At 62.9% G+C, this 57671-nt stretch carries 51 protein-coding genes (2 of these 51 running past the window's edge); 35 read left to right on the top strand and 16 right to left on the bottom strand.

Annotated elements, in window-relative coordinates; genetic code table 11:
* Both CH290_RS16840 and CH290_RS16835 read left to right on the top strand, forming a co-directional pair.
* A protein-coding gene (locus CH290_RS16840; RefSeq protein ID WP_033188019.1) for an AAA family ATPase crosses the window boundary here: on the top strand, positions 1-2364 show its 3' portion. 84 nt of this gene lie to the left of the window's left edge; the window shows 2364 of its 2448 coding nt (coding positions 85-2448); its start codon lies off the left edge, out of view; it ends in the stop codon at positions 2362-2364.
* A complete protein-coding gene (locus CH290_RS16835) occupies positions 2361-2711 on the top strand; it encodes a hypothetical protein (RefSeq protein WP_019663318.1) in 351 nt (116 codons plus the stop codon). Before CH290_RS16840 ends, CH290_RS16835 begins: the two co-directional genes overlap by 4 nt.
* Positions 2712-2731: 20 nt before the next feature.
* Here the strand turns inward: CH290_RS16835 and CH290_RS16830 are convergent, their stop codons facing one another.
* The 3 genes from CH290_RS16830 to CH290_RS16820 form a co-directional block, all read right to left on the bottom strand.
* Positions 2732-3493: a maleylpyruvate isomerase family mycothiol-dependent enzyme gene (locus CH290_RS16830; protein WP_033187919.1), complete on the bottom strand. Its 762-nt coding sequence runs from the start codon at positions 3491-3493 to the stop codon at positions 2732-2734.
* Between the two features lie 43 nt (positions 3494-3536).
* A complete protein-coding gene (locus CH290_RS16825; protein ID WP_020112765.1) occupies positions 3537-4127 on the bottom strand; it encodes a TetR/AcrR family transcriptional regulator in 591 nt (196 codons plus the stop codon).
* Between the two features lie 229 nt (positions 4128-4356).
* On the bottom strand, positions 4357-5331 hold the full coding sequence (locus CH290_RS16820) for a helix-turn-helix domain-containing protein (protein ID WP_141215437.1): 975 nt from the start codon (positions 5329-5331) through the stop codon (positions 4357-4359).
* A gap of 66 nt (positions 5332-5397) precedes the next feature.
* On the opposite strand from CH290_RS16820, the gene CH290_RS16815 reads away from it, so the two are divergent.
* Complete coding sequence (locus CH290_RS16815; protein ID WP_020112767.1) at positions 5398-5931, top strand: OsmC family protein; 534 nt, start codon at positions 5398-5400, stop codon at positions 5929-5931.
* Between the two features lie 5 nt (positions 5932-5936).
* Here the strand turns inward: CH290_RS16815 and CH290_RS16810 are convergent, their stop codons facing one another.
* A complete protein-coding gene (locus CH290_RS16810; RefSeq protein ID WP_033187917.1) occupies positions 5937-7130 on the bottom strand; it encodes an acyl-CoA dehydrogenase family protein in 1194 nt (397 codons plus the stop codon).
* 166 nt (positions 7131-7296) lie between these two features.
* On the opposite strand from CH290_RS16810, the gene CH290_RS29980 reads away from it, so the two are divergent.
* Genes CH290_RS29980 through CH290_RS16780 form a run of 7 tightly spaced genes read left to right on the top strand, consistent with a single transcriptional unit; the run spans position 7297 to position 14755 of the window.
* Entirely contained in the window at positions 7297-7482 is a 186-nt protein-coding gene (locus CH290_RS29980) for a hypothetical protein (protein WP_141216218.1), read from the top strand.
* A gap of 39 nt (positions 7483-7521) precedes the next feature.
* On the top strand, positions 7522-8922 hold the full coding sequence (locus tag CH290_RS16805; RefSeq protein WP_020112769.1) for an NtaA/DmoA family FMN-dependent monooxygenase: 1401 nt from the start codon (positions 7522-7524) through the stop codon (positions 8920-8922).
* 29 nt (positions 8923-8951) lie between these two features.
* A complete protein-coding gene (locus CH290_RS16800) occupies positions 8952-10163 on the top strand; it encodes an acyl-CoA dehydrogenase family protein (RefSeq protein ID WP_033187916.1) in 1212 nt (403 codons plus the stop codon).
* Positions 10164-10166: 3 nt separating this feature from the next.
* Positions 10167-12086, top strand: a complete 1920-nt coding sequence (locus tag CH290_RS16795; protein WP_033187915.1) for an ABC transporter permease — start codon at positions 10167-10169, stop codon at positions 12084-12086.
* Complete coding sequence (locus CH290_RS16790) at positions 12064-12846, top strand: ABC transporter ATP-binding protein (RefSeq protein ID WP_033187914.1); 783 nt, start codon at positions 12064-12066, stop codon at positions 12844-12846. Before CH290_RS16795 ends, CH290_RS16790 begins: the two co-directional genes overlap by 23 nt.
* Entirely contained in the window at positions 12843-13544 is a 702-nt protein-coding gene (locus CH290_RS16785) for an ABC transporter ATP-binding protein (RefSeq protein ID WP_033187913.1), read from the top strand. Before CH290_RS16790 ends, CH290_RS16785 begins: the two co-directional genes overlap by 4 nt.
* Before the next feature lie 14 nt (positions 13545-13558).
* Positions 13559-14755 (top strand): ABC transporter substrate-binding protein, encoded by a 1197-nt coding sequence (locus tag CH290_RS16780; protein WP_033187912.1) that lies wholly within the window; start codon positions 13559-13561, stop codon positions 14753-14755.
* 60 nt (positions 14756-14815) lie between these two features.
* Here CH290_RS16780 and CH290_RS16775 read toward each other — a convergent pair whose 3' ends face one another.
* Both CH290_RS16775 and CH290_RS16770 read right to left on the bottom strand, forming a co-directional pair.
* The gene (locus CH290_RS16775) at positions 14816-15883 is read right to left on the bottom strand and encodes an LLM class flavin-dependent oxidoreductase (RefSeq protein WP_033187911.1); all 1068 of its coding nucleotides are present in this window, start codon (positions 15881-15883) and stop codon (positions 14816-14818) included.
* A gap of 1 nt (position 15884) precedes the next feature.
* Positions 15885-17183, bottom strand: a complete 1299-nt coding sequence (locus CH290_RS16770; protein ID WP_033188018.1) for an O-acetylhomoserine aminocarboxypropyltransferase/cysteine synthase family protein — start codon at positions 17181-17183, stop codon at positions 15885-15887.
* 196 nt (positions 17184-17379) lie between these two features.
* On the opposite strand from CH290_RS16770, the gene CH290_RS16765 reads away from it, so the two are divergent.
* The 10 genes from CH290_RS16765 (at position 17380) to CH290_RS16720 (ending at position 28713) form a co-directional block, all read left to right on the top strand.
* Complete coding sequence (locus tag CH290_RS16765; RefSeq protein ID WP_033187910.1) at positions 17380-18117, top strand: alpha/beta hydrolase; 738 nt, start codon at positions 17380-17382, stop codon at positions 18115-18117.
* A 2-nt stretch (positions 18118-18119) separates the two neighbouring features.
* On the top strand, positions 18120-19505 hold the full coding sequence (locus tag CH290_RS16760) for an aminotransferase class I/II-fold pyridoxal phosphate-dependent enzyme (RefSeq protein ID WP_033188017.1): 1386 nt from the start codon (positions 18120-18122) through the stop codon (positions 19503-19505).
* A 103-nt stretch (positions 19506-19608) separates the two neighbouring features.
* The gene (locus tag CH290_RS16755; protein ID WP_033187909.1) at positions 19609-20991 is read left to right on the top strand and encodes an LLM class flavin-dependent oxidoreductase; all 1383 of its coding nucleotides are present in this window, start codon (positions 19609-19611) and stop codon (positions 20989-20991) included.
* A 35-nt stretch (positions 20992-21026) separates the two neighbouring features.
* Positions 21027-22550: an ABC transporter substrate-binding protein gene (locus tag CH290_RS16750; protein ID WP_033187908.1), complete on the top strand. Its 1524-nt coding sequence runs from the start codon at positions 21027-21029 to the stop codon at positions 22548-22550.
* Positions 22547-23587 (top strand): ABC transporter permease, encoded by a 1041-nt coding sequence (locus tag CH290_RS16745; RefSeq protein ID WP_033187907.1) that lies wholly within the window; start codon positions 22547-22549, stop codon positions 23585-23587. The genes CH290_RS16750 and CH290_RS16745 overlap by 4 nt, the downstream gene beginning before the upstream one ends.
* 7 nt (positions 23588-23594) lie before the next feature.
* The gene (locus CH290_RS16740; protein WP_033187906.1) at positions 23595-24455 is read left to right on the top strand and encodes an ABC transporter permease; all 861 of its coding nucleotides are present in this window, start codon (positions 23595-23597) and stop codon (positions 24453-24455) included.
* Complete coding sequence (locus CH290_RS16735) at positions 24445-25311, top strand: ABC transporter ATP-binding protein (RefSeq protein ID WP_033187905.1); 867 nt, start codon at positions 24445-24447, stop codon at positions 25309-25311. Before CH290_RS16740 ends, CH290_RS16735 begins: the two co-directional genes overlap by 11 nt.
* Positions 25312-25447: 136 nt before the next feature.
* Positions 25448-26209, top strand: a complete 762-nt coding sequence (locus CH290_RS16730) for an ABC transporter ATP-binding protein (protein WP_230620837.1) — start codon at positions 25448-25450, stop codon at positions 26207-26209.
* Positions 26206-27522, top strand: coding sequence for an NtaA/DmoA family FMN-dependent monooxygenase (locus CH290_RS16725; protein WP_033187903.1), 1317 nt, complete (start codon positions 26206-26208; stop codon positions 27520-27522). Before CH290_RS16730 ends, CH290_RS16725 begins: the two co-directional genes overlap by 4 nt.
* A gap of 126 nt (positions 27523-27648) precedes the next feature.
* Complete coding sequence (locus tag CH290_RS16720; protein WP_052082953.1) at positions 27649-28713, top strand: GGDEF domain-containing protein; 1065 nt, start codon at positions 27649-27651, stop codon at positions 28711-28713.
* Positions 28714-28725: 12 nt separating this feature from the next.
* Here CH290_RS16720 and CH290_RS16715 read toward each other — a convergent pair whose 3' ends face one another.
* The 6 genes from CH290_RS16715 to CH290_RS16690 form a co-directional block, all read right to left on the bottom strand.
* On the bottom strand, positions 28726-29499 hold the full coding sequence (locus CH290_RS16715; protein ID WP_033187901.1) for an 8-oxoguanine DNA glycosylase OGG fold protein: 774 nt from the start codon (positions 29497-29499) through the stop codon (positions 28726-28728).
* Between the two features lie 62 nt (positions 29500-29561).
* Entirely contained in the window at positions 29562-30587 is a 1026-nt protein-coding gene (locus tag CH290_RS16710; RefSeq protein WP_033187900.1) for a zinc-binding dehydrogenase, read from the bottom strand.
* Positions 30563-32083, bottom strand: coding sequence for a phosphonate ABC transporter, permease protein PhnE (gene phnE / locus CH290_RS16705; protein WP_371828563.1), 1521 nt, complete (start codon positions 32081-32083; stop codon positions 30563-30565). Before phnE ends, CH290_RS16710 begins: the two co-directional genes overlap by 25 nt.
* Before the next feature lie 59 nt (positions 32084-32142).
* Positions 32143-32943 carry a phosphonate ABC transporter ATP-binding protein gene (gene phnC / locus CH290_RS16700; protein ID WP_033187898.1) on the bottom strand — a complete coding sequence of 267 codons (801 nt, stop codon included), beginning with the start codon at positions 32941-32943 and terminating at the stop codon, positions 32143-32145.
* A 2-nt stretch (positions 32944-32945) separates the two neighbouring features.
* Positions 32946-33914, bottom strand: coding sequence for a phosphate/phosphite/phosphonate ABC transporter substrate-binding protein (locus CH290_RS16695; protein ID WP_033187897.1), 969 nt, complete (start codon positions 33912-33914; stop codon positions 32946-32948).
* A gap of 35 nt (positions 33915-33949) precedes the next feature.
* Complete coding sequence (locus CH290_RS16690) at positions 33950-34669, bottom strand: phosphonatase-like hydrolase (protein ID WP_033187896.1); 720 nt, start codon at positions 34667-34669, stop codon at positions 33950-33952.
* Between the two features lie 109 nt (positions 34670-34778).
* Between CH290_RS16690 and CH290_RS16685 the strand changes: the two genes are divergently transcribed.
* From CH290_RS16685 to CH290_RS16650, 9 genes are all read left to right on the top strand, one after another.
* Positions 34779-35492 (top strand): GntR family transcriptional regulator, encoded by a 714-nt coding sequence (locus tag CH290_RS16685; protein ID WP_170947612.1) that lies wholly within the window; start codon positions 34779-34781, stop codon positions 35490-35492.
* A 256-nt stretch (positions 35493-35748) separates the two neighbouring features.
* Complete coding sequence (locus tag CH290_RS16680; protein ID WP_230620836.1) at positions 35749-36258, top strand: hypothetical protein; 510 nt, start codon at positions 35749-35751, stop codon at positions 36256-36258.
* Positions 36259-36298: 40 nt separating this feature from the next.
* Positions 36299-37066 carry an Ltp family lipoprotein gene (locus tag CH290_RS16675; protein ID WP_170947611.1) on the top strand — a complete coding sequence of 256 codons (768 nt, stop codon included), beginning with the start codon at positions 36299-36301 and terminating at the stop codon, positions 37064-37066.
* 113 nt (positions 37067-37179) lie between these two features.
* Entirely contained in the window at positions 37180-39234 is a 2055-nt protein-coding gene (locus CH290_RS16670; RefSeq protein ID WP_033187893.1) for a hypothetical protein, read from the top strand.
* Positions 39227-40744: an ATP-binding protein gene (locus tag CH290_RS16665; RefSeq protein WP_080748573.1), complete on the top strand. Its 1518-nt coding sequence runs from the start codon at positions 39227-39229 to the stop codon at positions 40742-40744. Before CH290_RS16670 ends, CH290_RS16665 begins: the two co-directional genes overlap by 8 nt.
* The gene (locus tag CH290_RS30750) at positions 40741-41430 is read left to right on the top strand and encodes a hypothetical protein (protein ID WP_230620835.1); all 690 of its coding nucleotides are present in this window, start codon (positions 40741-40743) and stop codon (positions 41428-41430) included. The genes CH290_RS16665 and CH290_RS30750 overlap by 4 nt, the downstream gene beginning before the upstream one ends.
* The gene (locus CH290_RS16660) at positions 41427-43658 is read left to right on the top strand and encodes a Z1 domain-containing protein (protein WP_230620834.1); all 2232 of its coding nucleotides are present in this window, start codon (positions 41427-41429) and stop codon (positions 43656-43658) included. The genes CH290_RS30750 and CH290_RS16660 overlap by 4 nt, the downstream gene beginning before the upstream one ends.
* Positions 43659-43688: 30 nt before the next feature.
* Entirely contained in the window at positions 43689-44543 is an 855-nt protein-coding gene (locus tag CH290_RS16655; RefSeq protein ID WP_020112789.1) for a ParA family protein, read from the top strand.
* Entirely contained in the window at positions 44540-45040 is a 501-nt protein-coding gene (locus CH290_RS16650; protein ID WP_033187892.1) for a hypothetical protein, read from the top strand. Before CH290_RS16655 ends, CH290_RS16650 begins: the two co-directional genes overlap by 4 nt.
* A gap of 202 nt (positions 45041-45242) precedes the next feature.
* Here CH290_RS16650 and CH290_RS16645 read toward each other — a convergent pair whose 3' ends face one another.
* Together CH290_RS16645 and CH290_RS30300 are read right to left on the bottom strand one after the other, a co-directional pair.
* On the bottom strand, positions 45243-45707 hold the full coding sequence (locus tag CH290_RS16645; RefSeq protein ID WP_033187891.1) for a DUF6194 family protein: 465 nt from the start codon (positions 45705-45707) through the stop codon (positions 45243-45245).
* A gap of 25 nt (positions 45708-45732) precedes the next feature.
* The gene (locus CH290_RS30300) at positions 45733-45891 is read right to left on the bottom strand and encodes a hypothetical protein (protein WP_155295504.1); all 159 of its coding nucleotides are present in this window, start codon (positions 45889-45891) and stop codon (positions 45733-45735) included.
* A 170-nt stretch (positions 45892-46061) separates the two neighbouring features.
* Between CH290_RS30300 and CH290_RS16635 the strand changes: the two genes are divergently transcribed.
* The gene (locus tag CH290_RS16635) at positions 46062-46844 is read left to right on the top strand and encodes a hypothetical protein (protein WP_141216217.1); all 783 of its coding nucleotides are present in this window, start codon (positions 46062-46064) and stop codon (positions 46842-46844) included.
* Positions 46845-47013: 169 nt separating this feature from the next.
* A complete protein-coding gene (locus CH290_RS16630) occupies positions 47014-47586 on the top strand; it encodes a hypothetical protein (protein ID WP_212555952.1) in 573 nt (190 codons plus the stop codon).
* Positions 47587-47640: 54 nt separating this feature from the next.
* Here the strand turns inward: CH290_RS16630 and CH290_RS30745 are convergent, their stop codons facing one another.
* Positions 47641-48255, bottom strand: coding sequence for a uracil-DNA glycosylase (locus CH290_RS30745; RefSeq protein WP_033187889.1), 615 nt, complete (start codon positions 48253-48255; stop codon positions 47641-47643).
* A gap of 348 nt (positions 48256-48603) precedes the next feature.
* Here CH290_RS30745 and CH290_RS16620 point away from each other — a divergent pair, with 348 nt between their 5' ends.
* From CH290_RS16620 to CH290_RS16605, 3 genes are all read left to right on the top strand, one after another.
* Positions 48604-49878, top strand: coding sequence for a hypothetical protein (locus CH290_RS16620; protein ID WP_230620833.1), 1275 nt, complete (start codon positions 48604-48606; stop codon positions 49876-49878).
* Positions 49879-50580: 702 nt separating this feature from the next.
* Positions 50581-50766 carry a hypothetical protein gene (locus CH290_RS16610; protein WP_094623458.1) on the top strand — a complete coding sequence of 62 codons (186 nt, stop codon included), beginning with the start codon at positions 50581-50583 and terminating at the stop codon, positions 50764-50766.
* A 278-nt stretch (positions 50767-51044) separates the two neighbouring features.
* Positions 51045-51977, top strand: coding sequence for a hypothetical protein (locus CH290_RS16605; protein WP_141216216.1), 933 nt, complete (start codon positions 51045-51047; stop codon positions 51975-51977).
* Between the two features lie 27 nt (positions 51978-52004).
* Here the strand turns inward: CH290_RS16605 and CH290_RS16600 are convergent, their stop codons facing one another.
* Positions 52005-53873 carry a DUF2075 domain-containing protein gene (locus CH290_RS16600; RefSeq protein WP_033187884.1) on the bottom strand — a complete coding sequence of 623 codons (1869 nt, stop codon included), beginning with the start codon at positions 53871-53873 and terminating at the stop codon, positions 52005-52007.
* Positions 53874-54230: 357 nt separating this feature from the next.
* On the opposite strand from CH290_RS16600, the gene CH290_RS16595 reads away from it, so the two are divergent.
* Positions 54231-57671, top strand: the 5' portion of a protein-coding gene (locus CH290_RS16595) for a PDDEXK-like endonuclease domain-containing protein (protein WP_033187883.1). Its footprint extends 1473 nt past the window's final position; the window shows 3441 of its 4914 coding nt (coding positions 1-3441); the start codon lies at positions 54231-54233; its stop codon lies beyond the right edge, outside the window.

Genomic DNA, 57671 nt, shown 5'->3' with positions numbered 1-57671 from the left:
GAAGCCAAATACCTCGTCCTTGCCGCGCTCGAAGGCATTGCCGAACTCGACGATCAGCTCGACGGTGTCACTCTCCTGCAGGCCCGCCGGGCTGCGCACGGCATGACCCAGGAGGATCCTGTCGGTGCATTCCTGACGTCCATCGAGGTGGCCGGCTTCCGCGGTATCGGGCCCAAGTCCGAGCTGACGCTTCATCCCGCACCCGGTATCACCATCGTCAGTGGCCGAAACGGCTCCGGCAAGTCCAGCTTTGCGGAGGCCCTCGAATTCGCAGTCACGGGCAAGAGCTACCGATGGGAGAACAAGGCCAAGCTGTGGGCCGACACATGGCGCAACCTGCACGACGCGTCGCAGTGCCAGGTGCGCGTCGGACTCACCATCGAGGGTTCGGAACGGACCGTCGTCGGCGTCGACTGGGATCCTGATGCCGCCTTGCGCGAGAATAAGACATGGACGCAGGTCGGGAATGCAAAACGCTCGCCCGGCACCGATTCTCTCGGGTGGAAGTCTGCCGTGGAACTGCACCGACCGATCCTGTCGTACGACGAGATCGGCGGTCTCGTCGAAGACAGTCCGTCGACCCTGTACGACGCGTTGGCGAAACTACTCGGACTCGACGAGATCACCGACGCCGAGAAGCGGCTGACTGCAGCGTTGAAGAACGCCAAAGTGCCGCGCCAGCAGGCGAAAGACGCGTTGATCCAGCTCAAACGCATCGTGGCCGAATCCGACGACGATCGCGCAGTGCAGGCCGTGGCGCTGCTGAAGAAGCGCCAGCCTGACGTCGGAGCCGTGCAATCTCTTGCAACCGGTTCGACGTCCGAGCAGTCACCTGCTTTGTCGGGCCTGCGCACCATCGGTGGGTTGGCGGTACCGCTGCCCGAACAGATCGAGACGGTCGTTGCCGCAGTCCGTTCCGCCGTTGCGAACAACATCGATCTCGCCAACGATGCCGCTGCGATTGCCGACAAGCGAAACACGCTGCTGGGGACTGCTCTGGAACTACACGATCTGGTCGGCGATGGTCGGTGCCCTGTGTGCGAAACCGGAACCCTCGACGACGCATGGGCCGCGCATGCCCGTGCGCGGATAAGTGCCGACGACGACAAGCTCGCACAGTTCAAGCAGTCCCGACGCGATCTGGACGAGGCGCGCCGCGCAGCTCGCATGCTGATCGACGACTCGAGCACGGCCGACACTGTTGCGGGTGTCGAGTTGTCCTCTCTGACTGCATACAACGAGGCCGTTGCGACGGCTCGGGCTGTGCCGGAATCTGTTTACGGCCTCGCAGAACACCTGAACTCGACGCTGTTTGCGGTCAGTGAATCAGGCCAGAACCTGCGTCAGGAAGCACTCGACTCCATCGCGGCGCGGGAGGACACGTGGGCGCCTATCGCTTCTCGTCTGGCGTCGTGGGTACAGCTGGAACGGGAGGCAGCCAAGACGGATGCGACCGTGGCCGATCTCGAGGCTGCGAAGAAGTGGATGACCGCCCACGCGATCGATCTGCGTAATCAGCGACTCGAGCCGATCGCAGAGCAGGCGAGGGACATCTGGGCCGAACTACGGCAGGAAAGCAACGTCGATATCGGCGCAATCAGCCTGGAGGGAAGCAGTACTCGTCGTAAAGCGGTGTTGAAGGGAACGGTCGACGGTGCACCGTCGGAGGCGTTGTCGGTGATGAGTCAGGGCGAATTGCATGCGCTCGCTCTGGCGTTGTTCATTCCGCGGGCGACGACGCCGAACAGCCCGTTCCGCTTCATCGTTCTCGATGATCCGATTCAGGCCATGGATCCTGCCAAGATCGACGGATTCATTCGCGTGCTGTCGAGCTTGGCCGAGACCCGGCAGGTGGTGGTCTTCTCGCACGACGACCGACTCGCCACCGCGATCCGGCAGATGGCCGTCGATGCGCGATTGGTGGAGGTGACGCGCGAGACGGGGTCGAGAATTCATGTCAGAGAGACGCTCAATCAAGCCAAGCGATACGTCGACGACGCGTACGCCCTGGTGCGCGACGAGAATGTACCTGGCGATGTGAAGCGGCGCGTCGCACCGGGTTTGTTCCGGTTGGCTCTGGAATCCGCTGCGCAGCAATTGTTCTATGCAACCCAGCACCGGGCGGGGGAGAGCCGCGAGGACACCGAGAAGCGCTGGGGTGATGTGAAGAAGACCCGCAATCGGCTCGCGTTGGCAGTACACGGTGATGCGGACAAGGATCTGGGCGGGTGGCTGTCCTACAGACCGGAACGGTGGCCGACACTCAAACTCTGCAACGCGGGCGTGCACGGTGACGCGGTGGCGGTCGATGTCGACGCGGTGAAGGATCTCGGCCGCGTGGTCGACGGGATTTTGAGCTCGTGACGGCAATCGCATTGCGAAACGCGGAGCGTCTGCTCGACGGAAACGTCGGTGCGGCAGGTAGTTCGGCGAGATTGGCGGCTTTCCTCGCGCGGCAGGCGTTGGAGGATCTGGTGGACCAGCATCTTCGTGCGTTGGGTGCCGAGGTTCCGAATGCGAGCATGCGGTCGAAGCTGGTCATTCTTCGGTCCCTGGGCACTACCGAACGCGCAGACGCTGCCGCGATGGCCTGGAACCGGCTCAGCAACGTGTGTCACCACCATGCCTACGAACTGGCGCCCACGGTGTCCGAGGTGCGGCACCTGTGCAGGGTGGTGGCAGTGTTGCTCGAGCCGGGTCCGGTCGCCTGAGACGTTCTCGCGCCCGAAGGTCAGAGGGGGAGTGGGTGGCTGAGCAACCCCGTTGCCTCACCGCGTCCGGACAAGAGCGAGCAGAATTCGACGGCGTCGATCTCGACTGCCTCTCCGCCCGACCCTGCGCGGTACGAACCGCCGGCCGGACCGGTCAGGGTGAGGTCGAACGGTTGGCCGTGTGTGCCGGCCCATTCTGCGACGATATCGGCGACGAGACGTCCGTCGTGCGCAGCGTCGATGTCGAGCTCCGTGCCGGCGGCGCGTGTGATGTCCACCCGGTGCATCCAGACGTCGCGGGTGAATCCGACGTCGAACAGGTACGCGATCGGCTGACGTCCTACTGGCTCAGGAAGATTCAGCAAGGGCAGTTTGGCGATCGGGCGGGGTAGCTTCGAACGTGACTTCAGCGCAGCCGGGGCGAGTGTGTCCCATTCCGCGATCAGTTCCTCGGGCGAGCTGGTGGCCCGCTCACGTACCTGCAGCTCGTTCATGCCGTCCCACCAGAACTCCCCGCCGATCTCGGCGACAAGGGGCTTGCCAGTGCGGACCTGTCGGACGAATTCGCGCGGAGATGCCTGGCCGGCAGCCGATCCGACGATGTGAGCCGCGACGGCGTGCACGTCCCACATCTGACATACGGTGGGCTTGCTCCAATCGTCTGTGCGCAGTGCGCGTAGAGCAGCGGCGAACTTGTCGCTTTCGACCGAAGTGATCTGCATGGCTTCGCGATGTTCGATCCGTGGGATCGCGGCGACGTCGATGAACGTGGGAAGAGTCATGGTAGGCCTCTCTGGGCATGTCATAGGCAGAGGAAAAGCTCGATCATGGAGCCGGATGAACTGCACCGGTGAGAAACATTGCGACCACGCGCGGCACGTGCTGCACCCATCGGTCACCACCTGGATCGTTGGCTATCTGCTGATCACACAGGCCGGCGATCAGCGAGCTGAAGATGTCGATGTCGGCCTGATCGTCAGCACCGACACAGGCGAGGACCTCGCTGGCTCGGCCGTAGAATTCGAGGGCAACCTCCCAGGATGCAGGTGAGGGTGCGAAGCCAGGGATAGTGCGTTGAAAGAGCATTTGGTGCACGATCGGGTTCTTGCTCGAGAACCGTACGTTTTCGACCACGAATTGCTCGAGCGCTGCTCGTGGCTCGGTCGGCATCGGCTGACTGTTCAGGTAGTCGATGAGCTGGCGGTACCCGTCGGCGAACATGGCGTCGTACAGGTCGAGCTTGGAAGCGAAATACACGTACAAAGACGGCTGCCGCAGGTCGACGCGGGCGGCCAACTCTCGCAACGAGATCACCGCCAACCCGTCGCGCTCGGCAAGTTGCCACGCCTCGGTGAGGATTGCAGAGATTTTGGCTTCTCGCCTGGCGCGGCGGGGGTCGTTCTTTCCGTCCGGCACCAGCACCTCCTATCGTCGATAGGAAAACTATCAGCGATAGGTGTTGGTTTGTCAAGCCGGCCACGTTATCTCATCTGGGGCCCGGCCGACCCCGTGTCCGGCAAACACGTCCTCGACATCGCGTGGACACGGTTGCCTCGTGCATGTGGTCGAACTCGACGGCAGCGGGCACTGTCCCCAGCCGAAGGCGCCGGTCAAGGTGGCGACAGCTATTCGGGCTTCGACCAGCTCATGAGTGCTCGTTGACCTGAAAGATCAACGCTGGGTGCGCAGAGAGATTACGACACGCACGTAGTTCCGAACCTGTTGTCCTGACCACGTCCCCGGGACCCAGAACGATTGAATCGTCGGCCAGCTCCAGCTTGACGACGCCGGAACCAATGCATATCGACACGGAACCGGTCGAGGACGAACTCAGGGACATGGTTGCAAAGGCGACGATGCGAAAATGTTGTGGACTGCTCGGTGCCAGGCGCGATTGACCACGCCCGAACGAGGCGGGCCTGCTGAGCTCGTACGATCGATCCGCCCCGTGTACGAGATGATCTATCGAAACACCAAGGCGTTCGGCCAATTCGACGGCGGTGTCGAGTGACAGTGACTGGGTGCCACGCTCGGTCTGCGAGATCGCGCTGCCCGATACCCCGATCATTGCGCCGACGTCGGCTTGACTCCATCCGCGTTGTTTGCGGATCGATCGAAGCCCCGCGCCGAGCCGCGACACCGTGGACGGCGGGCCGACCGTGGCGATGCCGTCGTCGACTGCGTACGGCATTTCCGTTCCGACAACTTGGCTTCGGCGTCCGTCTGCGCGCTCGACTCGAAGGTGGGTCGAGTTCTGGTCGACGATCACCTGTGCCAGTTCGCGGAGCGCAGGAGGCACCGAGGACCGTGGACATATCCACAGCGCCGTCTTTCCCTCGCGGACGACCGTGCACGCGGTGTCGGCGACCGCTCCGATGGAGGCGTGGTCCCGCAGGTCGAAGGCGCCACGGGAGAAGCCGCGATCCGAGACGTCGCGGCCGTCGGCGAGCGCGATCACACCCGCGAGCACCACGTCGACACTCGAAAGACCGTCGTCGACGACCCACAGGACGTTGTCTCCCCACCACATCCCGTCGAGCACGGTGTCGAGTTGGTCGATGCCGTATCGGGGGCTTCGGCCGTCGACGGGCCCGACGCCTATCCGAATTCTCCGGCTCACTGTGGCACCGGCCCCAGGGGCCTACAGGTGTTTTGCACCAGCACGGCCTAACCGTACAGTTTCGATATGGACATTGGTTCGACGCCACTCAACGGAATCGACCCCGAACACGCCTCTGCGCTGCGAGAACTGCTGTTCGACGCGCGCCGAGTCGAGGAGATGAGCGGTCCGTGGACGGTGGAATCGTCGTGGTCCGACGGGTTCCAGAGCACCAGTTCCGCACGCGGACACACCATCGAATTCGACGAGCCCGCCGATCTGGCGGGTAAGGACGGAGCCCCGACGCCCCACGAATATCTCCTGTCCTCGCTGAGCGGTTGCCTCATCGCGGGCGCTGTCATGCACGCGACCGTTCAGGGGATTCGGCTCGACCGTCTCGATGTCACGATCACCGGCACGTTCGACAACATTCTGCGGTGGGCAGGTCTGGACGAGAACGGCTCGGCCGGGTACCGATCCATGGAAGTCCACGCTGTCATCGCAGGTGACGCCGACGACGCGACCCTGCGCGCGTTGTGGGACCGAACGGTAGCCGGATCGCCGGTGGCCGGCACGATCAGTCGGCCGACGCCGGTGACGAGCGTCGTAGAGATCGTCTGACAGCATCACCTATCTGTGCCCAGCAGCCATGCACCTGCACGGTGGTACTTCCATCGCGCAGGGTCGTGGGTGCTGTGCGTCCGAACATCACGCCAGTAGCGATGGAAGTTCAGCGAATCGGAAGTGGAACGTGCACCGATGAATTCGAACAACTCGCTGGCCAGTCGCTCCGAGTTCTCGCTCGCGAACGCGCTCGCCTGCGCGACTGACACTGCCGCAAGTTCGTATTGGTCCGCGGTGCGGAGTTCGTCGGCGTGGTCCAATCGACGCGCGGCTTCGTAGAGCAACTGTTCGGCAGCCTGCACGCCGGTGGCGAGTTTACCGAGTCGGTACGCCGTGAGTGGGTCGTCGATAGCGCGGTCGACGTTGGCTGTCCGCCAGGGTCGCGCGATCGTGCGGATCAGTTCGATTCCGCGTTCCAGGACGCCGAATCCGATTCCGACGTCGACGGCAGCATGGATGATGGATGCATACGGTGGGAACGTATCCGGGCGGTGGAATCCGTCGAATGGTTTGAGCGAGTAGAGTTCAGGAACCTCGACGCCGCGCAGGTGAACGGTTCCACTGTGGGTGCTTCGTTGCCCCATGGCATCCCAGTCGTTGACGATGGTCAGGCCGTCGGCGTGCCGCGGGACGAAGGTCAGGGAGAACTGTCCGTCCAGGGTCGATGCGAGCACCGGAATCCAGTGCGCGGTGAGCGCTCCCGTCGAGTAGTACTTGTCGCCGTCGAGAACCACTGAGCCGCTGCCGGTCTCGGTGAGTGTCGTGTCCGGCGGGGACAGGACCGGCTTCGATCCGCGCTCGCTCAGGGCATTGCCGAAGCGTCGACCCGCCAGGATCTCCTCGGCGAAGAACTGCTTCTGGTCGACGGTGCCGTCGATGAAGATCGAGTCGATCAGGTGAAAGTGGTTCTGCGGCAACTGGCCCAGCGAACCGCTCGCTTTCGACAGGATGACGAACACGCGGACTACCGTCTCGTAGGAAACGCCGGCGCCGCCGAATTCGCGGGGAACCCGAATGCCGAGTAGTCCGCTCTCGGCCAGTGCTGTCAGTTCCTCGATCGGGAGTTCCCTCGACCGGTCGAGCCGGTCTGCCGATTCTCGGAAGAATGCGGCGAGTTCCTCGGCAGCGGAGATGGCCTCCTGGGAATTCTTCAGGCGAGTAACTCGGCCGATGGGCAATGCTGTGTCGATGGTCATGCGATGTCCTGACGGGGTCGATGAGTGCGCGGTGGTGTCGTGGAGACCGGAACAGCCGAAGGGTGTGGCGTCGAATGGCGCGTGGCGGACTTTGCCATCGTTGAAATATCGGTGTCAACCCAGGTCCAGAAAGTACCGGCGTCAGCGTAGTCGAACTGTCGGTGAAGTGCGTCACACCTGGAACGGCGTCGTGGGAGCCTGTGTGGGCGATGATCTGGCCCGGTTTAAAACCACGATGAATTTAAGTGCCGGTCGAATCGAGACGCTGTTTATCGACGACTTCGAAAGTTTGACTTTAATTTTCGGTGGTGCCAATGTTCCCCACATCGACGCGTGTCCTTCTCGAATTTAGGGCCGCACTACTGAACGGCCCACAAGAAAGATCTGTGTGATGACCAGACCGCTCGTCTACAACGCGTTCCTGCACCTGACCCCCAACCATCACAGTCACGGCTACTGGCGTACGCCCGAAGGTCGTGTTCAGTACGGCTACAAGGATCTGCAGCCCTACATCGATGTGGTGAAGACGCTCGAGCGTGGAAAGATCGACACGCTCTTCATCGCCGATGTCGTCGGCGTCTACGACCTCGACTTCGGAGACGGATCGACGACGATCAGAGCCGGGTCGCAGTTCCCCGAGAACGATCCCGTCACCATCGTCTCCGCCCTCGGACACGTCACCGAGCATCTCGGTATCGCAGTGACCAGCAACATCATTCAGTCGCACCCGTTCTCGTTCGCGCGTCAGTTGTCCTCGCTCGACCACTTCACCGACGGCCGTGTCGCGTGGAACATCGTGACGTCCTACCTCAGCAACGGCTTCCGCAATTACGGGTACGACGAGATCGTCGGCCACGACGATCGCTACGAGTGGGCGCAGGAGTACGTCGACGTCACCTACAAGCTGTGGGAGCACTCCTGGGAGGACGGCGCCGTTGTTCACAATCACGAGACAGGGGAGTTCTTCGACCCCGACAAGATTCACACCATCGACCACGTCGGCAAGCGATACAAGGTGCAGGGACCGCACATCGTCGAGCCGTCCCCGCAGCGCACCCCGGTGCTGTTCCAGGCCGGGAATTCGACTGCTGGGCGCGCTTTCGCCGCAACCAACGCCGAAGTGACCTTCCTGCCGTCGAACAATCCCGCGTCGGCTGTGCGGGACATCGCAGTCCTCGACGACGAGCTCCGATCCATCGGCCGGGCGCCGTCGTCGCTCAAGAAGATCGTTCTGCTTTCCACTGTCATCGGATCCACCGAGGAGGAAGCGCAGCGCAAGAAGGACTATTTCCGCTCGAACATCGATTTCGATGCGCTGCAGGCATTCTGGAGTGGAAACTCCGGCATCGACCTCTCTTCGATCGACCCCGATACCCCTCTGTCCGAGCTCGCCGGTCGTGCGCAGCTCGGTAATCATGTGCAGTCACTCTTTCGTGCAGCCGCCGATGCACAAGAAAATCCGGATGCCCGTGTCACGTGGCGCGAATACCTCGTCGACCAGTCCCTTCTGCCGGGCCGCTTCGCAGGCACGCCCGAGCAGATCGCCGACCACGTGCAGGAATGGGCGAACGCAGGCGTCGACGGCTTCAACGTCGTCCCCATCACGACTCTCGGCTGGTGGGACGAGTGGGTCGACCACGTCGTGCCCGTACTGCAGGACCGGGGTCTCGCGCAGCGCGAATACGCGCCGGGCACCCTGCGCGAGAAGCTGTTCGGGCGCGGCGACCATCTCGGCGACGACCACCGCGCACGGACACTGCGCATCGGCGCCGACCTGCCTGCCTCTTTGTAGAGCATCATCTTCGAATCGGAGCCACATCCATGACCGCTACTCTCGACGACACATCGCTTCGCGAGAAGATCTCCGCTGTTGTCGCGTCCATCGCCGCGACCGCTGTCGACCGTGACCGCAACCGGGAACTGCCCTACGACCTCGTTCGTGAGCTCGCTGTGTCTGGCTTCGGCGCCCTGCGCGTTCCCTCCGAGTTCGGTGGCTACGGCCTGTCCTTTCCCGAGCTCACCGAACTTGTTCTCGACCTGGCCGCCGCGGATTCCAACGTGGTCCAACTCCTGCGTACGCACTTCATCTTCACCGAAGGACTGATCCATGCGGCCGAGTCCGACGACCGGACGGCGTGGTTGCGACGCATCGCCGACGGCGGCATCTTCGGCGGGGCCTATACAGAGCAGAACGCGCAGAACCAGACTCACTTCTCGACGCGTATCTCGACCGACGCGTCCGGTCGGCGCACGGTCACGGGCAAGAAGTTCTACAGCACCGGATCCCTCTACGCCGATTGGATTCTCACGACAGGGGAGGGTAAGCACACCGTCGAGCAGGCCGTTGTTCCTGCCGGAGCCGAGGGCGTCACTCTCGTCGACGACTGGCACGGATTCGGCCAGAAGCTCACCGCCAGTGGCACAACGGTATTCGAGGAAGTCGATATCACCGATACTCCTCAACTCCCACACGACGTCGCGCTCGGTAGCTACGGAACGTCGGTCGCACAGTTCTGGCATCTGATCGCACTGGCAGGCATCAGCCGCGCCGCGCATGCGGACGCCGTCGACTATGTCCGTTCGCGCACCCGCTTCTTCAGTCAGGGCGCGGGAGTGCTGCCGCGCGAGGACTCGTTGATCCAGACGGTGATCGGCGAAGTCAGTGCAGCCAACCACCTCGCGGAGACGCTGGTTCGGCACTCGGCCCGGACGCTCGACGCGCACAGCCGTGCCATCCGCTCGGGCGCGAGCAGCAGTGCTCTGGAGGACGCGACGGAAATCGAGATCTACCGGGCGCAGGTCACCGTCATCGAGACGGTGTTGAAGGCAGTGACACGATTGTTCGACGTCGGCGGCGCGTCCGCGCTGAGTGTCGAGAAGGGCTGGGACCGGCACTGGCGCAATGCCCGCACGCTGTCGAACCACAACCCGACGCCGTACCGATTGGCCAGCATCGGCGACTTCGAACTCAACGGCACCTCGCCGTTCCGTGAGTGGCTCAGCGGTATCGACCTCCGAGACAGGAAGCGCTGAGCCGTGGACTTCCTCACCTACGCTTCGCTCGGTCTGTCGACCGGCGGCGCCTACGCGCTCGTCGCGCTGGGTCTCATTGCGGCCTACCGCGGAACCGGCGTCATCAATTTCGCGCAGGGCGCGCTCGGCACGTTCGGCGCATACTCGTTCTGGAAACTGTACGAGGCGGGAGTACCTCTACCCCTGGCCATCGTGCTCGGCGTCGTGGTCAGCGGCGCGATCGGCATCGTGTTCTTCGCGGTTGTCGGCAAGCGTCTCGCCCACGCACCCGTCGTCACGAAAATCTTGATCACGCTCGGTCTGCTGCTTGTTCTCGAAGCGATTGTGCGCATCGCATGGACCAATCACCAGATCACCATCAACCCATTCCTGGTCAGTGGCGGATTCGAGATCGGGGGAGTGCGCGTCCAGAACATCAGCCTGCTTCTCGGTGCCACAGCACTGATTGCGACGATCGCGCTGCATGCCTTGTTCACGCGCACTCGCTTCGGGTTGATCACCATGGCCATCCAGGACACCGACCTCGGTGCACAGTCGATCGGTATCGATCCTCGCAAGTGGGGTTCGGCGGCGTGGGGACTCGCCGGCGTGCTGTCGGCCGCCGGTAGCGTCCTCGTCCTCCCGATCACTCAGTTGTCGCCGACGTCGGCGGCCACGCTGCTGGTTCCCGCGCTCGGCGCTGCACTGGCCGCGAAGTTCCGACGCTTCTGGGTCGCGTTCGGTGTCGCCATCGGCGCCGGTGTACTGGAAGGACTCGTCACCGGGCTGATCGACGCCCAACTCGCACGCGCTGTCCCGCACATCATCGCCCTCGCCGTCCTCATCGCCTTCGCGCGTACCGACATGAGCCGGGGTACTCGCGAGGTCAAGGCGGTGTTCCATGTGGGATCCGGTCGCATCAGGCCGGTCCACGTCGCCGTCGGCGTCGCTGTGGTCGTGGCACTGATTTCGTTCGGCAGTGGCTCGACCGTCGACGCGTTGAGCCTGACGGCCATTTTCGGCCTCGTTGCGTTGGGCATCGTCGTCTCGACGGGATTCACCGGTCAGGTCAATGCACTTCCGCTTACGTTCGCGGGTATTTCGATGCTGGTGTTCGGGGCAGTCAGTTCGCAAGGTGCGTCGCTACCGGTGTCGGCGGCAGCGGCGTTGGCAGTGTCGCTGGCGTTCGCGGCGGCGTCGTCGATCGTGTTCGTGCGTGCGCGGATCTACGAGGTCACCATCGGATCCCTCGCGATCGCATCGATCGTGCAGACGATGGTGTTCTCCGTCGACTACTTCTTCAACGGGAACACCGGGTGGGCGATCGGTGACACTTCCCTGTTCGGTATCTCGGTCAGCAACATTCTCGAACCGCAGAACTTTGCGGTGCTGGCGTGGACCGTCCTGATCGTGGGGCTGATCGCGGTCGCCAATATCCGACGCTCGTCCGTCGGCCGCTACCTGCTTTCCGTTCGGCAGGACGAGCGGCTGCCTGCGGCGCTCGGAATCAACGCTGTGCGAGCGAAATTCACGTCGATCCTGTTGTCCGGCACGTTGTGGGGACTGGCGGGAATCCTTCTCGCGATACAGCGCGGGTTCATCTCGAAGGGCCAGATCACGCTGGAAGGCTTCACCTACAGTGACTCCTTGGCGTTGATCGCGTTCACCATCCTGGCTGGAACCGGTCACCTGGCGGGCGCTGTGCTCGCCGGATTGTTCGCACCAGGGGGACTGTTGGCGTCGATCCTGTCCTTCACCCCCGACATCAACGACTGGCTGTCGCTGTTCTTCGCGGCCAACATGATTCTGGTCCTGACCACGGAACCCGACGGTGTTGTCGGTCAGTTCCTGCGGCTTCGAGGCGCAGTGTTCCGGAGACTGCGTCCGTCTGCCTCGACACCCGTAGCGAAGGAGAAGGCACATGCCACAGCTGAGCGTTCGTGACCTCTCGGTCGAGATCGACGGCCATCGCATCCTCGACTCCGTGTCGATGACGGTCTCGCCGGGCCGCATCGTCGGACTCCTCGGTGCCAACGGAGCAGGCAAGAGCACCGCGATCGACGCCATAACCGGCTACCAGCGGATCACGTCGGGAACCATCGAGGTGGGGGATCGCGATCTGACGCACGCCAGCGCGCCGGCGCGGGCGCGTCACGGTATCAGCCGGACGTTTCAGGACTATCTGCTGTTCGAGGATCTGACCGTCGAGGAGAACTTGCTTTCCGCGGCCGAGGTACGTGGGCGCAAATCCGTCGCCGAGAGCCTGGTTCGGTTCGGGCGCCCGGCCCGTGCCGCTCTCGCACGAGTTGATGCACTACTGATTGCGCACGGCCTCGACGCCATCAGATACAAGAGGGTCGAGGAGTTGTCGCTGGGTTGGCATGCGCGGGTGAATCTCGCCCGCGCCGCAGTGCAGGACCCCTCGGTTCTGCTGCTCGACGAGCCCGCCGCGGCGTTGAGTCTCGATGCCCGACGGCGCGTCGTCGACACCATCAAGGACATCCGCGACACCACCGATACGTCGATTCTGCTGGTCGAACACAATCTAGATGTCGTCACCGAGGTCTGCGACGACATCTACGTTCTCGAAGCAGGTGCCGTCATCGCCCACGGTGTCACCGCCGAGATTCTCGAACATCCGACGGTGCGCTCCATCTACTTCGGTGAGGACGAGTCGGCGCTGCCGGAGGGGGTTTCAGCATGACCACAGCAATTTCCACTGCAGGCCTGCGCGTCGACGGGTTGACGGTCGACTACGGCAACGGATCCGGATTGTGGGACTTCGACCTGAGCGTCGAACCAGGTGAAGTGGTCTGCGTCATCGGGAAGAACGGTGCGGGCAAGTCGAGTGCATTGCTCGGGATTTCCGGCTTCGTCGCACCGCAGTCGGGCACGGTCGCGGTGGACGGGGACGCGCCGACGGGTACTCCTTACCGGCGATGCAAGGAACACATCAGCCTTGTCGTCAAGGGACGGTCGCTGTTCGGCAGCCTCACCCTCGCCGACAATCTCGCGCTCGCTCACATCGACGAGGGTGAGTTCTTCGACCTGTTCCCGCAGTTGGAGCCCCGTCGGAACGTGTTGGCAGGCAGCCTGAGTGGTGGTCAGCAGCAGCTGGCGGCCGTCGGTCGGGCGTTGTTGCGCGACGTGCGCGTCGTACTTCTGGACGAACTCACCTTCGGACTGAGTCCTGCCGTGCGCACTCTCATCGCCCGAGTGGTCGGCGAGCAGGCGAAGCGGCGCAACATCAGCGTGGTGGTCGTCGAACAACACGTCGAGACTGCCGTCGCGATCGCCGATCGAACCCTCGTATTGGCTGACGGCCGAACAGTTCTCGAACTCGACCGAGACGAACTCGTCAGCGCAACCGACCACGTCGAACAGACCTATCTCCATCCATAGCCAGAAGGACAACCATGTTCACAGTCAAGTTCCGCGCGGGCATCATCGCCGTATCCGCGCTCTCTCTCCTCGCCGCCGGATGCTCCGGCAACGATGAATCCAGCGACGACACCATCAACGTCGGGTTCATCGCACCGCTGTCGTCGTCGGCGACGGCGTTCCAGGATCCCGCACTTGTCGCCGAGATCGCCGAGAAGGCGATCAACGATCAGGGTGGTATCAACGGCAAGAACCTCAACGTCATCGTCTACGACACCAAGGGGCAGCCCGCGAACGTCATCGCGGGTGCGCGCAAGCTCGTCAACGAGGACAACGTCGTCGCGTTCATCGGTGGCAACAGCGGTGACGGCCTGGCCGAGATCGGGAAGCAGGCAGGCGTCGTCAACTGGTTCCCGATGGGCTGCGCGGCAGCCGACGTCGACAACGAGCTCTCGATGATCGCAGCACTCAACTGCGCCGGTGCCGCGCAGGGCACCTACCTCGGCGGCACCCGCTTCAAGCCGAAAAAGGCGGTGTACGTCGCCTACGCGGGTAACACGCCGTACATCGAGAACGCGAAGCTCGGTTACAAGAACGCAGGCGTCGACGACGTCGAGATCATCGAGATTGCGCCGGATACAACCGACTACGCGCCGGTGATCGCCAAGATCAAGGCGGCGAACCCGGATGTGTGGGGCGGCATGATCTACACGCCGGAGAAGCTGACTGCACTGTTGCAGGCGGCGGTGGAGCAGAACCTGCGGATTCCGTTGGTGCTGAGCAACAACGTGATGGAGGACGCGACCATCAAGGTGATCTCGGATTCCGGCATCGAGAACTCCGTTGCGCTCGAGAAGGGTGAGGACGCGGAGCTGTTCGCCACCTGGAAGGAGTACGAGGACCAGCTGGCAAAGTACGACCCCGAGGGCAAGGTCAAGACCCCGCACGACGGCAGCGTCAGCACCGACTGGCTCGCAGTATGGACGTTCGCGCAGGAGGCACGAAAGCTCGAAACCGTCGACCGCGACACCTTCCGTGAGCATGCCCTGAACCTGACGGACTTCCAGACCGACGTACTGCACCCGATCGACTTCACCATCCAGGACGGACCGGTACTCACCGCTCCGCGCCAGGCCAACCTCTGGGCTTTCGCCGGTCACATCGCCGATGGTGAATTGCACGTGGACAGTCCCACGCCGTTCAGCGCGTTCGAGAAGACGCCGGTCGAGTAGCTCCCGAAACCACGGGGCGCGTGCGCAGTGCGCTCGCGCCCCGTTGTCGGTTCGAGACCGTCATACAGTCAGTGTAAATGCCGAATTGCTCGGTACGAGAGGAAAGACCTGCTCGGCAATGCGGGCGAGTTCGTCGTGCGCGGGTGAGCACTGGATCAAAAGGAGAGTGAGTCCCGCGTCTTGGTACGCCGCGATCTTCTCGGCCACCTGCTCGGGTGTCCCCACAAGATCCGGTCGTAGCCCTCGGGTTCCAACCGAGTACTCGCGCTTCGACACCTCGACGTCGAGTTCGGAATTGGCAACGAATTCCTCGAACGAGGCGTACCCCGGTGAGTTCGGGTCGACAGTGGTGATGCGGTCCAGTTCGGCCCGCGCTTCCTTCTCGGTGTCTCGGACGATGATGTAGGTCGACATGCCGAACTCGGCCATGTCGCGGTCGTGAATTCGCCGCGAGCGAGCATTCATGTCCGCGATCTTGGTACGCACTTCATCGACGGTGCCACCGTGCAAGACATATGAATCGGCGAACGTGGCGATCGATTCGCGACCACTTTCGCTCTCGCCGCCCGCGAAGATCGGTGGAGTACGTTCAGGTTTCGGCGAGAGTATCGAATTCTGGACGGAGAAGTGGTCTCCGCTGTAGGAGAACGGTGTCCGTTCCCAAAGGCCCCGCAGCACGTCGACGAATTCTGTTGCTTGGCGGTATCGTTCGTCGTGGCGTGTGAATGCGCCGCCGTACTGGCGAGCCTCTTCTTCCCACCAGGCAGCAACTACGTTGAGCGAGAACCGCGCTGCGCCGTCCGGTGTGAGACCACCGATGTCGGATATGGTCGCGGATTCCTTCGCGGTGACCGCAGGCAAGTGAAATCCTGGCCGAACTGCAGTCATTACCCGAAGCTGCTGTGTGACAGCCAGAATAGCCGTCGACAGTGACCAGGCTTCCAGGCTCGGCGCTTCGATTCCCTTGCGGTCGTTCAGATACAGCTCGGGGACCAGTGTTGTGTGGTAGCCGAGACGGTCGGCCAACTGCGACAGTGTCTTCACGTAGTCCCAGGTCGCCGGCATGTCTTCGTTGCCGAGGTTGCGCAGGAAGCCGCCGTAGATGGGGGTCCAGTAACCGAAATCCATGTCAGTCCTCCGTGAGAGCGTCGAGTGAAAGTTCAAGATCCGCGATCAGGTCATCCGTGCTTTCGAGCCCGATCGACAACCTGACCGTCAGATGACCGAAGCCGGCAAGTTCGAGCTGTGCGTCGTCCAGATGACTGTGGGTGGTCGTGGCTGGATGTATCACGAGTGAGCGGGCGTCCCCGATGTTCGCGACGATGGAGAACACCCGGAGCGAATCGATGAACTTGCCCACCAGCGGAGGATCCACGGCGAGATCGAACGAGAACACCGAACCCGCGCCCCGCGGGAGATAGCGGACGGCCGCCTCGTGCCATCGATTGTTTTCGAGGCTCGGATAGTTGACGTGTGAGACCGCCGGGTGCGCGTCGAGGAATCGTGCGATGGCTGTCGTCGACGACACCTGTCGATCCAACCTGAGGTCCAGAGTTTCGAGACCCTGAAGGAGTTGGAACGAGTTGAACGGTGACAAAGCAGGTCCGAGGTCGTGCACGATCTTGGTCTTGGCGTAGACCAGGTACGCACTCCCCTCGCGCCCGAAGCGATCCCACAGGACCACGTCGGCCACGCGCGGATACGGTTCGGTGAACTGCGGCCACCGCGCGGGGTCGGCGCCGTAGTCGAACGTCCCCAGGTCGACGATGACGCCGCCGAGCGATGTCCCGTGACCGCCGATGAACTTCGTCGCGGAGTACACCGCGATGTCGGCACCGAAATCTTTCGGCCGCAGGAGATACGGCGTGGCGATCGTGTTGTCCACGATCAGCGGCACGCCCGACGAATGCGCGATGTCGGCGACTGCCCGCACGTCGAGGACCGACGCAACCGGGTTACCGATGGTTTCGGCGAAGAAGGCCCGAGTCTCCGGGCGCACAGCTGCTTTCCAGGCACCGAAATCGTCCTGATCCACCAAAGTGACGTCTATGCCGAAGTCTGGAAACAAGTCGACCAGCAGGTCGACTGTGCCGCCGTACAACTGCCGCGCCGCCACTATGTGCTGCCCGCTTCTCGCCAGGCTCAGTAACGCCACGGCAACGGCGGACTGACCGGATGCGGTGGCCAAGGCCGCCACTCCGTCGTCCAGCGCAGCCATTCGCTGCTCGAACACTGCCTGCGTCGGATTACCGGTGCGGCTGTAGAGATTGCCTTTGCGGCGGAGCGCGAATATCTCACGGGCCTCGTCGAAACTGCCGAAGTCGTAAGCAACCGATTGATAGATCGGCGTGATTGCCGTGTTCTGGGCGACGCCCGGCTCGTACCCCGCACGGACCTGTGCGGTCGCGAAGCCTGGAGGTTGCGACATCGAGATGCTGACCTTTCGTTCGATCGCTGTCAGCACGTTTGTGTGACTACAAAGCAGATATGTTCCGAACAAAACACCATCACCGACCGTCACGCGAGGGTTTTGTTCTGCTCGAGCGTAAGTCTTGTTCGAGTTGCTGCAATCGGCCAGTGTGAGCAGACCACCTGCGGAAACACCTCTGAAGTAAAGGAATCTTGTGAGCATCGACTGGCTGGAACCCGAAGCGACAGTGCGGGGCTCGGTGATCGTCGTCGGCGGCCGGGGTGAAGGGGCCGAGGTGTACCGACGCCTGGCGCGACGGATCGCATTCGACGGGTACCGGGTTGCCGTCGCGATCGGGGACGGCGCTCTCGACCGTGCACTCGACGACGCGGCAGCAAAACTTCCCGACACGGCAGCGAAACTTCCCGACCCTGCAGCGGAACTCCCAGTTGTCGTGATCGGATCGGATTCCGGTGCGCTGACCGCGCTGAAGGCAGCCCCGCGACGACCTGCGGTCACCGGTGTCGTTGCCGCGGGTCTGCTCACCGAGGTCGCACCCGACGTCGAAGCGGGTTGGGAGAACGAACTCGACATCAGATCTGCGTGCCCGGTTCATCGCGGTGTGCTCGGTTCGGCAGGTGCAGTGGAGCGAGACGCACTCAGCCGCGCGGCCGAGGTCGCAACGCCGGAACTGCTGGCCGAGAACTCGGTTCCCGTCCTCGTCGTGCATGGCACCGCCGACGCGCTCAGTCCGGTCGACACGGTGCAGCAGCTGGCCGCATCACTCGTCGACGCCCGGGTGGTGCTTGTCGACGGTGGCCGGCACGACATTTTGAACGACGTGTCGCATCGGTCCGTCGCTGCAGAGATCGTGCAGTTTCTCGAGCGGCTCCGGTTGCCGGGTGCTGCGGACATCGTCTTGCGTTCGTCCGTCGGCGCACTCAGCGTGTGACGGTGGCAACAGGCGTCGCGGAGTCGCCCGCGGTTTCCGATTCCCACTCGATCTCACCGGAATGGCTCGACGCGAAAGTGTCCGGGCGGACCGGCGACCTCGCCTCTGCGGTAGCCGACCTGATCAGATCCGGAGACATCGCCGCGGGTGACCGTTTGCCGACGGTTCGCTCACTGGCGAAAGCCGGAGCGCTCACCGTAGGCGCGATCGTCAACGCCTGGGGTCAGTTGCAGGAGCAAGGGTACGTCCAGACCCGTCGACGAGGCGGAACCGTTGTCCTGCCTCCTCGCGACAGCGTGCCGGAGCGAGGAATTCCGGATTGGCGCGGCGTGGATCTGGCGCAGAATGCACCCGATCTGGCATTACAGCCGTCGTTGTCGGACGCACTGATGTCGAGTCTCGACGCAGAGACGCTCAACGTGTTCGGTCGTGAGCTGATGACGGAGCGGTTGCAGCGCGCGGCGGAAGGCAGTTGGCCGTTCGATCCTCAAGCGTGGGCAACTGCAGGAGGTGGTACCGAGGCGCTGTTGCTGTCCATCGAGGCGGCGGCCCCTCCCGGGTCGACGATCGCCGTCGACGAGCCACTCGGTCCAGGCGTGCTGGACACCGTTCGCGATCTGGGCCTGCACGCCATCGGAATCGAATCGGACGCCGACGGACCGCTACCGCAGAGTCTCGAGGCCGCATGCGCGGCCGGCGCAGTGGCTTTCGTGTTTCAGCCCGGAGCTCCGTTCGCCGTCGACCATGTGGTCACGACGTCGCGCACCGGCCAGCTGGCCGACGTGCTCGTACGGAACCCCGGCGTCTGGATCATCGAGGACGACTCGATCGGCCCGCTCTCCGCGGACGTGCTCCCATCCATGGGCGCGGTGCTACCGGAACGCGTCCTGCGAATCCGCAGCTACTGCAAGGCATACGGAATCGACGTGCGAACCTCGATTCTGGGCGGTTCCAGGGAGTTGATCGAGGCAGCGATGAAGCTGCGGAGCCATGGTGTCGGGTCGAACAGCCGCATTCTGCAGAACACCCTTGCCTACCTGATCGACAGCGAAGACGCAGCGAAGGCGGTCGCGTATGCCCGCCAGCGGTATGCGGCTCGAAGTCGCGCTCTGGTCGCCGCTTTGGTGGAGCGCGATATCGACGCCCGCGCCGGCGCTCGCAGTCTGGTGGTGTGGGTCGGTGTTTCCGACGAGACTGCAGCCCTCGTTGCCCTGGCTCGCCAGGGCATTTCGGTGGGCGCGGGGTCGAGATCGTTCGTCGGCTCGGGGGGCCGTGATCTGCTGAGGATCTCAGTGAGTCAGCTACCGGACGACGCCGCAGCGATCGGGCAACTGGCGGACCTGGTCAGCGTGGCCGTCCAGGAGTCGGCACGAGAGTTCTCGGACTGACAGTACAAACAAATATGTTTCGAACCATCGCGATTTTATATCTCCACACACTTCCTTTTGTTCCATACACTTTCGCGCAACGCGCCAACAAAGGAGCATTTCCATGACTGAGCGGCACTTGAAACTGGGGGCGGTTCTGACGCCGACGGGTGGTCCGGGGCATCCGTACACCTGGCTCGATCCGGAGATCCCCGGTAACGCGAGCGTCGACATCGATTGGTACATCGAGTACGCCAGGCTCGCCGAGCAGTCGCGTTTCGACCTGGTCTTCATCGTCGACAGCCAGTTCATCACGCCTGATTCGCCTCCGCACTACCTCAATCGGCTCGAGCCGTTGACTCTGCTGTCCGCTCTCGCCGTCGCGACCGAACACATCGGCCTGGTCGGAACACTGACCACGTCCTTCAATCAACCGTTCAACGTGGCGCGGCGTTTGGCGTCGCTGGATCTGATCAGCAAAGGGCGGGCCGGCTGGAACGTCGTCACCTCCGGTGACGGTGGAACGGCCGGAAACTACAGCCTGGACGAACATTACGATTACGCGACGCGTTACGGACGTGCATTCGAGCATGTCGAGGTTGTCAAGGCGCTGTGGGATTCCTACGAGGATGACGCGTTTCCACGTGACAAGCAGGCAAGGCAGTTCCTGGACGCGAGCAAACTGCACACGCTCGATCACCGAGGTGAGTATTTCTCCGTGGTCGGCCCGCTCAACATCGAGCGTTCACGTCAAGGCCAACCGGTGATCTTCCAGGCGGGAGATTCCGACCAGGGGCGTGACCTCGGTGCTCGCATCGCCGATGGAATTTTCACGCACGCTCCCAGTTTCGAGGCCGGATCAGCTTTCTATGCCGACATCAAGGGCCGTGCTGCCTCTTATGGGCGCTCGCCCGAGGAGATCGTCGTGCTGCCAGGAGTGTCGGTCACCGTCGGTGACACCGATGCCGACGCGCGCGACCTCGAACGCGCGACGCAGCTGGCGGACAACGACTTCGACAAGTCGCTGAACGAGCTGGGGCGTCCGTTCGGGTGGCATGACTTCCGCCAGTACGATCTCGATGCCCCATTCCCCTCGGAGGCTTTGCGATTCGCCGAACGTAGCTTCTACACCAACGCCAAGAAGATCCACGATATGGCCGCCGATCGAGGCCTGACGCTGCGGCAGACCGTCGAAGCTCTGAGTTCTCCAAAACTCTCACCGTTCACCGGCAGTGCCGAGACCGTCGCGAACGAACTCCAGCGGTGGTTCGAGGGACGCGCACTCGACGGCATCAACATCCATATCGGCCACCCTGCCCAGTTCCGACGATTCGTCGACGAAGTTGTGCCGATTCTGCGTGAGCGGGGCATCGTGCGTTCCGAATACGAAGGAACGACGTTGCGCGACAACCTCGGTCTCGGGTTCGTCGAGAATCGCCACACCATTGCTCGCCGCGACGGTGTCGCACCACCACCGCTTCCCGGCGCGCTGTCCGCCAGTATCTGACACACCCCACTTACCCAGTCATCAGGAGTACTTCAGTGAGCAAGACCAGTCGGCACTTCGTCGGCACCGCAGTATTCGGAGTGATCGTCGCTCTGGTCGCTTCCGCCTGTGGCGGCGGCAGCAGTGCCGAGGGCTCGGAGATCAAGTGGGCCTTCAGCCTCCCTACATCCTGGGACCCCGTGACGAGTCGAACCGGCAACGACATCAACACGATCAGCCTCGCGTACGCTTCGCTCACCAGACTGGACGAGAGCGGCGAGGTAGAGCCGTCGTTGGCCGAGAGCTGGAAGTACGACGATTCCGGTACGGCGGTCACATTCACGTTGCGTGAGGGTTTGACGTTCACCGACGGCACCGCGCTGGACTCGGCGGCCGTGAAAGCGTTCTTCGATCGCGGGAAGACGCAGGAGGATTCGTTCCTGAAGGACCAGCTGGCCGACGTTACCGAGGTGACCGTGGACAGCCCGACCGATGTCACCCTGAAATTGGCTTACCCGGACTACCAAATCCCGTACCTCGTGGCCGGTCGCACCGGTGCTATCTCGAGTCCTGCCGCCGCGTCGGACACTCAGAAGCTCAGCGTGTGGCCCGTCGGGGCGGGTCCGTTCAAGATCACCGATTTCGTCGCCGAGGATCACGCATACTTCGAGAAGAATCCTGATTACTGGGACGCCGAGAACATCTCGATCGACCGATTCGAGCTGAGCGTCGCGCCTGATCCCGCGACGCTGGTGGCCGGCGTTCAATCCGGGTCGATCGACTTCGCGACGCTGCCTGCGCTGCAGTCCAAAGAAGCGGAGGCTGCCGGCCTCACCGTGACCGTCGAGCCCTCGCTCGCCGCGAACAACGTGTCCATCAACCTGAACAAGGCGCCGTTCGACAATCCGAAGGTCGTCGAGGCATTCCGCTATGCGTTCGACCGGCAGGCATTCGTCGACGTCATCACCAACGGTCTGGGCAGCACCACCAGTCAGCCGTTTCCCGAGGGATACCTCGCGTTCAACCCGGAGATCGAAGATCTGTGGAGCTACGATCCGGACCGTGCGATCAGCCTGCTGCGCGAGGCCGGCTACGGGCCAGGCGACCTGACGATTGCAATCACCGCGCAGTCGACGGCGACGAACCGAGCGGAGCTCGCACAGGCGCAGCTGAAGAAGATCGGTGTCGAGTCCACGATCTCTGTGGTGCCACCGGGCTCGTCGACCTGGCAGAGCGAGGTCTACTTGGCGAAGACCCCTCAGCTGGCCACGGACGGGACGATCGGCCGTGAGTCACCGGTCCAGAACCTCTTGGCGACCTATGGGCCCGAGGGAATCATGAATCTGTCGGGTCCTCACGCCTCGACCGAGTTCATGGATGCGTTGGAGTCCGTCCGGAGTACCCCGATCGAAGATCCGGAGTACAAGACCCGCCTGTGGAATGCGGTCAAGGTGGGTGTGGAGCAGTCGCCGAGCAACTACCTCTTCAGTACGCCGTGGGTCATCGTGTCCAACCCGGACATCCAGAATCTGAACATTCTTCCGTCTCAGATTCGCTGGGAAGGCGTCACCGTCGCATGACAACCACCGGTATCGACCGAAAGCCGGCTCCGGTAGCACATGCCGGGGGTCCGACGGCGCCGTCGGTGTGGCCGACTGCGCTTCGGTCGGTCTTGCGCGTAGCGCTCGGCACAGTGCTCATCGTCGTGCCGGTGTTCTTGTTCTCCACACTCATCACCTTCGTACTCGGAGCCACCAGCGGGCTCAATCCTGCTGCCGGGATCGCAGGCGACGGGGCGACGCCCGAAGCCGTCGCCCGCATCGATGCGGAATTCGGTTTGGACAAGCCCGTCTGGCAGCAGTACGTCGACTGGATGTCGAGTATGTTCACCGGCGACCTGGGTGTGTCATGGTTCAGCCGGATTCCGGTCGGTGAGCTCATCGGCGAACGACTGGCCGTCAGTGCGTCGATTGCGGGCCTCGCCCTCGTGATCGGACTGGTGTTCGGAATCGGTCTTGGCCTGCTGGCCGCCGTGTACCGGGAGAGTTTGTTCGATCGACTGGTGACCGCCTACACGTCGGTTGTATCGACACTACCGCCGTTCGTCATCTCGATCGGCCTGATTCTTGTCTTCAGCGTGTGGCTGGGGTGGCTACCGTCGGCCGGTTACGTTCCGCTGGAGGAGGATCCGGGTCGTTGGCTGATGCTCATCATCATGCCTGCGGTGGCGTTGAGCATGGATGTCGTCGCCGACATCGCGCGCCAGCTCAGAACCGGCTTGGTGGCCGAGCTCGAGCAGGACTACGTCATCGGGGCCGTGGTTCGCGGAATCAGCCCGACGCGTGTGCTGTTCGTTCATGCATTGCGCAACGGATCCGGTCCGGCGCTGGCCATTCTAGGTATGAAGATCCCGACGCTGATCGGCGGTGCAGTGGTCATGGAAACGATGTTTTCGATGCCCGGCTTCGGCAGGCTGGCAGCCGATTCGGCGCTGCGCGGTGATGTGCCGATCGTGCAGGGGACCTTGGTGGTAGCCATCGTCTTCGTGCTGGTGTGCAACGTGGTCGTCAACATCACCCAGGGGACTTTGCAACCCGCGGCGATACGCAGAGAGTGAAAAACCAGTGCTGACAACAATTCTGAGATACCGCGCTGCACAGTTGGCGGTGGCAGTTCTCTGCGTCGTCGTACTGCTGGCCGTGTTCGGGCCGTTCCTGGCCCCGTTCGATCCACTTGAGCAGGACAGCGCGGCAATCCTTTCCGGCCCGAGTGCGCAGCACTGGCTCGGCACCGACAATGTCGGGCGCGACGTCTTCAGTCGGCTTCTGGCCGGGTCGACGGTGTCGGTGCTCTCGGCGCTCCAGTCCGTCCTCGTCGGCTTCGTGCTGGGGGTGGTCCCAGGATTCCTGTCGGTTTACCTCGGCCGCAGCGTCGAGTGGTTCACGCTCCGGTTGATGGACGCCCTCATCACGCTGCCGTTCCTGGTGTTTGCCGTGGCCATGACGGCGTTGCTCGGAAACGGCTTGACCCAGGCGATGTTCGCCGTCGGAATCCTGATCGCGCCTGCGTTCTATCGGGTCACGCGTGCAGCGGCGCTGACCGTGGCCAACTCGCAGTACGTCGAGGCCGCTGCGCTGATGGGGGCGACCACCCGGTGGATCGTGGTGCGCCACGCAGTGCGCAAGGTCGCGCCGGCGGTCGGCGTCACCTTCGCCACCATGACCGGTGCAAGTCTGGTCATAGTCTCGTCTCTGACCTTCCTCGGTATCGGTGTGGTCCCGCCGGACCCCACCTGGGGAGGACTGCTGGCCGGTGGCCTGCAGTATCTGTACCAGGCGCCGTGGTCACCCGTCGTGCCTGCGGTGTTGATCGTGGCCACGGTGTGGGCACTCAATGCCTTGGCCGACGCAGTCCGCGACGCGACGGGTCGATCACACCGCCGACGTTCCCACAGTGAACCCAAGGAGCCAGTCGATGTCCGCTGACGCAGTAGATCTCACCAAGAACGACGCTCTCGGACGTCATCGCCCGGTGCTCACCGTGACGGACTTGCACATCGCGCTCTCGGATGGAACCGAACTCGTCCGCGGCGTCGACTTCGTCCTCAACCGCGGCGGTGCCCTGGGCATCGTCGGTGAGTCGGGTAGCGGAAAGTCGTTGACGTGCCGTGCAATTCTAGGGATTCTGCCCGACGGGGTGAGCACGACCGAAGGGTCGATCGACTTCGACGGCCTCGAACTGACCGAACTGAGTGCGAAGCAGTGGCGCCCGTTGCGGGGGACGCGGATTTCTGCGGTCTTTCAGGACCCTGCTGCTTACCTCAACCCGTCCATTCGCGTCGGCGTGCAGTTGGCGGAGGCGCTCAGGTCGACGGCGGGGTTGTCGCGCTCGGCAGCCAAGCAGCGTGCAGTAGAACTGTTCGATCGCATGGGTCTGCGAAATCCCGCGGCGGTGTACCGGCAATATCCGTACGAGCTGTCGGGCGGCATGCTCCAACGTGTCCTGATCGCCATCGCGGTGTGCGCCGAGCCGGAACTGCTCATTGCCGACGAAGCCACCACTGCGTTGGACGTGACCGTGCAGGCCGCGGTCCTCGACCTCATCGACGACCTGCGCGTCGAACTAGGTCTTGCGTTGGTGCTCGTGTCACACGACCTTGCCGTCGTCGGGCAGGTGTGTGACGACGTGATCGTCATGCGTCACGGAGTCGTCGTCGAGGCGGGCCCGTCCCGGCAACTCTTGGACTCGCCGCGGCACGACTACACAGCGCAGCTCGTGGACAATCATCGCGACTACGGGCTGGAAGCGGTCTTGGAGAAGGAGAGTGCCGGTGCCCGCTGACAGTGCACCACGAGACAGTGCGCGACGAGACAGTGCGCCACGAGACAGTGCGCCACGAGACAGCGCCTTGTTGCGTCTGACCGATGTCTCCGTTTCACGAGGCCTCCGTGCCTCGCGCAAGGAGATCTTGCATGGTGTGGATCTGCACATCGAAGCAGGGGAGAAGCTGGGCCTGATCGGTGAAAGCGGGTCCGGCAAGACAACTCTCGCGCGCACGGTTCTCGGATTGATCACGCCCACCTCGGGGTCGATAGAGTTCGATGGGCGGCGAATCGACGGACTGGGTGCCGCCGACCTGAGACGACACCGTCGTGAAGGGGCGATTCAGTACGTCTTCCAAGACCCGCTGCTCAGTCTCGACCCCGACCTCGAGGTCGGCGCGTCCATCGGAGAGGGCCTCGCGATCCGTGGTGGTCTCGACCGCGCGAGCATACAGGCGCGTGTCGCCGAGGCGCTGGAAAGCGTTGGCTTGGAACGGCATCTTGCATCACGTGTGCCTGCCGAATTGTCCGGCGGGCAGCGGCAACGCGTCGCGATCGCCCGTGCTCTGGTGCTGGATCCGGCGTTGTTGTTGCTCGACGAACCGGTCAGTGCGCTCGACTCGGTCAATCGCATTCAGATACTGAAGCTGCTCGACGAGTTGGGACGCACGCGAAAAATCGCACAACTGTTCATCTCTCACGACCTCGGTGCCGTGGCCGCATTGGTGGACCGGATCGCAGTTCTGTATCAAGGTCGCATCGTCGAACAGGGCACGACACATCAGGTCGTCAACGACCCGCAGCATCCGTACACCGCGCTGTTGATCGGTTCGGCTCCGACTTTGACCGGCGGCACAGTGTCCCGCGAACGCCGTCGGGAGCTCCGATCCGCTCTCGAAGAAGGCGCGATCCGATGACGCGTCGGCCACTGGTGCTGGGTGCGGTTCTCATCGGAGTCGGCGACGCGGGCGGAGCGCATCTGTGGCGACACCCCGACGTACCGACCACGGCAAGCGTCGACATCGACTGGTACATCCGTCAAGCACGCGAGGCCGAGGCGTCGCACTTCGACTTCGTGTTCATCGTGGACAGCCAGTTCATCGACGCAGGTTTCCCACCGCACCACCTCAACCGGTTGGAACCGTTGACGCTGTTGTCGGCCGTCGCCGTGTCCACCGAACGGATCGGCCTGGTCGCCACCGTCAGCACGACCTACAGCGAGCCGTGGGACATCGCGCGACGCGTCGCCTCGCTGGATCAGATCAGTCGCGGCCGAGCGGCGTGGAACATCGTCACGAGCCAGGACCCGGGGACCGCCGGAAACTTCAGTCGAACCAAGCACGGTGACTACGCGACCCGCTACCGGCGCGCACGGGAAAGTGTGGACGTGGTGACCGGGTTGTGGCAGTCCTACGAGGAGGACGCGTTCAGCACCGACAAGACGGCCGAGCGTTTCCTCGACCCGAGCAAGCAGCACGCCCTGAACCATGTCGGTGAATTTTTCTCGGTCACCGGGCCACTCAACATACAGCGCTCGGCCCAGGGGCAGCCGGTTCTCATCCAAGCCGGAACCTCGGACGACGGACGCAATCTCAGTGCCGAAGTGGCCGACATCGTGTTCAGCTTCGAACCCACTGTCGAGGCTGCGGCGGCGTTGAGGTCGGACATTCTGAAGCGAGCCGAGAAGTACGACCGGAACCCGGACGAAGTGTTGTTCGTACCGGGCGTCACCGTGGTCGTTCGAGATACGGACGCACAGGCACATCTGGCTGTCGAGGAGGCTCGGGCCCGCGTTCCGATCGAGCGGTTGCTCGCCCAGGTGCAGCGTCTGTTCGGGGGACGAAGCTTCGCTCGATTCGACCTCGACGAGCCCTTTCCGAACATCGATCCACGCACCCCGGAGTCACTTGCCGGCGCAACCGTCCTGGCGGATCGAGCGAGCACCGAGGGCTGGTCCCTGCGGCAGGCATTGCACAGTCTGGTCGACCACTGGGCGGTGTTCGCGGGATCGCCGTCGACGGTGGCCGACGAGGTCGCGCGGTGGTACTACAGCGGCGCGGTCGACGGGTTCAACGTATTCGTCCAGGACCCTGGGGATTGGCTGCGGTTCCGGACGGAGGTGGTCCCGATCCTCGTCGAACGCGGGATCGCTCGGGCCGACTACGGCTCGGATACGCTGCGCGGGCATTTAGGATTGAGTGTTCCTACCAACGCATACTCGGCTACATAGTGTCGTCGCTCACGCCGGACAACTCTGGTTGACTGGTTCACGTCACTGCGGGCACGAGGGGTCGGCTCGGTAGCGTTCCGAGCTGCGGTGATCCATGGGATCTGCAAGAGGGCGTGCCTGAGGACGATGCGACAGTTTTTGCGATGGTGGTATCACCCCGCCGACTACGACTGGACCGTTGCGTATCACCGACGGGATCCGCTTCTTCGCAATGCCAACTGGGCGGTGTCGTCGTGGTGCGGACTGTATGCAGTGCTGTGCGTGTTGGCGGCGCACACGCCTGCCGGTGTGCCAGAGGGGAACGGGCGGGTGATCGCGTATTCGCTCGCGGCGACCGCGACGGTCATCGCCCTGGTGTGGCTCCGCCGGTCCTGGCTTTCGCGGACGATGTCGCGAGTGTTCGTCGGCTATCTCGAAATCGGTGCTGTCGTGCTGCTCCTGTCGTTGCAGGATCCGTTCGTGGCTTTGCCGTGCGCGGCTGCTCTGGGAGTCATCGGCAGTTACATCGTCACGTTCCACAGCCCGAAGCTGTTCGTTGCTCATCAAGTTCTGTCGGTCACCACGGTCGGGGTCTTGTTCACCGAAGCGGTGACGTCGCCGGATGCCGATGTGGTGCTGGCGTGTGCGTACCTCGTGGTCCTGACGCTCGTGCTGTTTTCGGCGCCAATCCTCGCGCACATGCTTTTGCTGTTGCTTCGGCGTGATGCTGCGTCCGCGTTCTACGACCCGCTGACCGGTCTGTTGAATCGGCGTGGGTTCGATTCCGTGTTCGCCGAGCGCGTGCGGGGCCCTGGTTCCCTGATGATCGTCGATCTCGACGATTTCAAAGGCATCAACGACAGCTACGGGCATGCTCACGGCGACATGGTGCTCAGAGACATCGCGAGCACCCTGTACGCGGAGTTCCCGGCGCCTGCACTGTCGGCGCGGATCGGGGGAGAGGAATTTCTGATTCTGGTCGAGGCGGATGACGCCGAGGCGCTCGCGCGGGCACAGCGGCTCCTCGTCCACCTGGACAAGGGACGAGCGGGCAGCACGACGGTGAGCATCGGTGTTGCACGGCTGCCGGCCCGCTCGTCGGTCGAGGATCTCTGGCGTGCCTGCGACAGGGCCGACGCCGCGATGTACACGGCCAAGAAGGCCGGCGGAAACTCCATTCACGTCGACGACACTCGACCGACCAATCTGTGACGCGGGTGGACTTCAGAACAGAGTTGGCTCCGCGTATCGGCCCTCGCGCGCCTCTCGCCGACGGGCGTTCCACCGTTCGACGAGCCACATCTCCACCAGCTCGGGGCGGGTACCGATGTCCGACGCCCAGCGGGTGAGCAGTTCGACGTAGCGCTCGTACCGCTTGCGGGTGAATCCGGTGACCGCGGGATCCTCCAGCCACCCCTCGTGGATGAGCGTCGAGACGCCGTACTGGTCGATGAGCTGAGCCTTGCCGCGCTCGACGGACGTCTCGGTGGCCCATAGGAACGTGGCCATCAGTGACATCCCGACACCGGGTGTGTCCGGCCAGCCGGACCACGAGCCGCCTGGTAGCTCGGGAACGATGCGGTCTCGTATGCACCGGTCCAAGACGGCCCGGGTTTTCGCGAACGGGTCTTCGTCCGGCCGGCTGAGGTGCGGGTTCTGGACGTCGGGAAAACGTCGTTTCGACTTGCGGTTCCTGTGCCCACCCTGCCACGCCGCGCACAAGAACAGCAGACCGAGCGACGGCTGATCACCCACGACGAGGGCGGTGCCGACGCGTAGATCGTTGCGCTGCACGATGGCCGAACCGTCGCTGACGACGGCGCCGTCGAGGTCGCGCCCGCGCAGGCGGATCTCATGGCCCGCGTTGCGGAGATGCAGATTCCACCAATCGAGATCCACCTCGACCCCGTCGTCGAGAACCTGCAACTCGTAGCTGCGCAACTGGCACCACTGAACACAGGCCTTCGGCGGTGTGAATCCGTCGTCGAGTTGTGACATGCCGATATCTTGGCACCGGGCACCGACACGTTCGGTCGACGCCGGGAGCCGCGCCGCAGACTTCAGGAAGCGCTGGGAGCGACGGAGGCACGGAGTAGGCCCGGTCGTGTCGGGACGAGGACGCGTGCGAGCTCGGCGAGGGGTACTGGGGTGTCGACCAGTTCGGCCCAGGGATATCGATCACCGGTCGTCGCGAGGAAGTCGACGGCCTGGGTCAGGTGGTGCGGCTCGTAGTTGTGCACGCCGGTGATGGTCAACCATCCGCGCACGACGCGTTCGGGGTCGACGGTGATCGGTGGGCCGGGGGTGACCGAGCCGGCCAGAACGAGTCGTCCACCGGTGTCGAGTCTTCCGAGCGCGGCTTGTACCGCTGCCGCAGCGCCGGTGAAGTCGATTGCCACGTCGACGAACTGATCGTCGTCGTCGATGGCGCCGAAGGCACGGGCGTGACTTTGCCGCTGGGGATTGTGATCGACGACGAACACGCGCGCTGCGCCTCGATGAGCCGACGCGGCAGCTGCGGTGATGCCGAGCATCCCCGCGCCGTAGATCAGCACCCGTCGTCCGGCCAGGTCGCCCGCGGCCTGGAGCGCCGCCATCACGGTCGCCGTCGCGCATGCCGCGGGTGCGGCCACGGCGTCGGGCATCGTCTCGGGTACGGGCGCGATGGCGGTGCCCTTCGGCAACACGATGTGCCGCGCGTAGGAACCGCTCAAAGCCCAGTCGCCGACGGCGGATTCGTGACCCACCTTGCGTACGTCGACGCACTTCGCGGTGAATCCCGACGCGCACCGCGCGCATCGTCCGCAGGGCACGGTCACCGACCACACCACCCGATCACCGACCGAGGCCGACGCGTCGTCGCCTACCGCAACCACCGTCCCGACGGCCTCGTGCCCCAGAACGGATGGGCACGCCGCAGGACGTCGACCCGTCACCGTGTGCAGGTCGCTCCCACACACGGTGGCGAGGGCTACGTCCACCAGAACGTCTCCCGGCGCTAGTTCCGGGATCTCGAGGGTCTGTATGTCGATGCCGTCGGGCGTCCATACCGCTGCCTGCGTCAGACGAGGAGTGATCTGATCCATCCGGAAATCCTTTCGACTGCGTAGACGACGACGAAGATGACGAGGACGATGGCGCCTGCCACGTCGAAGTTGAGTGTGCGTATCGACTCGAACAACAGGAATCCGATTCCGCCTGCACCGACGATTCCGAGGATGGTGGAGGTGCGGATGTTGACGTCGAGCAGATACAGGCTCGATCCGACGATCGACGGAACTGCCTGCGGCACGACCGCATTGAAGATCTTGTTCCACCAGCCACCGCCGACGGACGATACCGCTTCGAGCGGACCGGAGTCGATCTCCTCGACCGCGTCGGCGACGAGTTTTCCGAGGAACCCGACGGAGCCGATCGCGAGCGCGCACGTGCCGGCAACCGGGCCCAGGCCGAGCGCTGCGACGAACACGACCGCAAGAATGAGCTCCGGTACGGCGCGGACCAGCAGGATCCATGATCTGGCCAGCCAGTACACCACCGGATGGGGAGTGACGTTGCGTGCGGCGAGGATGCCGACCGGGATGGACAGAACGATGCCGATGGCGGTGGCGACGATGCCGATCGCGATGGTCTGTACGGTTGCGTCGACGAGATCTGCACCGAGAGAGGAGAAGTCCGGTGGGACCATGCGGCCGAACACCTCGATCGACGGGCCGATCCAGGTGAACAGCGACCTGGGGTCGAGCTCCAGGACGACGAAGGATGCAACAGTTGTGACGATCAGAACGGCCGACGCGCTCATTTTCATGGCGCGATCGCGAGCGGGTCCCGCCGCCGACGGGACGAGCAGCATTCGCCGCAGAAGGATGGCAGCCAACTCCATCGCCGCGATGATGGCGAGGATGACGAGAACGATGCCGAGCGCACGGGGGTAGATCAACCCGCGCAGGGCGTCCTGCAGAGCAAAACCGATACCGCCCGCGCCGACGAATCCCAGCACGACGGACATCCTGAGGTTGATGTCGATCCGGTAGACGAACGCTGCGATCCATGCGGGAACGACTTGGGGAACTACAGCATTGATCATTTCTCGGACGTAGCCGACGCCGGTGGCGCGCACGGCTTCGCGTGGTCCACTGTCGGCTTCCTCGATGGCGTCGGCGAACAGCTTGCCGAGCATGCCGATCGAATGCAGTGCGAGGGCGAGAATGCCCGGCAGCACACCGATTCCGAGGGCGCGGACGAACAGGACGGCGAACAGCAGGTCGGGCATTGCGCGGCAGAAGGTGATGATCGCGCGCGCCACGCTGTAGACGATCGGGTGCGGCGTCGTGTTGCGTGCCGCGAGGAACGCCAGTGGTACGGAGACGATGGCGGCCAGAACGGTGCCGAGCACTGCCATCAACAGGGTGTCGAAGGCGAGCGAGACGATGCGGCCGGTGTCGTCGACGCGGGGTGGGAGCATTCGACCGAGCAGCCGTTGCACGTCTTCGAGCCCGTCGACGAGCGCGGCGGGTGCGAAATCGATGTAGCCGGCGGACAGGAGCGTCAGCACGACCGCGATCGCGCCGAGTGACGGCAGAAGCCACCGTCGTCGGGGCTCGGTCTGCGGGGGTTCGGTTTTCGGTTCCAGGGTGACGGTCACCGCTTCGCCGCCGAGCGTGTGTCTTCCTCCGGGGCGATGCGCTGGTAGATCGGCATGATGTCCTCTCGTGCCAGTCCTGCGGCCGGTCGATCGAGAACTATTTCCCCGTCGCGCAGCCCGACGAGTCGGTGTGCCCAACCGAGCGCGAGGTCGACCTGGTGCAGGGTGCACACCACTGTCAGCTTCTCCTCGGTGCAGACGCGTTGCAGCAGGTCCATGACGATTCCGGCGTTCTCCGGGTCGAGCGACGCGACGGGTTCGTCGGCGAGGACGATGCTCGGCCGCTGCATCAACGTGCGAGCGATGGCGACGCGTTGCTGCTGACCGCCGGAGAGAGTGTCGGCGCGACGCGCGGCGTAGTCGGCGAGTCCGACGCGGTCGAGGCATCGAAGTGCCTCGGCGCGCATCGCTTTGGGATAGGTCACTGCGCCGTAGCGTGGAACGACCAGCCTTCCGAGACCGCCGACGAGAACGTTCTCGAGGCAGCTCAGACGTCCGACGAGGTTGAAGTGCTGGAAGATGAAGCCGACCTTCTTGCGGAGGTCGCGCACCGAGCGTCGGGATGCCAGGTCGACTCGGGTGTCGAGGGCGGTGATGTTTCCCGACGTGATGGGATGCAGACCGTTGATGCAGCGCAGCAGCGTGGACTTGCCGGACCCCGAAAGACCCAGCAGCACCAGCATTTCACCGCGGTGGACGTCGAGGTTGACGTCCTTCAGTGCTGTCGTGGTCCCGAATGTCTTGGTGACATCGTGTGCGCTGACGACGATGTCCTTGCGCTCGATCAGGGGAGACATGGTCAGCCCTGGCACTTCTCGGAGCCGGTCACGTCGCAGACATGGCGGACGCCGTCGTAGTCGCTGTCCTGGGCGGGCACTACGCCCCAGGCGTCTTCGTCGGTGATGCGGCATTCCTCGGAGCAGATGCCGTCGGCGATGAAGGCGTCGGAGTTCATGCCCTCGCTGAAGATCGTTTTCAGCTTGTCGATCGCCTCGGTGCCGAGGTCGTTGTTGGCTGCGAACAAGGATCCGGCGATCGTCTCGGACTTCCACACCGTCTTCAGCTCACCGGGTGCGAGTTCGCCGTTGTCGATCATCGTCCGGTCGACCATGGTGTCGAACGCGAATCCGGCGTCGCAGTCGCCTGCCTTCACAGCGAGCGCCGATGCGTCGTGACCGCCCGCGTAGATCGGCGTGACGCCTGCGGAGATGTCGCCCTCGGATCCCGAGGCGACGACGCCTTCCTCGATGAGACCCGCGGACGGGTACAGGAATCCCGATGTGGAACTCGGGTCGACGAAGCACACCTTCTTGCCTGCGTAATCGGCGAGGGAGTTGACGGACGTGTTGTCCGAGCGTGTGATTCCATAGGACTGGTATCCGGGTGGGGTTCCTTCGTCCTGGACGACGGCGCCCAGCGGCGTCATCTCGGCACCGTTGATTCCGGCGACCACGTAGGCGAACGGTCCGAAGAACGCGAGGTCGACGTTGCCTGCGATCAGGCCTTCGACGACGCCTGCATAGTCCGAGGCTTGGACGAACTCGACGGTGGCGCCCGTCTCGCGCTGGAGGCGCTCGATCACCGGGTCGTAGCTGGCTCGCAGGTCGGTGGAGTTCTCGGCGGGAATGGCTGCCAGCGTGATGGTTTCGGGAAAGCCTTGCTCGGTGGTGGCGTCGGCGCCGGAGCTGGAGCAGCCTGCGGCGACGAGGGCCGTCACCGAACAGAGGGCGGCGGCGATGCCGGCGCGGCGGGAAGCGAGAGTGATCATGGCGGTGATGTCCGTTCTCGAGGTCTGTGGGGGAGTCAGTGCAGGAGAAGAGCGGGGAGATCGGCGACGCTGGGGAGTACGTGCGTGGGGTTTGCTGCGCGCAGTTGGTCTTCGGAGTGAGCGCCGGTGAGGACGCCGACGAGCACCGAGGCGCCAGCGCGTCGTCCGGAGTCGATGTCGTTGGAGGTGTCGCCGACGACGGTCACGGCCGTCATGTCGCTGACCTGCGCGCGTAGTGCGGCAGTCAACACCAGATCCGGGAACGGACGGCCGCGGCCGGCGTCACCGGGCGCGAGGTACGCGTCGGCGATGTTCTTCCAGTCGAGGGTGTCGAGGATCCGCTCCTGAGTTGCCGGCGAGAACCCTGTTGTGAGGACGACTTTGGTGCCGGCGTCTCGTAGTCGTGTGATGGCGTCTGCTGCTCCGGCGATGGCGGTCACGCCGTTGTCGATCCGTGCGTCGTAGGCGGCTTCGAATGCGGAGTTCGCGGCCTGGGCGCGGTCCTCGTCGCCGAACAGTGCGCGGAACACCTCGATTTTGGACTGGCCCATGGTGTCGAGAACGTATCGGCGCGCGTCCTCGCGTTCGGGGCCGGTTTCGGGGAGGTGCACCGAGGTCGCGGCGACGTCGAACGACGCGAGGACCAGGCCGTCGTCGGACACGGTGGTGCCTGCCATGTCCATGACGACGAGCTCGACGGGGAGGGTGCGTTCGGCGGCCGACGGTAGGTGGGCGAGGCTGGTGGCGTTGGGCATGAGGAAGACGATGTCGTTTGGTATAGACCAGTGCGTGTTGCTGGCATGAACGGGACGTGAACGACTCTCGACAAGTTAGGTCTAGACCAATTGCTGCTATGGTCAGGTCATGGTCGATGACTCGGAACCTCGGGTGCTCAAGCATCAAGTCGTGCGCCGGGAGTTGGATGCGCTGCTCGACGATCTGTCGCCGGGGGACCCGTTTCCCTCCGAGCGAGATCTGGCCGAGCGGCACGGGGTATCGCGGGAGACGCTGCGGCAGGCGATGCGAGAGTTGTTGGTAGCCGGGCGAGTCGAGCGTCGAGGCCGGGCCACCGTGGTCGCCGCGCCCAAAGTGGTTCTGCCACTTGCCATCGGCTCCTACACCGAAGCGGCGCGTGACAAGGGATTGTCGGCAACTCGTATTCTCGTCGGCTGGACCGTCAGCAAGGCCGACGACGACACTGCCGAGCTGCTGCAGATCGAGCCGGGTGATGCGGTCGTCCAGCTCGAGCGTGTGTTCACGACGGACGGTACGCGCGTCGGCCTCGAAACCACGCGCATTCCGGAGTATCGCATTCCCGGTCTGGTGGAGACCTTCGACTACCGCGTCTCGCTCTACGCCGAACTACGCACCCGTGGAATCGTTTTCGGTCGGGTCGTCGACACCATCGAAACAGTGCTGCCCGACGCCAGGGAAGCAGCTCTGCTCACGGTGGACACCCGGACGCCGATGTTCCTGCTCAATCGTGTGTCCTTCGACAAGGACGGTATGCCCATCGAACAGAGGCGCTCCCTCTACCGCGGGGACCGCATGACCTTCACCGCGGAAATGGACGCCTGAGCTGACGTTTCTCTCGGTCGCGATGAATTTTCGGCGGGGGAGGGGTCGACACCCCCAGACCACCCGTAACCGCGGCAAGGAGCAGACCGGCTCCCGCCGAATCACGGCCGAACGCATGCCAGCCTGCATAGTGCTGGCGATCTTCGATGATCCGTTGTTGTAGTTTTCGCACCCTGTAACGGATGACGCACGCCTGCGATCAATGTCGAGTCACTTCCGCTGCGATCACGCGCGGACATCGAAAGGTCGAGAAAACATGTCGTTCAACAGGTCCCTGGCCGCTGTCGAAGGACGCCCCTTCAGTCGAATCGCACGGTCGGTTGCGGTTGCGGGCGCCGGGCTGGCGTTCGTTGGTGTCATGGCTGGTTGTAGCTCGTCGGGTGAAACCACGGCGGTGAGCGAGGCTTCGGCCACGGAGTCGGCTCCGGCTACCACCACCCCGACGCCCACAACGACAGCGACCACGACGACGGAGACGAGTCTTCCTCCGGCTGCTGAACCGCCGGTTGCTCCAGCGCCCGAAGTTGTCGCTGCGCCCGTCCTCATGCCACCGGTTGTGTGCATGAACCTCCAGGCTGCGCAGAACCTCATTCAGGACGCAGGAGTGTTCTTGTCCCGAAGTGAGGATGCAACCGGCGCTGGACGAATGCAGGTCAACGACTCCAACTGGATCGTCGTGGGACACACCCCGGGCGTAGGAGTACCGATCCAAGAGGGCGATGCGGTGCTTTCGGTAGTGAAGGTCGACGAGCCGAACAACTGCTGAGTTGTGTAACGAATAACCTACCGATTGGTATTGAGTAGCTGTGAATACACCCGCTGGATGGTATCCAGACCCCGAAGGTTCCGGGCAGATGCGCTGGTGGGACGGCCAGCAGTGGACGTCCGCGCTGCAGCCGCAGCCCGCTGGGCCACTCTCGTCGTCGCCGGCAACTGGATCGTTCGCAGCACCCGGGTCCGCGACGCCCACTCGCAAGAAGTGGCCGTGGATCGTCGGCGCGGCGGTGGCCTTCATCGTCGTTGTGGGAGCGATCGGATCTCAGCAGAAGAGCGCCGACGTCGAATCGGTTGCCAACAGCGCCACGTCGACGCAGGTAAGCAGTGCGGCGCCCACGACAACGAGTCAGGTGCCCGTTACTACCGTTCCGACGACGACGGCCGCTCCGACAACTACCACGACAGAGCCGTCACCGATCCCTGCCCAGCCGGTTGCTCCCGTTGTACCGCAACCGACTCGGACGATCGAGGCAGTCACCACAGAAGCCGCACCTGCCGCGCCGTCGATGAGTGCCGCACAGAGAAACGCCGTACGTTCGGCTGAGGACTACCTCGACTTCAGCTCGTTCTCGCGACAGGGTCTGATCGATCAGCTGGAATTCGAGGACTACTCGACCTCGGATGCCACCTTCGCCGTGGACTACATCGCACCCGATTGGTACGAACAGGCCGCAGGCAGCGCCGAAAGTTACCTCGACTTCACGTCCTTCTCTCGCCAGGGGCTCATCGATCAATTGGTATTCGAGGGCTTCAGCTACGACGAGGCTCAATTCGGCGTCGACAGCGTCGGACTCTAAGTCCGACCGAACAAAGCCACATCAGATGTCGACGGACGGGACCGAAACAGCGCAGCCTCTCTTCGTGACCTATCGTGAACCGAACGGTTCGGTATCGGGAAGGACATGATCGGGTGCTCGGCGTCAGTTCCGTACCTCCTTCAGGCCTGCGAGGTGAGGAGTGGGAGGTAGTCTTCCCGTGGCTGGCGGATTACGTCTCTTCCAAGGCAGCCGCACTCGAAGAGATCGGTCCGTCGGATGATTGGTGGTTCGAAGACTCGCCGAGGACTTCTGCCGATGAATTGGACATCGCAAGGCTGACGGATGAGCTCTCCGACCTGTTCGTGCTGCAACACCCGAAGATGCAGTTCAAGGAATCGTTCCCCACACTGGATCCGGATTTGCGAGTTACTGCTCTCGGACTGTCGTCGAGTGCGCTGACGGCAATCGGGCGGTTGGGGTCGTCAGCCACGATCGCTCTCCTACTGGAGTGTGCAGTCGAATCGCTGTTCGCGATCCGCGGGACAAGCGAAGACACCGTTGCTGACATCGTTCGCGCGTTGACATGCGTCGCGATCCTGGAGGACCCGTTCGCGCTGGTCGAAGAGACCGACGAAGAACCGCATGAGAGTCCTGTTGTCGCGCAGATGGTGGCTGACATCGAGCAGCTGGCCCAATGGCAACGGGTCCGGGGACGATCGGACCGCCCGTTCTTGAACATCGACATCGACGCCGAAGCTCCGCTGGAAGTCCAGCAATTGGCCCAGCGCTTGTCCGCACTCTCTTCCGAAGACTTTCCTGCACGACCACTGCAGGATCCGCTCGACGAGATCGAGGATCTTCTCAAACAATTGGACGACCGTGAACGCCGGGTAGTCGACCTGCGCCTTCTTGCCGATCGTCCGGTAACCCTTGGTGGGCTCGGTGCGAAGCTGCATGTTTCGGCGGGGCAGGCAGGAAATGTCGAACGCGCCGTCAAGCGCAAGGTGGCGTCAGCCTGCGTGTACGGGACTGCGGTCGGCAACTTACTCGCGAGCCTGAGAGTTGAGATTCAGCCAGTGGCGTCGCTGGCTCGTCTCATTGACATGCACCCGGACCTTGCGAGGACGGTCCCGTCGGTCGATTCACCGCTATGGCTGGTGCTCGATCGATTCGACGACATGTTCGAGGTCGAAGGGCAATGGGCGGCTGCGCCAAATGTTGCCGCCGCAAAGGCCCGTACGCAGTCATTACTCGAGGACCTCGATTCTGCCAACGGAGTCGTCGAACTGTCGGAGCTGTCCGAACTGGCGGAGCTGACTCCTGAAGAATTGCGCCCTTGGTTGGCTGCGTGCGGCGTTGTCGTTATCGGTGATTCGGCCCTGACGCCGCGCAAGCTCGGAGATATGGCAGTTGCAGCACTCGAAGTCGTCGGTGTTCCGCAGACCGCGGAATCTCTGGCAATACTGACCGAAGCCGGCAAACCCGCGGCCGCCATCAACCGCAAGCTGTCCCAGGATGCCCGCGTCGTGCTCGACGAGTCGTCCCGCTGGATGCTGACGGAGTGGCTGTCCGCGGTGCCGTCGTTCGCCAGCCAGAACCCGTTGCCCGAAACGGAGTTCGAGCCGGAGCCATTTTCCGGACGGATGCGGCGACGATCCAAGGGTGGGGTGAAGTCACCGGACCTCACGCGTCGTTTGCATCGAATCGACGGCGGATGGTCGTACCGGTTGGTCGTGACGACGGAGCATTTGCGGGGTTCCAGTTTCGCCGTTCCCGCGGGTGTGGCAGCGGCGTTGGGGTGCAGCCGGGGATCGTCGGTCGAATTACGTAGCCGCTTGGGAACTCAGACCGTTCGGTGGACCGGTGCACAGCCCACCTGCGGAACGATTCGCCGGTTCCTCCGCGAGCTCGCCGTCGAGGCCGGTGCCGAAGTCTTCCTGCATTTCGATGCGGATGGCGGGTTCGATGTCGTTCCGGCCGTCGAACTCGAAGATTCTGCGCCGCCACTACGGAAGGCACTCGCTGCGATCGGACATCGCAACCCAGAGTCTGTTCGCGACGGCGACGTGCTGGGCGTGCTCGCCGAAGCAATCGGACAGCCCGACGAAACCAGAACCCGGCGGATCTTGAGTTCGTATTACGCGGGGAGCGATCCCGCTGTCCTCTTCTATCTCGAACAGGCCTGGGTGCATCATTCCAATGACTGACGTCGTCCCTACCGTCGCAACGATCAACGCTCCGGCTGATCCCTCCGTCGTGAATGCCATTGGCCTGCACCACACCTTGCAAACCGCCGTCGCAGACTTGATCGACAACAGCCTCGACGCAGGCGCTCGCAATGTAACCGTTCGATTCGTCCAGCAGAACTCGGAAGTCGTAGCTCTCCGCATCTACGACGATGGGGTCGGCATGGATTCGGCCACGCTGGAATCCGCCATGGTTTTCGGACGACGACGTCACTACGACGCGGGACAACTCGGCGCTTTCGGTGTGGGGATGAAGGCTGCGTCCTTGAGTCAGGCCAACGCACTGGTTGTCTGGTCGAAGGCGGCGTCGCCGGCCGAACCTTGCGCGCGCACAATTGCCGATCGGTCGAAGCCTCATGAGATTGGAGTCATTTCCGACAGCAGAGCCGCGGCCGAGCTCGACGACCCTCGCCCGCGTTTCAGTTTCGAGACAGGGACGATTGTCGAACTGAAGGGCTTGCGTACCTTCCTGCGGATCGACGACTCGCAAGAACGGATGGCCTGGCTCGAAGACATCAGACAGGAACTGCACGCGCATCTGGGGATAGTGTTTCATCGTCGGATCGAGGCCGGGGTGACCATCCACAGCGACATCTTCGACGCCGATGCGGGCCGCCCGGGTGCGGTCACCAAGATCGCTGCAACCGATCCGTTCGGCTACGACACCGCGACGGAGTCGGCGTTCCCCGCCACGCTGTCCCTGGAGCTCGACGGCGCTCACAGCAGTGCTACCGCCCACATCTGGCCGGCGCGGAACTCCTCAACAAAGTTTCGTCTGTTCGGCGCTCCGGGCAGGGAGTACCAAGGGCTCTTCGTCTACCGCGCGGATCGATTACTGCACATGGGTGGCTGGGGTGGCGTTGTGCGACCGCGACCCCACTTCGGACTCGCCCGCGTCGCCATCGATTTGGACGATGTTCTCAGCAAACACATCGTCATCAATGCGGAGAAGTCGGGCGTGACCGTCGACGCGACGTTCGGAGCCGCGCTTCAGCGAGCCATGGGGGACGTCAGGTTTCTCGAGGCCGCCGAGGCCACTGCACGGAATGCTCGCAAGACCCAACCGCGGCCGGTGACCATCGTCGAGCTCGGACACGGAATATCCGAAGATGTGTTGTTGGAGTTCGAGGACGCGTTCACCCTCCGCGGGGACTACGACCCAGTCACAGTGCGGTGGCGCGCCCTGGCACCGGACAAGTTCTTCGAGGTAGATCTCGTGCGCCGAGAGCTGCTGCTGAATGCGCGGTTGAGGCGCGGTCTGCTCGGGCACCGAAGCCGGAACGAGCATGATGCGCCGTTGCTGAAGACTCTTCTCTACTTGTTGACACAGGAAATGTTTGCGGCTCAGCGTCATTCGGCACGCCAACAACAACAGATGCAGGCATGGCAGGACGTGTTGATGGCTGCAGTTTCCGCGGAGACCGCGATTGCTTCCGATCGCGACGAGATGATGGGTGGGGAGCAAGGATGACGTCCGACTCGGTGCAGGAAGCCATCGCGAGGGAACTCAACGGTAATTTCGCACCGTCGCCACTCCTGCCGCCGATCAACGCACGGTTGAACGAGCGCCTCGAGATTGCCGACGTCGTCGCCTATTTGGTTGACGAAAAGGCCGTCCAGGTCCGGTCTGCAGCGGCGTCGGCATTCCAGCATTGGGATGCGGAGCCTCTCCCTGCGTGGGCACCGGGTACGGCGCCGAAGACTTCGCAGCGCCGCCATCTGATCTACGCGCTGCTGGACATACCGGGAGAAGCTTTCGGGCACCTCGATTTCGCTCTTCCGGTGGACAACGGATCGGTCGTCATCGCGGCACCTCAGCCGTGGTCGCCGTGGTACATCGCGAAAGTCCGCCGCGATCGGCCGTTCTACTGGGATGCGTACGAGCGCGTGCTGAGGGGCAGCGGGTGGGACCCGGTTGCGGTATCCAAGCTGAGCGTCGCAACCTCGGAGGTGGTGTCGCGCCTGGCGAATCCGACCCGAGACGAGCCATACCAGTCGAAGGGGCTGGTGGTCGGCTACGTCCAAAGCGGGAAGACCGCGAATTTCACCGGCGTTACCGCGAAAGCCATCGACGCGGGTTACCGGCTCATTATCGTGCTGACAGGCACGGTCGAACTACTGCGAGCACAGACGCAACGCCGGTTGGACAAGAATTGATCGGCGTTCAGAACATCGGAGCGTCCGACGACTACATTAACGACCAGGAGTGGGCGGCAGGAAATTTCCTGACACACGACTCCGACCCCAACACGTCCAACGAAATTCCGGCGATTCGACGGCTCACAGGCCTGTCCTACGACTTCCAACGTCTCGGAAACGGACTCGGCGCACTGCATTACGAGTTCGTAGACCACAAGAAACCGCTGAACCACCCAGTAAATTTGTACTCGTCCAACGTCAGACTCGCCGTCGTCAAGAAGAACTCGTCGGTTCTCAAGAAACTGGTCGAGGACCTCCAACGCATTCCTACTCCGCTCGATCAGATTCCCGCTTTGATCATCGACGACGAGGCAGACCAGGCGTCGATAAACACTTTGAACCCGGACAAGTGGAAGAACGATCAGATCGAGCGAACGGCGATCAACGCCCGCATCGCGGACTTGCTCCGTGTGCTCAAACGCGGACAGTACATCGGCTACACCGCGACTCCGTTCGCCAACGTATTCGTCGATCCGGTGGACACTGAAAATATCTTCCCCAAGGACTTCATACTGAGCCTCGAACGTCCCGTCGGATACATGGGGGGTGCAGACTTTCACGACTTCGACGACGACACACCCGACGAAGAGAAAACTCCGGCCACGTCCAACGAGAAGGCCCACGTTCGTTTTCTCTACGCGGGATACGACGAGGAGGGACGAACGGACGAACAGCAGCAGGCGCTCGATTCGTTCGTCATTGCGGGTGCCATCAAGCTGTACCGAGAAAGTAAGGGCGCGAAGCCTTTCACACACCACACGATGTTGGTGCACGAGTCGCGGCTGAAAGGGGATCATCGAGCGTTGGCCGACGAGTTCAAGTCCCTGTGGCGGAAATCGGCTTACAGCCAGCCCGCGAGTCTGGCGCGCCTCGAAAAGCTGTGGACCGATGACTTCGAACCTGTTTCAGCCGTGCGCGTCGAGGAGGGCATCCAGTCCCCAGCGTCGTTTGCCGAGCTCGAGGACTTCATCGGCGACTGTGCGGGGCGTATCGCCACTGGTCTGTCGCCGGTGATCGTCGTCAACGGTGACTCGGACACCGAATACGACCAGGATGACCTGAACTTCGAGCAGCGCGGAGTCTGGAAGATCCTGGTCGGCGGAGCGAAGTTGAGTCGAGGATTCACCGTCGAAGGTCTGACCACTACCTATTACTCCCGACGCACCACAATGGCTGACACGTTGATGCAGATGGGTCGGTGGTTCGGCTTCCGACGCGGATACCGAGATCTCGTTCGGTTGTACATCGCTCGCAATGTGCCGGGGCCGGCCGGTAAACCGACCGACATGTACCACGCATTCGAGACCATTGTTTATGACGAGGAAGAGTTCCGAAAAGAGCTCGCGCGGTTCGCCACCACGAACACCCTGGGCGAACCTATGATGACCCCCCGCGATGTACCGCCGATGGTGTTCCAGTCCCAGCCATGGCTGAAACCGACCGACCCGAAAAAGATGTACAACGCCGAGCAGGCCTACCGGGGAGTGGGCGGTGAGCCCTTCAGCTTCACGATGCAGCCTCCTCGTGGCAACGGTGACAACAACAAAAGGCATTTCAACGCGGTGAAGCCGCTTCTGCAATCGTTGAAGGAGTCCGGAACGTTCAACGTGTCCGGCAGTCGCGGTACGCGCCAAACATTCGACGCGAGGTACGGAGTCGTATCAGCCGAGGCGCTTCACGAAGCGGTGACACAGTTCGTGTGGGACGCAAACTGGAAGTTCGGCCCGCACCTCGTGGCAATGGAGAACGCCATCGAGACTGGCCTACTTGAAGACTTCGCCGTGCTGCTGCCGCAGCCACGGACACGCCCCGCGGTGGCAGTCAAAGGGTGGGAAGGAACGCTGCCGCTCGTGAACCGCCGACGGCAGGATCGTGAGTATCGCACCGGTTTCACCGGCACTGCAGTGCGCGAGCGCGAAGTCATCGCCCATATTGCCGGTAGCCCGGAAAGAGACGGGGGAGCCCTCGCCTCGAAACTGCACACGCCGACGCGCGGTGCGATGATCCTGGTTTTCGCCAACGATCCGAACCCTCGATTCCGAGGCAAAGCGAAGACTGGACCTGTCGACCCCGTGGACTTCGCGACCCTGTTCTCGTATGCACTCCCTTATGCAGCCGAACCTACGCCTCGTGTCGGATTCCGTGTCAAGAAAGATGGACAGGACGCGATCGTTGATGCAACGTAACGTTTTTCAGGAGAGAAAGAATGGTGCTGCATGGCCAAGGTGATCACGACCATCAGCTTGAAGGGCGGGGTGGGGAAAACCACCGTGACGGCTGCCCTGGCGGAATTCATGTCGATGGAGTTCGGTCAGCGCGTGCTGCTGATTGACCTGGATTCACAGATCAATCTGACGACCATGCTCATCGGTGAAGAGCGTTGGTTCGAACTGAACCAAGAAGGCCTCACGATCGCAACAATCTTTCGGGATGCGATCGACGGGACGTCGAATTTTGATATCAAGGGCTCCATCCAACGATCGGTTTCCACCGTCAGAGGTGGTCACCGAGTCGATCTCCTGCCTTCGTCGCTGGATTTGATCGGGTTGCAGGAGCAGTTGAGTGCACTGAGGATCAACAGCGGATCGCCAACGGCGGGTGTCGACATCCTCGGGAACGCCCTGCGACCGGTACTCGGTGACTACGACTACGTGTTGATCGACTGCCCGCCTAACGTCGGCCCCATCACGCTCAACGGCCTTGCCTTTGCGGACGGCTACATCATCCCGACGATCCCTGATGTGCTTTCCACCTACGGTATTCCGCAGATTCAGACCCACATCGCGAAGTTCGGAGATCAGCTCGATCGCAGAATCGTCGAGTTGGGGCTGGTGATCACGAAGTTCAAGTCCAATTCTGCGATTCACAAGACCATGGTGAAATCGTTGCGTCGAGATGCCCATATTCAGAATGTGCTGCCCGTGTACCTCGCAGAGTCCAACGCGATCGCTGCCGCCGCAGTGCACAAAACTTTCGGAACCCTCAAAGTGAAATACGGCAGCACTGGGCAGTACGACCAATTGCGTGAAATCACCCAGCACATCCTCACGGAAGCACAGGCAAAACTATGACCGATGTGGATACCCGGCAGCGAGTCGACAACCAGGAGTTGGGCGGCGCGCTGCTCAAGTTGAGCGCCAAGGACGCAAGCGCCGCGTCGTTACTGACCAAGCTATTCCAGGTTGTCGCGGACGAGGCAGCCCGCACACCTCGCTTCGCGAAAGCGCTCGTCGACGCAGTCGGTGCGGTAGCAGTTGTTGGTGAAGACGGTGTCGCCCTCGAACCGGTACGCCCAGCGACACCGCCCAAGAAGCGAGCAGCTCCGCGAAAGACCGTTGCGCGGAAGGCGGGCGAATTCGATCCCTTCCAGGTGTTCGACTCCGACGGGGTAGACGGGCTGCGCAGCAGGTTGATTCCCCTGAGCATCGATCAACTACGCGACATCATCGCGGAGCAGGAGATGGACCCCCATCGCGAAGCCGCGCGCAAACGTAAGCAGGAAGTATTGGTGGATTGGACAATCGAGGCGGTCAAGTCCCTGTCGTCAAAGGGGAGCGTATTTCGCTGAGTGCGGTCGTGTGACATCCAGGGCCTGCGGCCTTTGCAGCGTGCGCTGTTCAGTTCCGGAGACCTGAGTTGGAACCGATCAGCACCCGGCTGCGGCCAGGTAGTCTTCCGGGCCGAGCTGAATGCACTTCGTCGACGGTGCCACCGGGACGTGGGTGCTATCCGAAGCTGAGTTGCGGTTGTTCTTCCGAGCCGGATTTTCCTCATCTCTGCCGATGCTCGACGCGTCGTCGGTCATCGAGGTGTGCGCCGCGCAGAGCATCCAGCGTGCGATCGAGCGTCGACTCGCCAGGATTTACCACGCAGACCCAGCCGTACGCGCCGTACAGCGGGTGCGGGTTGAACACGTCCGCGGTGCTAAAGTCCACGGTTCCTTCATCGATGTCGCCCGGCGCATATCCGATCAGGTCGGTGAAGGCGCGCGATCCGACGTGGATGTTCACTCGCCAGCGGTCGGGTGCGTCGAGACGAGAAGCCGCATCGTCAGGATAGTCCTTGGTCACGATCGTCGCGTAGGGCTGACGGTTGTTCGGAACCCGGCCGTCGGTCGCGTAGTAGAAGAAGTGATCGCCCCACGAGATCTCGGGATACTCGCTCCCCGGCTCGGGTGCGAGTTCGAGGACGCCGTCCAAGGTCCGCAGTTCTGTCAGGATCTGCTGCATCGACATGGTTCCAGTATCTGCTCTTTCGCCTTCAGGCGTCCCGCTGAGTTAGTGCCGGCCTCCTTACGACGATGACCTCTGGAGCGCCCTGGTCGCGAAACCACTGCTGCAGTTCCTCACCGCCGATGATGTGAGGTTCATCGAGTCCGACGTCGACGGATTCGTCGACGACGCCGCGCATGCCTGCCACATTCGCGTTTCCTAGTGCGCGACCTCCAGCGCGACCTGACTGCTTGAGCACGTTTTCCCGTAACCCCGTCTTACGTGCATTGAAACCGAACTGTCTGCGAAAGGCGCGACGCTGTGCAACCGTGGAGAGGCGGTCGGGGATCCGAACACTGTGAAGTTGAAGGAGTGCCGGTGACTGATTCTGTCGAACCCAGCAAGAGTTTTTTCGTACTCTGGGATGGCAGTCCGGAGGGATTGGACCCCGACGAACGCCAGGCGATGATCGACGCGACGGCCGACGGAAGGTTGTACGACAGTTCCTGGAGTTTCGGTCGTGGATACGGCAGTCCGCTTGCAGGTGACCGAGTATTTCTGTTGCGCACAGGAAATCTTAGGGGCGTCGTCGCCAGTGCCAGCATCACCAAGGACGGGGTCGTTATGGACGATCACTGGACCGGAAGTGGAAAGCGAACCGCTTACGTCGATGTCACCTGGGACGTGATGGTCGGTGACGAAGATCGATTGACGATCGAGGAGCTACGTCAAGCTCTGCCGAAATTCAATTTTCCGGTACTCGGTTCCGGCAGGCGCATCTACGACCCGTCCGCAGCGTCGCTCGAAAACCTTTGGGGCGAGCACGTCGACGATCTGGGTCGTCGGACCCAAAATCCGTGGTTGGGTGGTCGACCCCAGTCCCGGCAACAGCGGGTATCTCGTCGAATTCCATTGCAGCGAAACATGACCCCGAGCTACGACGTGGAATCGTTTGCTTCCTACCGAGCGCGCCGTGCCGAATCGGAACTGGTCGACCGTTTCGTTGCGCGATTACGTCCCGAGGGTTTGGACCTGAGTGGCTTTCAGCTGCAGGTCGAGGGTGTGAATCGGCCGTTGCTGGTGACCTGTTCGATCACACGAACAACGTCCTGTACGAAGCCAAGGCGTCGGCGTCACGAGAGGCAGTTCGAATGGCATTAGGGCAGCTGCTGGACTACCGCAGACACATCGAGACCAGTCCGTCGATATGCATGCTTCTACCCGATCGCCCGGCTGACGATCTAGTCGAGCTTTTGGGCGAGTACGGCGTCGGCTGCGTTCGCGAGGAATCGAACCGGTTCGAAGTTGTGCTGAAGTCAGCGGTCGCGGCGTGAGCGCCCCCGACAACGACGTCATCGGGAAACTGCTGGTCGCACACGCTGACTACGAAAGTACGGTGTCCGACTCGTACGACGAGGTTCTGTTCGACGTCGTAGCCAGAGTCGAGTGCGCGCGGAACATCGGTAAGGCCGACATTGGCGCTTTGCTCTTCTGGAAGCGACTCTGGGCCGATACTCCTTGGGCGATGGCGCTTCACACAATGCGCGACTCCGACGTCAGAGTCGTCACCGCCGCGATGTACGTGGCAGCAAATGATCTCTCGGTGGACGTCCCGACCGCTGCGGGTCGAGCGAGACAGGCGCTGATCGAATTGCCCGGATGCGTCAACGGCGGCGCGTTGCCCTCGGCGCTCATTCTCGCGGCTGCGCCGAGTCGAATGGCCATCTACGACAAACGGGCTCTCAAGGCGCTCGGGCTTCTCGGCTTGGCCGTCGACACGTCCAAGGGGTGGTATCGCGGATACATGACGACCGTCGAGAAGCTGCGGGTCGAGGTACGCAACCGTGGCAAGGATTGGTCTGCCCGCGACGTGGACAAGGCACTTTTCCAACTGGGCAAATGATCAGGGGTCGGGCGTCGGTTGCAGGGCCCTGTCGCTATGAGCGCCGTCAGCAGTTTATCGAAGCATCTGTGCGACCTGAGCAATCGCGGCCTCGAAGCGTTCGCGCCCGCCGCTCGTGTTCAGTCCCCGCGCGGAACAGTGCGGAATCTTTCCTGGAACCACGTAGAAGTCTCTGTCGATCCTTGCACGTGCCCAACCGTCTCGAGCAGCAGCGCCGAGCAGTAGAACGATCTCGATGTTTGGGCACAAGTCGACGAATTCGGTCGTCCATCGCACGGACCGAGTTCGTTCTGCAGGAGTCGAACCGCCATTCTTGACGCCTGCGACGGGGAAGGGAACGACATTCCAGTGGACTACCTCGGCATGTGAGACACCATGACGCTCATACGCTTCACGGCAATTGCGAGCCGTACGGTCATTGTTGTCCAGGCTCAGCAGGCCGGATCCTGTGCCGCTCTCTGCTTTGGTGGAAGGATTGTCGAGGAGCACTAACATACGTGCGTCCATACCGCCTTGATCTGGGTCGACGTAGGGAATGTGGCCATGCGGGAGGCCGACGGAATCCGCAATGGCGTCTGCCAACGCGTTCAACGGGCGGACGTGGGGATCCCGGATACGCGCAATCTTGTCGGCGACTACAGCAGGGTCTGAGTTACGTCCGTTTGGCATGACGACAGGATTGCACGCTGGTCCGACACGAGTGTCTTCCTCGACGCGGTACTCCCACCGCGGCCCTCGTCAACGGAGGTTGTAGACACCTCTGCCCTCGGACTTGTGTCAGTTGCGGGAAATCGTAGCAGTGTGGTGGGTCCCCAACGCGGGGGAACGACTTGGTACGTCGGTCCCGTAGGTTGGGTTCACCGGCGGATCGATGAGATGGAGTGATCGTGACCGACGATGGAACGACAGGCCCGGTTAGCAATGCGCGGGGAGTTGAGGAACTGTTCACGCTGTAACAAAACCGGGCAGTCGCCTATATTCGGGCGAATAGTTTCGTTTCGCTACAGGATGGACCACATGACAGACGAGTCACTGCCGACCCCGTATTCCGAAGATGACCAGGCTTTTCTGGCGAGCGCTGGAATCGCGGTCTCGGTTCAACCGGAAGGTGTTCTGGTGTCCGGCGACGACGCAGCCGTAGCCGGCTATCTCGCACGGATCAAGGACCTCGCCGGCGATGCGGTTCAGGTGTCTGGCGTGGACAAGACGTCGTTCACGTCGGCTGCTGCGGTGGCCGGCGCCGCTGCCACCAACGCCGTAGGCCAGGGTCAGTTTGTCCGACTCTCGCCCGAGAGCCTGAAGATGTTGCAGTCGTATCGAGTGATGCCCGGGACCGGCGGATACAACCGTATGACCGTCGTCGATGCGTCCCACAAGTTCCGTGGGCAGATGCAGTGGCAGAGCGTGTCGATGACGCCTACGCGTGCGCTGGGTGTTCAGTTGCTCGCAGTGCAGATTGCTCTGCAGACCGCGGTTCAGTCCGTTGCTGACGCAGTCGAGCGCGTCCAGGGCACTGTGGACCAGATCCTTGTTCTAGCACAGGCGTCGCAAGTGGGTGACGTGATCGGAAGCCACGAGGCGCTCTCGCGCATTGCGAAGGTTCACGAAGAGACCGGGGCGTTGCCAACCGCAGACTGGGAATCCATCGCATCTTTGGGCCCAGTCCTCGAGGTCGGTATCGCGAGGTTGCGCGAGCATGCCAAGCGCACCGTAGCGGGCTTCGATTCACTGAAGCCGGTGCAGGATCGGGCGAGCTACCTCAAGGACGCCGTTGAGGACAAGCGGCTCGGAGAGACCCTGCAGCTTTTGGTGATTGCGGAGCAGTCGTTGTACCTGTGGCAGAAGATGCGCATCGAACGTGTCCGAGCTACTGAGCCGGAACATCTCGACACTGTTGTGCAGTCAGCGCGGGCATTGTTGCTGGAACACTTCGAGCGTGACGGCGATCTGCTCATCCACGCCAGAAGCGAGCTAGCCAATTACGCGACGGTCAAACCGCTCGAGATCGTTCGATGGATTTCGACCAATGACCTGAAGCGTGACATATCGTCCCTGCGTCAAGATCTCGACGACTTCGCCAGCGCCAGGGGTAGCCAGGTTGCCGGATGGATCGAGCACGAAGACCCGTCCATCTCGGACGCGCTGGCTGAAGTAGGCAATCGCGCCAAAGCTGTCGGTGGTGCTGCCGTCGCGATCGGAGGCAAAGCAGTCGACGTTGGTGCAAGTGGCCTCGGATGGCTCGGTCGTAATCTCCAGAATGTTGCGGCGGGACGTAAGTCCGAGGATTGCTAGAGCCGCGTCAGATGGGACCTCAAATCCCACCACGGCTTGGAACGGAACGTGATGTATCGGCACGACACGCAATTGACCATAAATGCGAATGAACTTCTGCTGCAGTTACACAAAGCCGACCCGCTTCGCGGGAACGCGTCTCTGCAGAGAGCGGTCGGGATAGGTGACGGCCGGTACGAGCGGGCGAAATCTCGCTTGATCGAGCTGGGGCTGGCGCGACGCGGTACTGGCTCGGGTGGAAGTCTGCTGAGAGCGGATTCCACGGACGGAGACGGAGTCAACCGTGGCCCTCGCGTCAAGCCCGCCAAAGCAAGAGAGGCAAGGCTTTACGAGCCGCTGGTCGCGACAATGCGTCAACACTGGGGCAGCGAGGCGAAAGAGCCGCCAGCGTTGCCTCTCGCAGTTGAGAACACCGCGGCGCAAGGACAAAGACGAACGGGAGGACGGTGGTCTCGTCCCGACATCGTGCTTGTGCGAGTCAAGGAGTTCAAGTTCGTACCTGGCACCTTTCTCGAAGTTCAGACTTTCGAGGTCAAACCATTTACTCAGCTCGATGTTCTTGCGGTATACGAGGCTCTGGCACACCGCCGCGCAGCCACTCATTCGTGGGTTGCATTGCAGGTCCCGTCTCACCTGGTCGACGACTTGGAAGAATCGGTCGAGTGAGTAGTCAAGGTAGCCGCGAGTCATGGCATCGGAGTGGTGACCTTCGCCGTAGAAACTGACTACTCGACTTGGCGGATACTGGCTAAGCCGGAGCGCTTCCAGCCGGACCCCGGGCAGTTGAACGACTTCATTGAAACGCAGCTCCCGCCGGTTGTGCAAGACAAGGTTTTGGAGAGGCTTTCTCAAAGAATCGCGCAGGCGCGCGATGCGCAAACATTGTAGGTCCCCGCATTTACGCGGCTTTCACAAGAGCTCGTACGCCCTCAGCTTGCTTTGGCGGGCATGGAATCTCTCGGCCTCGGAAGAGCGAACTCGCGGCTGGCCAGCAGCGCAATGGGGGAGCTCGCTGCGGAGCGATCGAAGGCGAGCCCTCGGTAGAAGGCTCGAAAATCGGCGTGTAACGCTCAGCCCGCTGATTGTTATTGACTTCCTGGAACATGTGGCCATGTGCAGGCGGAAGGGGTGAGGGCGAGATGTGGATAGGCTACGTCGCTGGAGGCGTGATGGCGGTGGTCTCGTACAAGCAGTATCGTGCTCGCGTCACGGATCCCGATCGAGACGATCCCGCACGCTACCTCCCGTTGTTGAAGGGTGGTCTTCTCGTCCTCTGCGTCGTAGCCGCTCTTGGTATATGGGGCGTGTCCGAAGATTCTCTACTAGGGGTGGTCGGTGCGCTGGCAGCCACGCTTGTTTACTTCGTCGGTGTATTCGCGATCAGTTTCGGCGCATCGATGCGGCGTAGGTCAGCGGGATATACGATTTGCGAGATCAGCTACGCCAGCGCGCCGCGTGCCGTTAAAAAATCGATGCGAAAAATCTACAAGTCCGTCGAAGCGATCAAATCTAGCAGGGGCTTCACAGATGAGATGTTCGGGGATCTAGACATAGATCGCGTTGCATTTGCGGCCGCTCAGCGTGCTGTGCTCAGTTCGGAGCTGGCAACGGCTGCAAACAGGTCGTTCCAAACAAACATTTACAGCGCGCCGAACGTTTCTCAGTCTGTGGAGGATCGGCAAACAGCGCTGCTGATTGAAATAACAAACGTCGAACGTTCGCTGGCTCGGGCGCAGTCGGCGGCCACCAAACTGTCGTTCGACCTGGATGCGCCTGTTCGCGCCGCGGACGCGCAAAAGGTCCGCGACGCGCGTGAACTCAGGCGTGAAGAATCCAAGAGTCGAGTGGAAACTGTGCACAGTCAAATTGATTCGCTTGCGCCTCTGGATTGTCTGGCCGTCGAAGAGCGCATCTCGTCCGTCCGCGCCGGTTACACTGAGGCGCGAGTAATAGGTGAGCAGGCGGGTAGGACGTCGATTCGCGAGGTTGGCACCGACATCGAGGTAAACGGTGAACCACGGCCTGATGTAATCGTCGAACGGGCACAGTCGACGTCCAACCGGCGCATATTGAGGTGGCCAACTGCGCTGCGAAAGTGATTCATCCTGCTGCTTATGGCACTGGTTTCACTGCGTGGTCAGTTCACGCAGCGCTTCCCGAGTCTCCGGATCCGTCGAGTAGATGACCGTCCCGATCATGCCGCGGGTCAGCAGAACCTTGTAGACGTTCCTCACCAAGTGGTCGAATCGCAAGTCACTCACTTTCTTGCCGGCCTTGAAGTCAGGATCTTTGTTGAACTCTCGACGCGAGACGAATTGGCCGTCCCGCCATACGAGGTCTGGCCCAAGGATGACCCCGCTCCAGTCATATTCGAAACCCTGTGCGGTGTAAACACATCCGACCTGACCAAATCCGCCTTCTTCCGTCGCCCAGAGCTGCGATGGCGGCGCGTCACCCAGCCTCTTGTCCTCTTTGCTGTTCCACGGGCGAGCCCAGCCGCCGATCTCGACGTCGTCCACGAGCGTGTTGTCGTCGCGCTTGTTGCTCCACGGCCAGCAGTACCCGGCCGACATGCGCGCCGAGTAACCGTCGTCCAGCTTGCTCTGCAGTACGTATTCCATCTCCTCGGGCGTATCAGCAACCTGGAGAACGAAGGTGGGGTCTTCCTTCCACTCGACCGGTCCACCCTCGGCGAGTCCGAGAAGCCTGACCACCCAGTCGATGTACGCCTCGCTGCCGCCGCAACGGAACTGCTCGCCCAAGTTGACATGATGGACTTCCAACCCGAGGCCGGCTGCATGTGTCTCGATTTGCTCGCGCGTGCCCATCTCGCCGGGCCGCACCACTTGATGCTGGTCCAGAAGGAACACCGGTACCCGTGCAGCTGCGATCAATTCGTCGAGCTGCGGACGTCCGGTGCGATGCTCTGCCTTCGTCCACCGAGAGACAGACGTCTCGCGAATACGATGTGCCTCGTCGTAAATCGCGACGTCGAGATCGTTCGGCCCGGCAGTCATGAAACTGTTGAAGTACTTGAACATCGACTTCACTCGTGTGCTTCGGTGGCCCGCCACTCTGCGCAGAGTCTGTGTAAAGGACCGCGATCCCGTCGCATGAATAACGCTTCGTCCCTCTCTCGCCAACTCGCCGAGGAGGGAGAGCGCGATGACACTCTTGCCGCTACCCGGTCCGCCGGTGACGATGACGACTCGCTTCGTGTTCGCGGCTCGTGCCTGCTGAACGTCGTGCTTGACCTGCTCGACGGCGAGTTGTTGATCGCCGAGAAGGTGAAACTGCTCGCGGTCCTTGATCTCGGCCGCAGCAACCTTGAGTAGCTGTTGGGAGGGAGCGAACGCCGACGACAGCAACACATCAGCCGATCCGAGGCCATCGCTCGCCAGTCGAGATTGAAGGAATGCACGCAGGCCAGTGGAATCCGCGGCGGTGAACAGCTGGCCCTCGATTGTGACGGGGACACGATTGAGATCTGCGACGGCGGCAGGCTCGGTCGCATTGTGGAGATATGCAAGCCCGGCAAGCGCGTCTGGCTGATCGGAGAGCGCGCTGGCGAAGTCGCCCAAGTATTGGCAGTAGTTTCGGACCTGCAGAATCGGGTTGAGCTTGGGTCCGCCGGGCATACCCGGAACGTCGACCAATTCCGCGCTGCCTTCGTGTGCGTACGCGCTCGACCACTGTTTCAGCTCCACGACAACGAACGAGGGCGCGCCTGTCTTGGGATGGCGTCCCGCCAGCACCACATCAGCGCGCTGCGACGTCAGCGGCATCTGGTACTCGATGAGCATGTCAACGGAACCCAGCCCGGCGTCGGTGAGCGTCTCAGCGAATGCAGGCAGGCTCCTTCGCCACGACATCTGCTCGGCCTTGCCCGCGCGATAGCCACTCTTGTGCAGCATCGCCTCCAGGAGTTGCTCGACGAGGGAGTCGGGATTGGCAATTCCCACGATTTGGTCAGCAGTTTTGCGAAGCAGCGTCAAAATGTCCCCAGGGCAGCACGAATCGATTCGTGCGGGTGGGGGCATATCTTGACGCTGCGGGAGCGAGAAGCCCGTCGGGCCGCGTGTTCACTGTAGGGGACAGGCCGGACGGTATGCCGGAGACTCGCTCCGATCCGTGGTGCTGGGTGTCGACGAAGTTCATTCGTGTGAATGAACTTCGGTGATGGTCGTCAGCAGGCAGTGCCTTTGTACACAAGGCGCTCACCGGAACACCGCAGATAGAGCCGTTTTCGGTGGATACGACACCGTTCGGGCGCCCACAGACCATCCAAAGTTTGTCACCCACCACGTATAAGTTGAGTCCTGTTCAAGTAAGGGTGAAATGTGAGGGTCTGAATGTCGGCTGTGGATGACAGTGAGCTCCGTGGACGGGTACGCCGTTTGCTGGAGTTCCTGCGCGAGACGGTGGGTGCCCAGTCGAAGCCGATTCGAGAGTACGGCGTCGACGCCCGGGTCGAGTGGCTGTTCGACGATGCACGCCCACTCGACGTCAACACTGACGTTGCACCGGGTGACGTGGCGGTTCGCATCCCGCGAACCAGTATCGAGCAGCCACCAGGCCTTCCTGCGGAACTCGAACCGTGGATCGACGAGACCGCCACCCCGCCCACCGTCAAAGCCCACGCACGCGCCGAGGCCCACGAGTGGCTTCAAGAGTGGACCGGCTGGGCTCTCGAAGACGCCGCACGTCGCCCGTTCGCCGAGCTCTTCCGATCCGTCGACCTTATGCTGCACGACCTCGGCACCCAGCCCGAGTCCCTCGAACTCGTCATCGCCTCCGGGTACCTGAACGCCACTGTCGGTGGCCAACAGATTGCCACACACCTCGTCACCCAGCAGGCCAGCATCACGCGCGAGGACTCGACGGGAGATATACTGGTCACCGTTGCTCCCGCCAGCACGCCGCGCCTCGAAGACGTGCAGGTCCTGCTGGATCTGAAGGGCTTCGACCGCGCCGGCTCGAAGTCGCTGCACCGCAGCCTGTCCGAGCTTGTCTCGTCGTCGCTGTCGTCGGACATTCCGCGGCTGCTCGGCCAGTGGGCCACCTCGGCGTTGACGCAACCGCTGACCGTCATCGCCGATCACGACAAGCCCCCCAGCGTTCATGCCTCCACCGCAAACACCCTGCGCATGTCGCCGGCTCTCGTTCTGCGTAAGCGTGGTTCCTACGCGCTGGTGTCGTACTACGACGCCATGCTCGCAGCGCTGGACAACGGCGCGCCTGTGCCTGTCGGGCTCTCGCACCTCGTGGAGGGCCACGACGAGAGCGCACGCGCAGACTGGCTCGCCGCCAACATCGGCGACACACCCAGTGCGGAGCCTCTGTTCCCGCTGCCTGCGAATCGCGCCCAGGCCGGAATCTACAACCGCGTCATGAACGACACCGGCGTCGTCGTCGAAGGCCCTCCCGGCACCGGCAAGACCCACACCATCGCAAACCTGATGTCCGCGTTGATGGCTCAAGGCCAGCGCATCCTGGTGACCAGTGAGAAGGCGCAAGCGCTCCGCGTCCTGAAGGACAAGCTGCCCAGTGAACTGCAGGACCTCTGCGTCTCCGTCACCGATATGGCGCGTGGGGGATCGGCCGAGCTCGACGAGAGCGTCTCGACCATCGCGAACCGCAAAGCCGCGTTCGACCCCGCCGAGTCCGCCAAGACGATCAAAGCGCTCACCGGCAAGCGCTACAGCGCCAAGGAGCGGCGCCACAGGCTCAAGGAGCAGATGCGCCTTGCCCGATCGTCCGAAGCCGAGATCCACACGCCGTCGCCCACCTACTCGGGCACGCTCGCGGCGATCGTCGGCAAACTCAACACCCAGCAGCCGGACCTGGGCTGGATCCCCGGCCCGCTGCACACCGAGCACCCGCCCTTCGACGACGCAGCGTTCGCGTCGCTGTTTCGGGGCGGTGCACCGAGTCCGGCTGTGCCGTCGATCGACGACGTGCGCGCGCTCTGCGCACGGGCTCACAGCTCACCTCGACTGCTCCCGACCCTCGACGACGTCGACCGGACCCAGCTCCACTACATCCGCCCGTCCGCGCAGGCCCTCGCCGACCGTGCGCGGGCCGTCGAAAGCTTCGGCCCGGCTTATCGAACTCTCGCCGACGGCATCCTCGCCGGCTCGCTCGGACCCGCCTGGTCCCGCGCTCAGACGGTCTCGGCGATGTTGTCTGTCGCCGTCAGCGCCGACGCGTCCGTCGGGTCGCATCAGGTCACGTCGGCCGTCACCTCGCGTCAGGCACTCAACGCATTCGACGCGTCGGCGCGGCTTCACGAGACCGGTCAGGCAGGTCCCGACGCACGTCGGGCGGTGGATCAGCTCGACGCGCGGGCCAGTGTCGACGGCGTCGACCCGACGGACGCAACCGGGCTGCGGTTGGTCGCCGAACACCTGCGGTCACTCGTCGCCGTCGAGGACGCGGCAAACCTGTTGCGCACGATCGGTATCGAACTACCCAGTACCAGCGTCGACGGCCGCCGCCTGCGCGTCGACACCCTCAGCACGGTCTGGAATCAGGTCGTCGCCACCGGCAGCGTCGTTATCGTTCGCGACGAGCTCGTCGCAGCGTTGGGTGCCGTCGTGCCCTCGGTGCCGCAGGTGACAACCCTCGCCGACGCGCTCGCCCTCGCCGGCGAGATCACCGGTCTCACCGATGGCTCCGACGCCTCTGTGGCACGCGCGTCGCTCGACGACGTTGCAGACCGCCTGGCCCGAGAGGTACCGAACTCCGACTACCTGGTCGCCGCCCTGCGATCGGCCGACGCCGACACCTACGAGCGACTCGCGAGCGAGCTGCAGCCCGTCGCGAACGCTGGGCTCCTCGATGTTCTCACCGAGCAGGCACCGAGCCTCGCCCGCGCAGTGGCCGAGGATAGCGCCGCCGACTGGGCCTCACGGGCAACCACATTCGGCAAAGCATGGACGTGGCGATGGACCAAGCAGTGGGCGGAGAGTCGCCAGCAGCCCGACGAGAACGACAACCTGGACGACGATCTCGACGCCCTCGACGCGGAAATCTCCTCACTCACGGCCAAGCTCGCCGCCGAGCAGGCGTGGCAGGAATGCTTGCAGCGCATGACCAATCGTGAGGTCACCGCGCTGCGCGCCTACCAGGAAAACATGTCGAACGCGGGGCTCGGCACCAGCAGTCTCGCGCAGCGGTATCGCGTCGCAGCTCGTGCGGCGATGCAGGATGCGCAGACGGTGGTGCCTGCGTGGGTCATGCCTATGGCGCAAGTGCTGTCGTCGATTCCGCCGCAGCAGAACGCGTTCGACGTCGTCATCGTCGACGAGGCCAGCCAGTCCGAGGTCACCAGCCTGCTGCTGATGTGGCTGGCGCCGAAGATCATCCTCGTCGGCGACGACAAGCAGTGCGCCCCTCCGGGCATCAAGAACTACACGCTGCAGTCGGTGTTGGAACGGCTCGACGACCTGCTCTCGGACGTCCCGGTCAGCACCCGCATGATGCTCACTCCCAAGTCGAGTCTGTTCACGTTGCTGCGTGCACGGTTCGGCGACATCGTCCGCATGCGCGAGCACTACCGATCCATGCCGGAAATCATCGAGTGGTCGTCGACGCAGTTCTACAGGGACATGCCGCTCGTGCCCGTGCGGCAGTTCGGAGCGGATCGGCTTGCACCGCTGCGCAGTACCTTCGTCGACGACGCCACCACGGCCGGCTCGAGCACCCGGCTGACGAACCTGGCCGAGGCGCATGCACTCGTCGACCAACTCGTTGTCTGTCTCGCAGAACCGGACTACGTCGAGAAGACCTTC

Source organism: Rhodococcus sp. 06-156-4, assembly GCF_002259345.1.
Classification (GTDB): Bacteria; Actinomycetota; Actinomycetes; order Mycobacteriales; family Mycobacteriaceae; genus Rhodococcoides; species Rhodococcoides fascians_E.
This window is presented reverse-complemented; position numbering and strand designations above follow the sequence as displayed.

Coding starts and splice junctions, on each gene's coding strand:
- CH290_RS16620 (WP_230620833.1), top strand. CDS start 48,604: ATGACAGACGAGTCACTGCCGACCCCGTATTCCGAAGATGACCAGGCT.
- CH290_RS16755 (WP_033187909.1), top strand. CDS start 19,609: ATGACTGAGCGGCACTTGAAACTGGGGGCGGTTCTGACGCCGACGGGT.
- CH290_RS16655 (WP_020112789.1), top strand. CDS start 43,689: ATGGCCAAGGTGATCACGACCATCAGCTTGAAGGGCGGGGTGGGGAAA.
- CH290_RS16810 (WP_033187917.1), bottom strand. CDS start 7,130: ATGACCATCGACACAGCATTGCCCATCGGCCGAGTTACTCGCCTGAAG.
- CH290_RS16680 (WP_230620836.1), top strand. CDS start 35,749: ATGTCGTTCAACAGGTCCCTGGCCGCTGTCGAAGGACGCCCCTTCAGT.
- CH290_RS16785 (WP_033187913.1), top strand. CDS start 12,843: ATGACCACAGCAATTTCCACTGCAGGCCTGCGCGTCGACGGGTTGACG.
- CH290_RS16830 (WP_033187919.1), bottom strand. CDS start 3,493: ATGACTCTTCCCACGTTCATCGACGTCGCCGCGATCCCACGGATCGAA.
- CH290_RS16690 (WP_033187896.1), bottom strand. CDS start 34,669: ATGCCCAACGCCACCAGCCTCGCCCACCTACCGTCGGCCGCCGAACGC.
- CH290_RS16800 (WP_033187916.1), top strand. CDS start 8,952: ATGACCGCTACTCTCGACGACACATCGCTTCGCGAGAAGATCTCCGCT.
- CH290_RS16805 (WP_020112769.1), top strand. CDS start 7,522: ATGACCAGACCGCTCGTCTACAACGCGTTCCTGCACCTGACCCCCAAC.
- CH290_RS16775 (WP_033187911.1), bottom strand. CDS start 15,883: ATGGATTTCGGTTACTGGACCCCCATCTACGGCGGCTTCCTGCGCAAC.
- CH290_RS16665 (WP_080748573.1), top strand. CDS start 39,227: ATGACTGACGTCGTCCCTACCGTCGCAACGATCAACGCTCCGGCTGAT.
- CH290_RS16790 (WP_033187914.1), top strand. CDS start 12,064: ATGCCACAGCTGAGCGTTCGTGACCTCTCGGTCGAGATCGACGGCCAT.
- CH290_RS16720 (WP_052082953.1), top strand. CDS start 27,649: ATGCGACAGTTTTTGCGATGGTGGTATCACCCCGCCGACTACGACTGG.
- phnC (WP_033187898.1), bottom strand. CDS start 32,943: ATGTCTCCCCTGATCGAGCGCAAGGACATCGTCGTCAGCGCACACGAT.
- CH290_RS16770 (WP_033188018.1), bottom strand. CDS start 17,183: ATGTCGCAACCTCCAGGCTTCGCGACCGCACAGGTCCGTGCGGGGTAC.
- CH290_RS16745 (WP_033187907.1), top strand. CDS start 22,547: ATGACAACCACCGGTATCGACCGAAAGCCGGCTCCGGTAGCACATGCC.
- CH290_RS16695 (WP_033187897.1), bottom strand. CDS start 33,914: ATGATCACTCTCGCTTCCCGCCGCGCCGGCATCGCCGCCGCCCTCTGT.
- CH290_RS16645 (WP_033187891.1), bottom strand. CDS start 45,707: ATGTCGATGCAGCAGATCCTGACAGAACTGCGGACCTTGGACGGCGTC.
- CH290_RS16715 (WP_033187901.1), bottom strand. CDS start 29,499: ATGTCACAACTCGACGACGGATTCACACCGCCGAAGGCCTGTGTTCAG.
- CH290_RS16710 (WP_033187900.1), bottom strand. CDS start 30,587: ATGGATCAGATCACTCCTCGTCTGACGCAGGCAGCGGTATGGACGCCC.
- CH290_RS16780 (WP_033187912.1), top strand. CDS start 13,559: ATGTTCACAGTCAAGTTCCGCGCGGGCATCATCGCCGTATCCGCGCTC.
- CH290_RS16685 (WP_170947612.1), top strand. CDS start 34,779: ATGGTCGATGACTCGGAACCTCGGGTGCTCAAGCATCAAGTCGTGCGC.
- CH290_RS30745 (WP_033187889.1), bottom strand. CDS start 48,255: ATGCCAAACGGACGTAACTCAGACCCTGCTGTAGTCGCCGACAAGATT.
- CH290_RS16650 (WP_033187892.1), top strand. CDS start 44,540: ATGACCGATGTGGATACCCGGCAGCGAGTCGACAACCAGGAGTTGGGC.
- CH290_RS16725 (WP_033187903.1), top strand. CDS start 26,206: ATGACGCGTCGGCCACTGGTGCTGGGTGCGGTTCTCATCGGAGTCGGC.
- CH290_RS16815 (WP_020112767.1), top strand. CDS start 5,398: ATGGACATTGGTTCGACGCCACTCAACGGAATCGACCCCGAACACGCC.
- CH290_RS16735 (WP_033187905.1), top strand. CDS start 24,445: ATGTCCGCTGACGCAGTAGATCTCACCAAGAACGACGCTCTCGGACGT.
- CH290_RS30750 (WP_230620835.1), top strand. CDS start 40,741: ATGACGTCCGACTCGGTGCAGGAAGCCATCGCGAGGGAACTCAACGGT.